This is a genomic window from Prevotella sp. khp7, assembly GCF_900109055.1.
In the GTDB taxonomy this organism is placed as follows: Bacteria; Bacteroidota; Bacteroidia; order Bacteroidales; family Bacteroidaceae; genus Prevotella.
This window is the reverse complement of the sequence record NZ_FOIV01000003.1, coordinates 173,014-230,684: the sequence shown is the minus strand read 5'-3', so window position 1 is coordinate 230,684 and position 57,671 is coordinate 173,014. Positions and strand designations below refer to the sequence as shown.

At 48.2% G+C, this 57,671-nt stretch carries 51 protein-coding genes, 1 pseudogene and 1 riboswitch (2 of these 53 only partly in view); of the genes and pseudogenes, 14 read left to right on the top strand and 38 right to left on the bottom strand.

Going from position 1 to position 57,671, the window contains the following annotated elements:
- On the top strand, nucleotides 1–77 hold the final stretch of the coding sequence (locus BMX82_RS07890; protein ID WP_036910321.1) for a Gfo/Idh/MocA family protein. It extends 913 nt beyond the left edge of the window; 77 of the gene's 990 nt are visible here — the last part of the coding sequence; its start codon lies beyond the left edge, outside the window; it ends in the stop codon at nucleotides 75–77.
- On the opposite strand, the gene BMX82_RS07885 is transcribed toward BMX82_RS07890, so the two are convergent.
- From BMX82_RS07885 to BMX82_RS07870, 4 genes are read right to left on the bottom strand one after another with little or no spacing between them, the layout of a single operon-like run.
- Entirely contained in the window at nucleotides 39–1,511 is a 1,473-nt protein-coding gene (locus tag BMX82_RS07885; protein WP_091767651.1) for a PDC sensor domain-containing protein, read from the bottom strand. The two genes, BMX82_RS07890 and BMX82_RS07885, sit on opposite strands and share 39 nt — an antisense overlap.
- A complete protein-coding gene (locus BMX82_RS07880) occupies nucleotides 1,508–2,524 on the bottom strand; it encodes a HAMP domain-containing protein (RefSeq protein ID WP_177172048.1) in 1,017 nt (338 codons plus the stop codon). The genes BMX82_RS07885 and BMX82_RS07880 overlap by 4 nt, the downstream gene beginning before the upstream one ends.
- Nucleotides 2,525–2,578: 54 nt before the next feature.
- Complete coding sequence (locus BMX82_RS13285; protein ID WP_081911020.1) at nucleotides 2,579–3,715, bottom strand: nitroreductase family protein; 1,137 nt, start codon at nucleotides 3,713–3,715, stop codon at nucleotides 2,579–2,581.
- Between the two features lie 44 nt (nucleotides 3,716–3,759).
- Nucleotides 3,760–4,866: a cation diffusion facilitator family transporter gene (locus tag BMX82_RS07870; RefSeq protein WP_091767646.1), complete on the bottom strand. Its 1,107-nt coding sequence runs from the start codon at nucleotides 4,864–4,866 to the stop codon at nucleotides 3,760–3,762.
- 311 nt (nucleotides 4,867–5,177) lie between these two features.
- Between BMX82_RS07870 and BMX82_RS07865 the strand changes: the two genes are divergently transcribed.
- The 7 genes from BMX82_RS07865 to BMX82_RS07835 all read left to right on the top strand — a co-directional run bounded on the left by BMX82_RS07865 (nucleotide 5,178) and on the right by BMX82_RS07835 (nucleotide 13,884).
- Entirely contained in the window at nucleotides 5,178–6,692 is a 1,515-nt protein-coding gene (locus BMX82_RS07865) for a Y-family DNA polymerase (RefSeq protein ID WP_091767644.1), read from the top strand.
- Nucleotides 6,689–6,916 (top strand): hypothetical protein, encoded by a 228-nt coding sequence (locus tag BMX82_RS07860; RefSeq protein WP_091767641.1) that lies wholly within the window; start codon nucleotides 6,689–6,691, stop codon nucleotides 6,914–6,916. The genes BMX82_RS07865 and BMX82_RS07860 overlap by 4 nt, the downstream gene beginning before the upstream one ends.
- Nucleotides 6,917–6,918: 2 nt before the next feature.
- Entirely contained in the window at nucleotides 6,919–7,587 is a 669-nt protein-coding gene (locus BMX82_RS07855; protein WP_036910313.1) for an AlkZ-related protein, read from the top strand.
- Nucleotides 7,588–7,682: 95 nt separating this feature from the next.
- Nucleotides 7,683–8,867, top strand: a complete 1,185-nt coding sequence (locus BMX82_RS07850) for an iron-containing alcohol dehydrogenase (RefSeq protein ID WP_091767638.1) — start codon at nucleotides 7,683–7,685, stop codon at nucleotides 8,865–8,867.
- Nucleotides 8,864–9,877 (top strand): SDR family oxidoreductase, encoded by a 1,014-nt coding sequence (locus tag BMX82_RS07845; RefSeq protein WP_091767635.1) that lies wholly within the window; start codon nucleotides 8,864–8,866, stop codon nucleotides 9,875–9,877. Before BMX82_RS07850 ends, BMX82_RS07845 begins: the two co-directional genes overlap by 4 nt.
- A gap of 83 nt (nucleotides 9,878–9,960) precedes the next feature.
- Nucleotides 9,961–11,838 (top strand): DNA topoisomerase 3, encoded by a 1,878-nt coding sequence (locus BMX82_RS07840; protein WP_036910457.1) that lies wholly within the window; start codon nucleotides 9,961–9,963, stop codon nucleotides 11,836–11,838.
- A 30-nt stretch (nucleotides 11,839–11,868) separates the two neighbouring features.
- Nucleotides 11,869–13,884: a PorE family type IX secretion system protein gene (locus BMX82_RS07835; RefSeq protein WP_036910307.1), complete on the top strand. Its 2,016-nt coding sequence runs from the start codon at nucleotides 11,869–11,871 to the stop codon at nucleotides 13,882–13,884.
- Here BMX82_RS07835 and BMX82_RS07830 read toward each other — a convergent pair.
- From BMX82_RS07830 to BMX82_RS07815, 4 genes are read right to left on the bottom strand one after another with little or no spacing between them, the layout of a single operon-like run.
- On the bottom strand, nucleotides 13,796–14,185 hold the full coding sequence (locus BMX82_RS07830; RefSeq protein WP_036910306.1) for a DUF5056 domain-containing protein: 390 nt from the start codon (nucleotides 14,183–14,185) through the stop codon (nucleotides 13,796–13,798). The two genes, BMX82_RS07835 and BMX82_RS07830, sit on opposite strands and share 89 nt — an antisense overlap.
- Entirely contained in the window at nucleotides 14,169–14,708 is a 540-nt protein-coding gene (locus BMX82_RS07825) for an RNA polymerase sigma factor (RefSeq protein WP_036910304.1), read from the bottom strand. Before BMX82_RS07825 ends, BMX82_RS07830 begins: the two co-directional genes overlap by 17 nt.
- 14 nt (nucleotides 14,709–14,722) lie before the next feature.
- Nucleotides 14,723–14,920, bottom strand: a complete 198-nt coding sequence (locus tag BMX82_RS07820; RefSeq protein ID WP_036910303.1) for a PspC domain-containing protein — start codon at nucleotides 14,918–14,920, stop codon at nucleotides 14,723–14,725.
- Nucleotides 14,921–14,925: 5 nt separating this feature from the next.
- The gene (locus tag BMX82_RS07815; protein WP_143058343.1) at nucleotides 14,926–15,606 is read right to left on the bottom strand and encodes a DUF6249 domain-containing protein; all 681 of its coding nucleotides are present in this window, start codon (nucleotides 15,604–15,606) and stop codon (nucleotides 14,926–14,928) included.
- Nucleotides 15,607–15,723: 117 nt separating this feature from the next.
- Between BMX82_RS07815 and BMX82_RS07810 the strand changes: the two genes are divergently transcribed.
- The 3 genes from BMX82_RS07810 to BMX82_RS07800 are packed head-to-tail and all read left to right on the top strand — an operon-like array spanning nucleotide 15,724 to nucleotide 18,208.
- Nucleotides 15,724–16,938, top strand: coding sequence for a methyltransferase RsmF C-terminal domain-like protein (locus tag BMX82_RS07810; RefSeq protein WP_091767629.1), 1,215 nt, complete (start codon nucleotides 15,724–15,726; stop codon nucleotides 16,936–16,938).
- On the top strand, nucleotides 16,935–17,729 hold the full coding sequence (locus tag BMX82_RS07805; protein ID WP_036910300.1) for a thymidylate synthase: 795 nt from the start codon (nucleotides 16,935–16,937) through the stop codon (nucleotides 17,727–17,729). The genes BMX82_RS07810 and BMX82_RS07805 overlap by 4 nt, the downstream gene beginning before the upstream one ends.
- Nucleotides 17,726–18,208 carry a dihydrofolate reductase gene (locus BMX82_RS07800; RefSeq protein WP_036910299.1) on the top strand — a complete coding sequence of 161 codons (483 nt, stop codon included), beginning with the start codon at nucleotides 17,726–17,728 and terminating at the stop codon, nucleotides 18,206–18,208. The genes BMX82_RS07805 and BMX82_RS07800 overlap by 4 nt, the downstream gene beginning before the upstream one ends.
- An 8-nt stretch (nucleotides 18,209–18,216) precedes the next feature.
- Here the strand turns inward: BMX82_RS07800 and BMX82_RS07795 are convergent, their stop codons facing one another.
- Together BMX82_RS07795 and BMX82_RS07790 are read right to left on the bottom strand one after the other, a co-directional pair.
- Nucleotides 18,217–18,705 carry a TonB family protein gene (locus BMX82_RS07795; protein WP_091767626.1) on the bottom strand — a complete coding sequence of 163 codons (489 nt, stop codon included), beginning with the start codon at nucleotides 18,703–18,705 and terminating at the stop codon, nucleotides 18,217–18,219.
- The gene (locus BMX82_RS07790; protein ID WP_036910297.1) at nucleotides 18,702–19,085 is read right to left on the bottom strand and encodes a LytTR family DNA-binding domain-containing protein; all 384 of its coding nucleotides are present in this window, start codon (nucleotides 19,083–19,085) and stop codon (nucleotides 18,702–18,704) included. Before BMX82_RS07790 ends, BMX82_RS07795 begins: the two co-directional genes overlap by 4 nt.
- Nucleotides 19,086–19,339: 254 nt before the next feature.
- Between BMX82_RS07790 and BMX82_RS07785 the strand changes: the two genes are divergently transcribed.
- Entirely contained in the window at nucleotides 19,340–21,430 is a 2,091-nt protein-coding gene (locus BMX82_RS07785; protein WP_177172047.1) for an outer membrane beta-barrel protein, read from the top strand.
- A gap of 162 nt (nucleotides 21,431–21,592) precedes the next feature.
- On the opposite strand, the gene ccsA is transcribed toward BMX82_RS07785, so the two are convergent.
- The 3 genes from ccsA to BMX82_RS07770 are packed head-to-tail and all read right to left on the bottom strand — an operon-like array spanning nucleotide 21,593 to nucleotide 24,091.
- Entirely contained in the window at nucleotides 21,593–22,378 is a 786-nt protein-coding gene (ccsA, locus tag BMX82_RS07780) for a cytochrome c biogenesis protein CcsA (protein WP_091767620.1), read from the bottom strand.
- Entirely contained in the window at nucleotides 22,375–23,235 is an 861-nt protein-coding gene (locus BMX82_RS07775; protein WP_317039589.1) for a cytochrome c biogenesis ResB family protein, read from the bottom strand. The genes ccsA and BMX82_RS07775 overlap by 4 nt, the downstream gene beginning before the upstream one ends.
- Nucleotides 23,236–23,287: 52 nt before the next feature.
- Nucleotides 23,288–24,091 carry an SGNH/GDSL hydrolase family protein gene (locus BMX82_RS07770; protein WP_091767615.1) on the bottom strand — a complete coding sequence of 268 codons (804 nt, stop codon included), beginning with the start codon at nucleotides 24,089–24,091 and terminating at the stop codon, nucleotides 23,288–23,290.
- Between the two features lie 99 nt (nucleotides 24,092–24,190).
- Here BMX82_RS07770 and BMX82_RS07765 point away from each other — a divergent pair, with 99 nt between their 5' ends.
- On the top strand, nucleotides 24,191–26,245 hold the full coding sequence (locus BMX82_RS07765) for a TonB-dependent receptor plug domain-containing protein (RefSeq protein WP_091767612.1): 2,055 nt from the start codon (nucleotides 24,191–24,193) through the stop codon (nucleotides 26,243–26,245).
- Nucleotides 26,246–26,284: 39 nt separating this feature from the next.
- On the opposite strand, the gene dnaA is transcribed toward BMX82_RS07765, so the two are convergent.
- The 5 genes and pseudogenes from dnaA to BMX82_RS07740 all read right to left on the bottom strand — a co-directional run.
- Complete coding sequence (dnaA, locus tag BMX82_RS07760) at nucleotides 26,285–27,691, bottom strand: chromosomal replication initiator protein DnaA (protein WP_091767609.1); 1,407 nt, start codon at nucleotides 27,689–27,691, stop codon at nucleotides 26,285–26,287.
- A gap of 322 nt (nucleotides 27,692–28,013) precedes the next feature.
- Nucleotides 28,014–28,910 carry an MlaD family protein gene (locus BMX82_RS07755; RefSeq protein WP_036910288.1) on the bottom strand — a complete coding sequence of 299 codons (897 nt, stop codon included), beginning with the start codon at nucleotides 28,908–28,910 and terminating at the stop codon, nucleotides 28,014–28,016.
- 12 nt (nucleotides 28,911–28,922) lie between these two features.
- Nucleotides 28,923–30,185: an N-acetylmuramoyl-L-alanine amidase family protein gene (locus tag BMX82_RS07750; RefSeq protein ID WP_255396579.1), complete on the bottom strand. Its 1,263-nt coding sequence runs from the start codon at nucleotides 30,183–30,185 to the stop codon at nucleotides 28,923–28,925.
- 4 nt (nucleotides 30,186–30,189) lie between these two features.
- The gene (gene folB, locus BMX82_RS07745) at nucleotides 30,190–30,558 is read right to left on the bottom strand and encodes a dihydroneopterin aldolase (protein WP_036910286.1); all 369 of its coding nucleotides are present in this window, start codon (nucleotides 30,556–30,558) and stop codon (nucleotides 30,190–30,192) included.
- A 41-nt stretch (nucleotides 30,559–30,599) separates the two neighbouring features.
- Nucleotides 30,600–31,040, bottom strand: a pseudogene (locus BMX82_RS07740) (ribonucleoside-triphosphate reductase); the annotation flags it as partial.
- 231 nt (nucleotides 31,041–31,271) lie between these two features.
- On the opposite strand from BMX82_RS07740, the gene BMX82_RS07735 reads away from it, so the two are divergent.
- On the top strand, nucleotides 31,272–32,057 hold the full coding sequence (locus BMX82_RS07735; RefSeq protein WP_091767605.1) for a nitroreductase family protein: 786 nt from the start codon (nucleotides 31,272–31,274) through the stop codon (nucleotides 32,055–32,057).
- A 121-nt stretch (nucleotides 32,058–32,178) separates the two neighbouring features.
- Here BMX82_RS07735 and BMX82_RS07730 read toward each other — a convergent pair whose 3' ends face one another.
- From BMX82_RS07730 to BMX82_RS07635, 20 genes are all read right to left on the bottom strand, one after another.
- Complete coding sequence (locus BMX82_RS07730) at nucleotides 32,179–33,633, bottom strand: MFS transporter (RefSeq protein ID WP_091767601.1); 1,455 nt, start codon at nucleotides 33,631–33,633, stop codon at nucleotides 32,179–32,181.
- 2 nt (nucleotides 33,634–33,635) lie between these two features.
- A complete protein-coding gene (kduI, locus tag BMX82_RS07725) occupies nucleotides 33,636–34,610 on the bottom strand; it encodes a 5-dehydro-4-deoxy-D-glucuronate isomerase (RefSeq protein WP_091767598.1) in 975 nt (324 codons plus the stop codon).
- A gap of 88 nt (nucleotides 34,611–34,698) precedes the next feature.
- Nucleotides 34,699–36,066, bottom strand: coding sequence for a PTS galactitol transporter subunit IIC (locus BMX82_RS07720; RefSeq protein ID WP_036910282.1), 1,368 nt, complete (start codon nucleotides 36,064–36,066; stop codon nucleotides 34,699–34,701).
- Between the two features lie 119 nt (nucleotides 36,067–36,185).
- Complete coding sequence (locus tag BMX82_RS07715) at nucleotides 36,186–37,847, bottom strand: DUF6377 domain-containing protein (RefSeq protein ID WP_091767595.1); 1,662 nt, start codon at nucleotides 37,845–37,847, stop codon at nucleotides 36,186–36,188.
- 83 nt (nucleotides 37,848–37,930) lie between these two features.
- Nucleotides 37,931–38,476, bottom strand: coding sequence for a peptidase associated/transthyretin-like domain-containing protein (locus tag BMX82_RS07710; RefSeq protein WP_143058342.1), 546 nt, complete (start codon nucleotides 38,474–38,476; stop codon nucleotides 37,931–37,933).
- 130 nt (nucleotides 38,477–38,606) lie between these two features.
- Entirely contained in the window at nucleotides 38,607–39,410 is an 804-nt protein-coding gene (gene thiD / locus BMX82_RS07705) for a bifunctional hydroxymethylpyrimidine kinase/phosphomethylpyrimidine kinase (protein ID WP_036910278.1), read from the bottom strand.
- A complete protein-coding gene (locus BMX82_RS07700) occupies nucleotides 39,401–39,943 on the bottom strand; it encodes a thiamine phosphate synthase (RefSeq protein ID WP_036910276.1) in 543 nt (180 codons plus the stop codon). The genes thiD and BMX82_RS07700 overlap by 10 nt, the downstream gene beginning before the upstream one ends.
- Complete coding sequence (gene thiH, locus BMX82_RS07695; RefSeq protein WP_013065566.1) at nucleotides 39,940–41,073, bottom strand: 2-iminoacetate synthase ThiH; 1,134 nt, start codon at nucleotides 41,071–41,073, stop codon at nucleotides 39,940–39,942. The genes BMX82_RS07700 and thiH overlap by 4 nt, the downstream gene beginning before the upstream one ends.
- Nucleotides 41,074–41,081: 8 nt before the next feature.
- On the bottom strand, nucleotides 41,082–41,882 hold the full coding sequence (locus tag BMX82_RS07690) for a HesA/MoeB/ThiF family protein (protein WP_091767591.1): 801 nt from the start codon (nucleotides 41,880–41,882) through the stop codon (nucleotides 41,082–41,084).
- 6 nt (nucleotides 41,883–41,888) lie between these two features.
- The gene (gene thiC / locus BMX82_RS07685; protein WP_091767588.1) at nucleotides 41,889–43,475 is read right to left on the bottom strand and encodes a phosphomethylpyrimidine synthase ThiC; all 1,587 of its coding nucleotides are present in this window, start codon (nucleotides 43,473–43,475) and stop codon (nucleotides 41,889–41,891) included.
- A 27-nt stretch (nucleotides 43,476–43,502) separates the two neighbouring features.
- Nucleotides 43,503–44,276 carry a thiazole synthase gene (locus BMX82_RS07680; RefSeq protein ID WP_091767586.1) on the bottom strand — a complete coding sequence of 258 codons (774 nt, stop codon included), beginning with the start codon at nucleotides 44,274–44,276 and terminating at the stop codon, nucleotides 43,503–43,505.
- Nucleotides 44,269–44,889: a thiamine phosphate synthase gene (locus BMX82_RS07675; protein WP_410524409.1), complete on the bottom strand. Its 621-nt coding sequence runs from the start codon at nucleotides 44,887–44,889 to the stop codon at nucleotides 44,269–44,271. The genes BMX82_RS07680 and BMX82_RS07675 overlap by 8 nt, the downstream gene beginning before the upstream one ends.
- 5 nt (nucleotides 44,890–44,894) lie before the next feature.
- Nucleotides 44,895–45,092 carry a sulfur carrier protein ThiS gene (thiS, locus tag BMX82_RS07670; protein WP_036910272.1) on the bottom strand — a complete coding sequence of 66 codons (198 nt, stop codon included), beginning with the start codon at nucleotides 45,090–45,092 and terminating at the stop codon, nucleotides 44,895–44,897.
- Nucleotides 45,079–45,181: riboswitch (TPP riboswitch) on the bottom strand. It overlaps the preceding gene by 14 nt.
- Nucleotides 45,182–45,363: 182 nt before the next feature.
- Nucleotides 45,364–47,637 carry a glycoside hydrolase family 3 C-terminal domain-containing protein gene (locus BMX82_RS07665; protein ID WP_410524412.1) on the bottom strand — a complete coding sequence of 758 codons (2,274 nt, stop codon included), beginning with the start codon at nucleotides 47,635–47,637 and terminating at the stop codon, nucleotides 45,364–45,366.
- Between the two features lie 28 nt (nucleotides 47,638–47,665).
- Nucleotides 47,666–48,913: a glycoside hydrolase family 5 protein gene (locus BMX82_RS07660; protein WP_091767581.1), complete on the bottom strand. Its 1,248-nt coding sequence runs from the start codon at nucleotides 48,911–48,913 to the stop codon at nucleotides 47,666–47,668.
- Nucleotides 48,914–48,919: 6 nt separating this feature from the next.
- Nucleotides 48,920–50,002, bottom strand: a complete 1,083-nt coding sequence (locus BMX82_RS07655) for a family 16 glycosylhydrolase (RefSeq protein WP_036910451.1) — start codon at nucleotides 50,000–50,002, stop codon at nucleotides 48,920–48,922.
- Between the two features lie 24 nt (nucleotides 50,003–50,026).
- Entirely contained in the window at nucleotides 50,027–51,943 is a 1,917-nt protein-coding gene (locus tag BMX82_RS07650; protein WP_091767578.1) for a hypothetical protein, read from the bottom strand.
- Between the two features lie 34 nt (nucleotides 51,944–51,977).
- Complete coding sequence (locus BMX82_RS07645; RefSeq protein ID WP_091767575.1) at nucleotides 51,978–53,510, bottom strand: RagB/SusD family nutrient uptake outer membrane protein; 1,533 nt, start codon at nucleotides 53,508–53,510, stop codon at nucleotides 51,978–51,980.
- A 38-nt stretch (nucleotides 53,511–53,548) separates the two neighbouring features.
- Entirely contained in the window at nucleotides 53,549–56,740 is a 3,192-nt protein-coding gene (locus BMX82_RS07640) for a SusC/RagA family TonB-linked outer membrane protein (RefSeq protein ID WP_091767572.1), read from the bottom strand.
- Between the two features lie 237 nt (nucleotides 56,741–56,977).
- Nucleotides 56,978–57,671, bottom strand: the 3' end of a protein-coding gene (locus BMX82_RS07635; protein ID WP_036910263.1) for a bifunctional UDP-N-acetylmuramoyl-tripeptide:D-alanyl-D-alanine ligase/alanine racemase. The gene runs 1,775 nt beyond the window's last position; 694 of the gene's 2,469 nt are visible here — the last part of the coding sequence; the start codon falls outside the window, past its right edge; the stop codon is at nucleotides 56,978–56,980.

Sequence of the window (57,671 nt, the reverse complement as noted above, 5' to 3'; positions counted from 1 at the left end):
TCGACGAGACGCTCTACATGATGCAGTTGATGGACGACTTACGACTGAAATGGGGTATTCGCTATCCCATGGACTAATTTCTTGATATCAGCGGCACTCTGCTTCATACGGGCGGTAAAGTCTGCCACATCGTCATCGGGCAGTTCGTGAAGGCCTGCACTGAGCACTTGGGTGAAGCCGCTGATAACGTTAAGAGGCGTCCGGATTTCGTGATACATATCTTGTACAAAGGCCGACCTGCGGCGATTGGTTTCGAGCTTGAGCTGATAAGCACGGGCAAGATCGTCGTTCTGCTGCTGCAAATCGTCGTTGCAACGACGGACGGCTGTGACACTCGCCGCGAGCGACTGTTGCATGCGGATGAAGCTGTTGGTGAGTCGCCCTATGCTATCGCAACGGGTGCTTGGCGCCAGCGGTTCGTCAAAAAGGCCATCAGCTATTCGCTTTGCCCTTTCATCGAGTTGGCGCAGGGGTTGGACAGCATGACACACAGTCTGATAACAGAAGAACATGAGTAACATGAGTCCGACTGCTACGATTATCCACGCCATGACAAGCAGACGGTTGTAGCGCGCAAAGACATCGCTTTCAGGACACACGATGGCCAAGCTCCACCCTGTGCGTTCAAGCGGGCGATAAAATATATATGCGTATTGGCCGTCGACAACGGTTCGCATCATACCGCTACGCCCGCCTAACATAGATCTGCCCAGAATATTGATGTCGCGCTGAGCCTTGGGGTCTGCATCACTGAAAATGTTTTGGCGGAAGAGTTTTGTCGTGTCAGGATGGACCAAATAGGTGCCGTCGCGCCCCAGCATAATGGCCGAAGAGTTGGGATAGGGCTTCAGGGAGGCGAAGGCCCCGGACAGCCATTTCAGCGTCAGACTGGCTGTGACGGAACCAACATAGCGACCATCGGCATCGCGCATTGGACAGCAATAGGAGGTCAGAATATCGGGCGACGAGAGCGTCCCTTCGTTATAGTCGTCGTAGGCATCAACCCAACACGGGGTACCAAGCGTATGAGGCGTCTTGTACCACAGAGCATCGAAATACTCAAAGGGTCCCTCGCGCACCGTAGTGATGCTGTCAAGGGTTGTATTGGAGGCTGGAAGCCCTCTGTGTCGCAAAGAATAGGCCGAGAAGTAGCGTCCCATCGACGGGAAGAAGTAGGGCTCCATGGAGATAGCAAAGCCCGTCAGGAAATAATTCTCAGCCACGGTACGACGCGTGAAAGCGAGCAACGAATCGGGATGAAGGTGGCGTGTTGTGGTAACAGCCATATAGTTTGTCACCAGTTCTGTTTCATTCATAATACCGTTGATTCGCTCTGCAGTGTTGTCAAGCAGTTGTGTGGCGTGGTCGATGGCCGCATGCTGGATGTAAAGTTTACAACGATAGAAGAGGAAGTTGAGAAGCATAATGAAGAACAACGTAACGACAACCACGATAAGCATGCCTAAGCGTATAGACAGGCGCTGCCGAATGTAAAGGATAATCTGTTTCATAGGGCAGTAGGGATTATAAGTTGGTCGAGCAATCGGGTAATAGTATCGGAGGCTTGCATGATGTCCATTTGGCGACGCGCCATCTCAGCCTTCGTCAGCCTCGAATAGTTGCGACAGATGCTATCGGTACTTTTGCACAGCACATTGACAGGTGCCGCCATCTGTTCAGTCATGTTGTACATAAATTGCGCCTTTCTTTCCTCAAGGGCTTGTGCCTCGCTATAGGCAGTCTGCAATTCGGCATGGTGCTCACTCAGCTCGGTCTGCTTCTGCTGCATCTCATCCATATAGGCTTTCAACGAGCGTTGCATTCTACTCAGGCTTGTCTGCAAACGCCCCGACTCATCCACAAAGCGCGTTTCGGGAATAGGAGTGTCCAAATCGCCGTCAGCTATATTCTGGGCGCAATCGGCAAGACGGTGCAAAGGAAGCAGATGAAGCCCCACAACAACATAGAGAATGGCGAGTAACAACAGTACACCAATAACGCCACTTAACAGCAAGAACCACTGCATGCGGGTGAACCTACCATAGAAATCTTCAGCAGGGCATTCAGCTACGAGCCCATATGTGCCGCCCTGCAGCGGGTAATAGAACACATAGCTTTCTTCGCCATTTATTTCTATCTCAGTGTATCCGCCTTTTTCCGTAGCAGCCACAACAGCCTGGAGAATAGCGGATGACTCTTTGGCATCGAGCTTTACATTGGGCAGCGTCTGGCGCAGCTTCATCAGAATGCCGTTTTCCTCTATGAGTCGCTCAATGGTCGCACGATCCACCTTCAGCGTCTGCTTATCCATTCGCGCCTTTATCTCCATCAGTCGTAGCGTATTGTCTATGCGTAGCGCCGTGTTCTCAAGCACTTGTAGCGTTGTTTCGACAGACTCGTCGAGGATGACTCCCTGCGAAAAGCGCGCTAAAAGGAAAAGAACCACCACAATGATGCCCACCACAAAAACCGACACCCACAACGTGAGCTGGTTGGTGAACGATTTTCGTATTCTCTGAAACATTAACATAGGCCCTTTGTTTTTTTGTAATACGAATAGGCCATCAGATGACCTTACCTATTTAATATATTTCACCTTAGAGGCATCGCGCGGCTTGGCATCAGGCTGTTCATCAGGATAGCCAATGGCGATAATATAGTTCAAACGATAGTCTGCAGGTATGTTGAGACGCTCAAGGAAGAACTTTGCTTTAGCATTTGAGTTGAGGAAACGCACGGGGCCACCGAGACAGCAGGTGCCGAGGCCCATTGACTGTGCGGCCAGCATCATATTCTCACCAAGCAGTCCTGCATCCAAATCACCGTCTCCATTGGCTGGCGTGCAGACGCAGATGAGGTTTGGCGCATTGCGGAACATGTTCTTGAAATCCTTGTCGCGCTTCACTTGCTCTGCATTTTCCTGTTTATATACCTCTGTCACGTCTGCAATCAGCTGCTGATTTTCCACCACACAGACAATCCATGGTTGGCGGTTCACCCCACTCGGTGCATTGATGCCCGCGCGGACAATCATTTCCAACTTATCGTGCTCCACACATTTGTCGAGATATTTGCGAACAGAACGACGCGCCATAATAGTACTGAGAGTAGGATTAAGCTCTATACGAACATCCGTTTCAATGTCTGCAATTCTATCTGTTGGCTCATAACGCTTGACAACTCTACCATCGCGCGAAATAAGGAACTTTGTAAAGTTCCACTTGATATCGGCATTCTTGTCGTAGTCTGCATTCTGTTTGCGAAACATATCATCAAGCATTTTTCCCGTCTTGTCGTTCAAGTTGAAACCGCCAAAGCCTTTCTTCGACTTTAGATAGGTATAGATCGGATGCTCATTTGCCCCATTCACCTCAATCTTGTCGAACTGAGGGAACTGAATATCAAAGTTGGCTGTGCAGAAACCGTGAATCTCCTGGATAGTACCAGGTGCCTGTTCACCGAATTGGTTACAGGGAAAATCAAGAATTTCAAGACCTTCCTTTCTGTATTTCTCGTACAGGGTCTCCAACTCCTTGTACTGAGGGGTGAACCCACAACGGGTAGCGGTGTTCACAATCAGCAGCACCTTTCCCTTGTATTCAGCCAGCGATACGTCCTTACCAGCATCATCCTTTACATTGAAATCATATACGCTTTGCGACTGGATGGTCAGTGCAAAAAATACAGCTATTAGGCTAAGAAATATTTTTTTCATAAAAATCTTGGTTTAGTTATGACAGAATTATCTTACTATGTTCATTACGACTCACAATAATTATGATCAATCACGATGACTATCCGCATGCCCGGCACCAGAGGGGATATCTCGCTGGTAAGCTGACTAACGAGAGTAGTATCGTCGTGGACGGAGATATCAGGAACGATATCAACAGAGAGTATCCCATCGGCCTCGGAGTAGTAGAAGCCATGCACTTGGACTATCTCCTTATGGACGGAGAGTGTCTGCATCACCTCTGACTGTAACTCTGCACGACGATTATCACCAGTGGCAACTGCATAAACGCCAATGGTCATGATGATGCCATGACGTTCGAACATCTGCGCTGATATCTTACGCGTCAGACCATGAATGTCGTAAGCAGACATCGTGTCGTTGACATTGATATGGAGTGAGCCCATCATCACATCAGTACCATAATTATGAAGAACCAGGTCGAACACGCCATGCACACCTTCGAAACTAGAAACCTCTTTCGTAATCTGGCTGGTGAGCTCTGCAGGAATGCTAGTGCCCAACAAAGCATTGACAGGCGAGGCAAGCATCTCAACACCCGCTTTGATGATGACGACGGAAATCACCGCTCCAAGGATGCCGTCGAGCGAAATGCCCCATAATAGCATGACGCCTGCAGAAACAAGCGTGGTCAGCGTGATGACAGCATCGAATAATGCGTCTGAACCTGAAGCTATCAGCGCATCGCTCTTCAATCGTTCACCCTTGCACTTGACATAACGACCCAAAACAAACTTTACTATGATTGCAGCAACAATAACAATAAGAGTTGTGGTCGTATAGGATGGTTCCGACGGATTAACGATTTTTTTGACAGATTCAACAAGGGAAGTAATACCTGCTGACAATACAATAACGGCAATGATGATGGCACTGAAGTACTCGATACGTCCGAAGCCAAAGGGATGCTTGCGATCAGCTGGGCGTTGTGAGAGTTTTGTTCCCACAATTGTTATGACGCTTGAAAGCGCATCACTGAGGTTGTTGACGGCATCCAACACAATAGCAACCGAACTGGCAAGAATACCCACTACGGCCTTGAATCCTGCCAACAGTACGTTGGCAGCAATACCAATCCAACTGGTGCGAATGATTTCCTGACTTCTATCCATACATTTAGTCTTTCCTCTTTTTCGATTTATCTCTGCGCAAATATACGAAAAAAATTAAAACTTAATAATTTTGTTGCAATATTTTATGATTTATTGGGAATCGACCACGTCATTTTAATTCCATTCGTTCCCTTTTCATCTCGTCACCCTGCTTGTCAAACTGGTGCATCATCATAGACGGCCAACATCTCTCTAGTTGTTTTTCTCATTTCAAAAACTTTATTAATATTTTCGGCTAAGATAACAATTTTGATTGGTTTCTGAGGATTTATGCGTATATTTGTGGACGTATTTGAGAATTTATATAGGATATGCCAGAACAACAGCGAACATATATCGCCATCGACCTGAAGTCATTTTATGCTTCAGTGGAATGCGTGGATAGAGGACTCGACCCGCTGACCACGAATCTTGTAGTGGCAGATGTGAGTCGCACGGAAAAAACCATCTGTCTGGCGGTATCACCTTCACTGAAAGCCTATGGCATAGGAGGACGGGCACGACTATTCGAGGTTGTGCAACGAATACGTGAGGTAAATTATGAGCGTCAGACGAAGATTCCTACTCATCGACTGACGGGCAAATCGACATCAGACACGGAGCTGAAAGCACATCCAGACTGGGCTGTTGACTATATCGCAGCCAAGCCACAGATGGCACACTACATCGAAATCAGCTCGAGAATCTACAGAATTTACTTGAAATACATCGCTCCAGAGGATATTCACGTCTACTCCATTGATGAGGTGATTATGGACGTGACGCCCTATCTTGGGACTTACAAGATGACAGCCCATGAACTAACCATGAAGATGATTCGCGACGTGCTGAGTCAGACGGGCATCACGGCTACTGCAGGTATTGGCACCAACATGTATCTCTGCAAAGTTGCGATGGATATAATGGCCAAGAAAATGCCTGCTGATAAGGATGGCGTACGTATAGCAGAACTCGACGAGATGTCGTATCGTCGGGAACTTTGGGACTATCGCCCGCTGACGAAGTTTTGGAGAGTGGGACGCGGAACCGCCCAGAAACTGGCGATGTATGGCATCGACACCATGGGGAAACTAGCTCGAATGTCTGTAAAAAACGAAGAACTGCTATATCGGCTTTTCGGTGTGAATGCAGAACTACTGATAGACCATGCCTGGGGCTGGGAACCTTGTACGATGGAGGCAGTAAAGGCATATAGACCCGAGACGAATTCCTTCAGTAGCGGGCAGGTACTACAAGAGCCTTACAGTTTCAAGAAAGCGCGTGTAGTAATACAGGAGATGGCGGAAGGAATGGCTCTCAATCTAGTGTCGAAGCAATTGGTGACAGACCAACTTGTGCTGACTGTAGGCTATGACACGGAAAGTCTGACCCGTCCCGAGATTAGTGAAAGATATCATGGTGAGAGAACCACTAACTATTACGGGAAAACTGTTCCAAAGCATGTTCACAGCACGTTCAACTTCGAGAGCCCCACATCGTCGTCGCGACTGATTATGGATGGTGCTACAGAATTGTATGATCGCTATGTGAATCCTGATCTGCTCATCCGCAGGCTCAACCTAACTACGAATCACGTAGTGTCAGAAGCTTCAGTCGCCACTCGACAGAATGCACCTCAGCAACTCGACCTTTTTACCGACTACGAAACATTGAAGAAGCTGAAACAGGAAAGAAAAGCACAACTCGACAAGGAACGTCGGATGCAGGAAGCACAACTGAAAATCAAAAAACGCTTTGGGAAAAACGCCATTCTAAGAGGTCTGAACTTCGAGGAAGGCGCTACTGCCAAAGAACGTAACAAACAAATAGGAGGACACAAAGCATGATTAACGATTATGACGACATCATCAACCTTCCTCATCACGTATCCAAACGTCATCAGCAGATGTCGATGTGGAACCGCGCGGCCCAGTTTGCGCCATTCTCCGCACTGACAGGCTACGATGATGCCATCCACTCGGCTTTACCGCTTGCTGACGAAGGAACACAAGAAAACTTTCCACAGAAGAATGAAATCTGTTATGAAGAAGAATCAGAACTCATCATATAGTTATGTACAGAAAAGAAATACACAATTGTCCAGAGTTGATAGCATATATTCAAGAAATAGGGTTTCTGCCTCTATTGGATAGCGGGATAGAAGGATATGCGGCAGAAGACGTGGTGGACGAGGATTGTCGTTACATAGTGTATCCCGATGGTGGCTGGGAGTGGCCTCTCTGGAAATGGAAAGGTCCTATAGTGCAAGAGGGCAACTGCGTATATGGCAAGTTCTTCGCAGGTAAGGCAGGATTCATCAGTCGCGAGTGGTGGCCCGACTTCTGCAACTACAGACGAAGCAGGCACCCAGAACCAACAGAGGGGAGCATTGAGGAAGCCATTCTTTTCACATTACAAGGACAAGGCAGTCTGATAACCCGTGAACTACGAGCCGCATGCGATTTTACAGGTCCGAAGATGCGAAGTAGGTTTGACAGCTACATCACCCGCCTTCAGATGTCTTGCCGCATTATAACGGAAGATTTCATCTACCCACAGGACAAGCATGGCAAAGAGTACGGATGGGGATGGTCGTTGTTGACGACTCCAGAACAACTGTTTGGTCGTGAGGCCTCTCTATGTACACACTCTCCCGAAGAGTCCTTCCAAAGGTTATTAGCACACTTCCACAAAATATTGCCCAACGCAACAGACAAGCAAATAGAGAAACTGATAGGATAGTTAAAAATCATTATCATCTTCGAAAAATAAGCAAAACCAAAAGAAATAACGAACAAAAATCGTATATTTGCATCGACAATACTAAACGATATAATATGAGAGATTTTAATTATTACGCACCAACAGAAGTTGCTTTTGGTGAACATTCAGAAGAGCAGGTAGCTCGTCTGGTTAAGAAATATGGTGGAACCAAGGTTCTAGTACACTATGGAGGAAAAAGTGCTGTACGCTCAGGTTTGTTAGATAAGATATGCAATCTGCTCCGTGAAGGTGGCATCGATTATGTCACATTGGGCGGCGTGGTTCCCAATCCTCGCCTGTCACTGGCGAAAGAGGGCATTGCCCTTTGTCTTAAAGAAAAGGTTGACTTCATTCTTGCCATTGGTGGTGGTAGCGTCATCGATTCAGCCAAGTGTATTGCATATGGCGTATGTTACGATGGCGACGTATGGGACTTCTATCTGGGCAAGGCTGAGCCTAAACAAATGCTACCCGTTGCTTCTGTACTGACCATTCCTGCAGCCGGCAGCGAGATGAGCGAGGCCAGTGTGATTACCAATGAAGACGGCGACGTAAAGTTGGGTTATTCTAATGATATGTCTCGCCCCAAATTTGCCATCATGAATCCCCGTCGCACCATGACGCTGCCTCCTTACCAGACTGCTGCTGGCGTAACTGACATGATGATGCACACCATGGAACGTTACTTCACAAAAGACGATGACATGGATCTGACCACCGACCTAGCTGAAGCCACATTACGTAACATCAAAAATGCCGTGTTTGCCGTGCTTAAGAATCCTGAGGACTATCGCTATCGTGCGCAGATTATGTGGGGCGGCAGTATTATGCACAACGGATTGACGGGTTGTGGCATCAGCGACGATTGGGCAACACATCAGTTGGAACATGAGCTAAGTGGAATGTTCGATGTCACCCATGGTGCTGGTCTGGCTGCTATCTGGCCTAGCTGGGCACGCTACGTAATGCATGAGAACATGAGCCGTTTTGTACGTTTTGCTGTCAATGTGATGGACGTACCCAACGACTTTACCGATCCAAAGGGTACTGCACTAAAAGGCATCGAAGCAATGGAACGCTTCTATCATGCCATCGGCATGCCCATAAATATCAAAGAACTCATTGGAAAGGATATCTCTGACGAGGAGATTCAGGAGATGACACGCAAATGCAGTCGTGACTACACAGCCACCTGCGGCTGTCTGAAAGTGCTAAAGGCCGAGGACATGGAAGCAATCTACAAAATGGCAAGAGGATGAAGATATTATTAATCGGCGGTACAGGTACTATCAGCAGTGCCATCACGCGACAATTGGCAACAAGCGGGCACGACTTATGGTTACTGAATCGTGGAAACCGCAAGGACGATGTGCCAGCAGGTGTCAGGCAAGTGATTTGCGATATCAACAACGAGGCAGAAGTACTTCGTCAGATTGGCGGAACCATGTTTGACGCAGTTTGTGAATTTATTGGTTTCCTACCTTCTCAAGTTGAGCGAGATATCCGCCTTTTCAAAGGCCGCACCCGCCAATATGTCTACATCAGTTCGGCCTCTGCCTACAACAAGCCTGCCCGAAATCATATTATTACAGAAGGTACATCACTTGCAAATCCCTACTGGCAGTACTCTCGCGACAAGATTGCTTGCGAAGAACTGCTAATGAAGGAGTATCGCGAAAACGGTTTTCCTGTTACGATAGTACGTCCTAGCCATACTTATTGCGAACGCGCCATACCAGTCAGTGTACATGGGCCAAAAGGCAGTTGGCAGGTGCTGAAACGTATGATTGAGGGTAAAGCCGTATTAGTGCAAGGCGATGGCAGCTCACTATGGACACTGACATGGAACGAAGACTTTGCCAAAGGCTTTATAGGTCTACTAGGCAACCCCAAGGCTATTGGCGAGCCCTTTCAGATTATGAGTGACGAATCGCTGACATGGAACCAGATTTATCAGTGTGTGGCTGACGCCTTAAAAGTGGAGTTCAAACCCTACTATGTAGCCTCACAGTTCCTTGCTGCTGTAGCTCCCAAGGAATACGACTTTACCGGGAATCTGCTAGGCGACAAATCCACCACTGTGGTTTTCGACTGTTCAAAGTTGAAACATGCTGTCCCTGGTTATCAGGCCACAACCCGTTTCGACGAAGGTGTACGTCGTTGTGTTGCATATATCCTCGCTCACCCCGAACTGCAAATCGAGGATCCAGAGTTTGACGCATGGTGTGACAGGGTGATTGAAGCCCAAGAGAAAGCGAAAGCCATTTAAATACGAAAAATCCCCGAATCGTTGCAGGTTTCGGGGATTTTATTTTGTATTGTCCCCACTTATTCGTACCTTTGTCCCCTGATATGATAGTATGTATAGCAGAGAAGCCCAGCGTAGCAAGAGATATCGCTAGAATCATTGGTGCCACATCCTCACACGATGGGTATATGGAAGGCAATGGTTATCAGGTGACATGGACTTTCGGCCATCTTTGTACACTGAAAGAACCTGGTGACTACACTCAGGCTTGGAAACCATGGGCACTTACACAACTGCCTATGGTACCTCAACGTTTTGGTATCAAACTCATCGATGATAATGGTATAAAAAAGCAGTTCTCCATCATTGAACGCCTAATGCAGGCAGCTGACGGCATCGTCAACTGCGGTGACGCAGGACAGGAGGGAGAACTCATTCAGCGATGGGTAATGCAGAAAGCACAGGCCACCTGCCCTGTAAAACGTTTGTGGATTTCATCGATGACAGATGAAGCCATCCGTGAGGGCTTTGCCAATCTGAAAGACCAGGCAGACTATCAACCCCTCTATCTAGCAGGCCTCTCGCGTGCCATTGGAGACTGGCTATTAGGTATGAACGCCACGCGTCTCTATACCCTTAAATATGGCCAAAACCGCCAAGTGCTTTCCATAGGACGTGTTCAGACCCCCACCCTTGCCTTGATCGTGAATCGTCAGAAAGAGATAGAGAACTTCAAGCCCGAACCTTATTGGGTGCTAGCTACTGTATATCGAGACACAACCTTTACAGCAACTAAAGGTAAGTTTACCTCGAAAGAAGAAGGCGAGAAAGCCTTTGAGACTATTGAGGGTAAGCCTTTTGAGGTGACTAAGGTTGAGAAGAAAGAAGGCAAGGAACAGCCACCTCAGCTCTACGACCTCACCTCGCTACAAGTAGACTGTAACCGCAAGTTCGCCTATTCTGCTGAGATGACGCTCAACCTCATCCAAAGTCTCTACGAGAAGAAATATACAACCTATCCTCGCGTAGATACCCAGTATCTCTCGGACGATATATACCCAAAGTGTCCGCAAACACTCAATGGTCTCTACCAAACAAAATTTGCTGGTGTAGCTCCCTATGCTGAGTTTATCAAGCCCATTGGCGGAAAAGCATTGAAAAAATCAAAACGTGTCTTCGATACCTCCAAAGTTACCGACCACCATGCCATCATCCCCACTGGTGTTATCCCCCAAAATCTAAGCGATGCAGAGCGCAATGTCTTCGATTTGGTGGCTCGACGATTCATTGCTGTATTCCTGCCCGACTGTAAGTTCTCTACAACAACAGTCTTAGGTGTAGTACATGGAGACGACGATATTGAGTTCAAGGTAACGGGTAAGGAGATTCTTGATCCGGGATGGCGTGTTGTAAGAGAAGTGAAAAGTGATAAAAATGATGATGACGAGGTGAAAAAGGAAGACGACGAGGAGCGCACACTACCAACTTTCACAAAAGGAGAGAATGGGGAACACAAGCCCACACTCACTGAGAAATGGACGACACCACCACCCTATTACAACGAGGCTTCTTTACTTCGGGCCATGGAGACTGCAGGCAAGTTCGTAGAGGATGAAAGCCTACGTGCTGCTATGAAGGAAAATGGCATTGGGCGTCCTTCATCACGTGCTAGTATCATCGAAACTCTTTTCAAACGCCATTACATCAAGCGCGAGCGTAAGCGTCTCATCGCCACTCCAACAGGCATCGAACTTATCGATCTCATCCGTGAAGAATTGTTGAAGAGTTGTGAGTTGACAGGTATTTGGGAGAAAAAACTTCGCGATATTGAACATCAGAAATACGATGCCCAGCAATTTATCAACGAACTAAAAAAACAGGTGGCAGACATTGTACATGACGTGATGACAGACCCATCCAATCGTCGCGTTACCGTGACAACTGACGAGGATTTGAGGAAGAAGAAAGGCAAGAAACAATAAAAATGCCAGATTCTTCGTTATTAATATGGTATGCGGAAGAATCTCACCATATTATATCTTCTTATCATCACGCTATTTCCCAGTTGTGGCCCTGAACAAGCCATGAAGAAAGGCGATAAGTTCTATGCCGTCGGAGAATACTTCGATGCCGCTGAACAATACAGAAAAGCATACTCACAGACTCCGACAAAGGAAAGAGCCACAAGGGGGCAACGTGCCAAATTACTCGCAGAGTGCTATCGTCGCATCAATGCCACCAACAAGGCTATCACAGCCTATAACAACGTGGTTCGCTACAAGCAAGCCGACACACTTACCCATCTCTATTTGGGACAGCTCTATCTTAAAAACGGCAATTACAAAGAAGCCGCCAAGCAGTTTAATATTGCATCCGACTCCTTACCAGAAAATCAACTTGTCAAGAACGGGATAAAGTCAGCTTTGATGGCTCCAGAATGGAAAAAACAGGGTTCGCCATATATCGTGAAGCGAATGGATATTTTCAATTCGCGACACGACGACTATTCGCCTATGTTAGGAGGCGATGACAATAACCTGCTTTATTTCACCTCTACCCGCAATCAGGCTCAGGGCGACGAATTGAGCGGCATCACAGGAGCCAAGGCTGCTGATATTTTCCTCTCACAAAAAGACGAACAGGGGCGTTGGACAAAACCCCAGAACATCGACTCCGAACTGAACTCTAATTTCGACGAAGGCGCATGCTGCTTCTCACCTGATGGAAAGACGATGTACCTTACACAATGCAAGACCGCTCTCAACTCTCCACGTTATGCGGGCATTGTTGTCTCTCATCGCTCCGACGCAACATGGAGTAAACCTACAGAACTTATCATCTCTAAAGATACTACCTCGAGTTTTGCACATCCTGCTGTTTCGCCTGATGGCGAATGGCTCTATTTTGTCAGCGACATGTCAGGAGGCATGGGAGGACTCGACATCTGGCGATGCCGTTTGCGAAGAGGCGAAGAGGCGGGAGCAGTTGAGAACCTAGGGCCTACCATCAACACTCCTGGCGATGAGATGTTTCCCACCTTTCGGCCTAATGGCGACTTATATTTCTCAAGCAACGGACATCCAGGCATGGGAGGACTAGATATCTTCATCGCCCATAACGGGAAGATTGAGCATCCGGGATTCCCTTTGAACTCCCAAGGCGATGATTTCGGAATGACTTTCGAAGGGGGAAAAAATCAAGGTTTTTTCTGTTCCAATCGTGGTGACCAACGAGGTAATGACCATATCTACAGTTTCTATAATCCAGAGATTATCCAAACAATAAAGGGGTGGGTATATGAGCAAGATGGCTACGAGCTTCCTACTGCCCAAGTGTATATGGTGGGGAATGATGGAACTAACCTGCGACTCAGTGTACGAGGTGACGGTTCCTTCACTCAGGAAGTCAAGCCTGGTGTAGACTACGTATTTCTAGCAACCTGTAAAGGCTATCTGAATCATCAGGAGCAATTGCGGGTAGAACCCGTTTCGACTTCAGAAGAGCGTACGCTTCAATTCCCGTTGGCAAATATCTCAGCCCCAGTACTGATAGAAAATATCTTCTATGACTTCGACAAAGCCAGCCTACGCCCAGAATCAACCACAGCCCTCAACGAACTGGTTCGTTTACTCAACGAGAATCCTAACATCACCATCGAGTTGTCTGCCCATACTGACTGTCGAGGCTCCGCTGCATATAACGAGCGTCTCTCACAACGACGCGCCGAGAGTGTAGTGAACTATCTCATAAACCACGGCATCGCATCTGCCCGCCTTACCCCAAAAGGTTATGGCGAGGCGAATCCCAAACGTATTAAGCGCAAAGTAGCCGAAAAATATAAGTTCCTCAAAGAGGGTGACATCTTATCCGAAGCTTTTATTGCCACACTCCCTGAGGAACAGCAAGAACAGTGCCATCAGCTGAACCGTCGCACTGAGTTTATTGTATTACGTACAACTTACGGGCTATTTGATAAGGCAGGAAGACTATTACAAAGCCCAGTGTCAGCAGAAGCGCCCAAGGATTAACAGGAATCTCCGTGGTTGTAGCCGTTACCAGCAACACCTCAAAAGCCGATACCAACATGTGAAATCCCCCCTGCAACAAATCTTTCAACACAGGCCAGCCCCCCAATAGGAAGAAGAGCACACTGCCTACCACAAGGCAGAACAACGTCCACAACCGCGATAGTCTGCGAGCCTCCTCAACCTCTCTGTCTGGCAGGTTCATCATTACCCGCTCCGTAAATCCATTGTCCTCAATCTGCTGCTTAGCAGCCTGCTTGAAGAACTCTTCTATCATAATCTTGTCTTTATCGTCCATAGCCATTTTCTTTTAAATAGATTGCTAATTTATCTTTTCCTCGCTTCAGGTGCGATTTCACCGTATTCTCGTTCATTCCCGTTATTTTACTTATTTGATCTATAGGATAGCCGTCAATAAGTTGCAGGGTAATACAGGTTCGTTCATCAGGCTTTAACTGCGCCAATGCCGTCTGTATGTCCATATTCATGCTAGTGTCGCTTCCTGACGTCTTGGTATTCTTAATCGCAGTGGTGTCTATATCTTCTGTTTGTTTTCTTGATCTTATCTCGTCGTAGAACACGTTATAAGCTATTCGCATCAGCCATGTTGAGAAACTCGCCACACCTCTGAACTTCGTTATATTGGTATAAGCCTTGATAAAAGTCTCTTGTGCCAGATCATCGCTCAACTGCCCGTCCCCCCCTGTCTGATTCAGGAAGAACCGTCTCACAGGCGACTGGTATTTCCTGACAAGCTGGTCGAAGGCCTTCTTGTTTCGGAACACAGCCACCTGCGTCACGAGTGCGATATCACTGAGCTCTGCCACTACTTTATTCCTTCTTATCTTTCTAATAAATTCTTTTCAGGCATTACCAGCCATAGTATGAAGTAGAAAAGTACTCCGCTAAAGCATGTAAAGAGCGTCAGAAACATGTAAGCTACCCTTACCATTACAGGATCAAAATCCAGATATTCTGCTATACCGCCACAAACTCCAGCTATGACTCTGTCGTTAGAGCGCCTCAATTTTTTTTCCATATGTCCTACACGTTTGAATTATTATTCCAATCCTCCATGTCCTGTCTCTTCTGAGAACCATTTTCTGTAAAATTGGACTTTCTTGAAATATACCACTTACCTAGTCCGATGAAGAATACCAGAGCACCGATACCAATACCTAACTTGCCTAAGATGATGCCAAGGAAGATGGCCAAGCCCACACCTGTGAACATCTGTCTTACACCTGTCTGGTAGTCTGAGCGATCCCAATCGTCCTGTTTTTCCTTCAACACGTCGTCAGGAATAGGCTGTCCGTTCTGGATGGCCATCTGTGCCAGCTTATATTTCTCACGACGATTCTTGTTCACGAAGTAGAAGATGGCGATGATGATACCTATCGGAGCAAATAAGAAGATAGTCAGAATTATCAACAATACGAAGCCCATCCCTAAGATTTCGTCATTGCCAAGACCACTGAACACGCTGTGTACTATTCTGTCAGCATCATCGTGTGAGCGATGGCGTGAGGTGATGTAACTGTCATCCTCAGCATCCTGAGCGTCAGCCACGGCCGTAGTGTCTGAGAATGCCTCGATTGCGTTCTGCTTGTTCTTTGTAGAGTCAACCTGCTCCGTACGCGGAGTGTGGCGGTGTTTCTGTGCAGCTGCTTCAACATTCATGCCGAGCGCGAGCACCATTGCGATTGCGAATAAATACTTTTTCATATCCTTTCAGTTTTTTAAATTCTACACCTGTTTGACGTAACAAATCATAAATTAGTTGCAAAGATAGTATTTTTTCCCATATTTTTTTTAATTTTGCGCAGAAAATCTGCATCAGACATGCAATTACCAGAGGATTTCATCCACGAAACAAGGCTGTTGATGGGTGACGAGCGCTTCAACCGCTTCTTGGAGGCATTCAATCACGATGCCCCCACAAGTATCCGTCTGAACCCGTTGAAACTTTTGACTCTGACAGGTTCAGATACCAAGCACCCGGAATTTGTCAAAGGACAGTCTGTTCCCTGGTGCAAAGAAGGCTATTACCTCGAAGGACGCCCTCAGTTCACGTTCGACCCCCTATTCCACGCAGGTTGTTACTACGTACAAGAAGCCTCATCGATGTTTATCACTCACGCTTTACGCTATCTAAACCCTAGCTCCACACCGATGAAAGTCCTCGACCTCTGCGCAGCCCCTGGTGGCAAGTCTACGGCTCTGCGCAGTATGCTGCCCCAAAACAGTATGCTCGTGAGCAATGAACCGATGGCTAATCGCGCCCAGATTCTGCTCGAGAACATCACTAAGTGGGGTTGGCCCAACTGCATTGTCACCAACAATTACCCTCGCGACTTCCGCAAATCCAAGCTCAAGTTCGACCTCATACTCTGCGATGTGCCATGCTCTGGCGAAGGCATGTTCCGTAAAGACCCTGCCACTATCAGTGAATGGAGCGCCCAGAATGTTGAGAAGTGCTGGAAACTTCAGCGCGACATCGTCGAGGACGCATGGCAGTGTCTCCAACCAGGTGGAACGCTCATATATAGTACCTGCACATTCAATACAAAAGAAAACGAGGAGAACATCCGTTGGATGATAGATACACTCGAAGCCGAGCCCATAGCCATTCCCGTAGAACCAGAATGGAACATCACGGGGTCGCTGCTCAAAGGCTTCGATGCCCCTGTCTATCGCTTCATCCCAGGCATCACGCGTGGCGAAGGTCTGTTCCTTTGCGTCCTCCGCAAACAAGGGGATTTCACCCCTGCTCCAAACAAGTCATTGTCTATGAAGATGCTAAAGGCAGACTTGCCTGATGGCGAATTCCCCCAAGCAGACGTCTCCTATCCAGAGGCTCTGAAATATCTGCGTGGCGAGGCCATCGTGTTACCAGCCAACACACCACGTGGCATTGTAAACGTGAGTTATCAGGGCTTTGTGCTTGGCCCTGCCAAAAACATTGGCTCACGTGCAAACAACCTCTATCCCAAGGCGTGGCGCATCAAGACCACCCACCTGCCATCAGAAGAAATAAAAATCATCAACATACAATGAAACAATATTTAGACATTCTCAACCGCATCCTTACCGAAGGCACTGAAAAAGGTGACCGTACAGGAACAGGAACCATCAGCATCTTCGGCACTCAGAGTCGTTACAATCTCGACGACGGATTTCCTTTGCTCACTACCAAGAAACTGCATCTCAAGTCCATCATCTATGAACTGCTGTGGTTTCTCAAGGGCGATACCAATGTAAAGTATCTGCAAGACCATGGTGTGCGCATCTGGAACGAGTGGGCTGATGAGAATGGCGAATTGGGGCCCGTTTATGGTCATCAATGGCGTTCATGGCCCGACTACAACGGAGGCACCATCGACCAGATTCAATACGTACTCAATCAGCTGAAGACCAATCCCAACTCTCGACGCATGATCGTTTCTGCATGGAACGTGGCCGAGGTCAATAAAATGGCTCTGCCTCCATGTCATACAATATTCCAATTCTATGTGGCCGATGGGCGGCTCTCACTCCAGCTTTACCAACGAAGCGCAGACACTTTCTTGGGTGTGCCATTCAACATCGCCTCCTACGCCTTACTGCTCCAGATGATGGCACAGGTAACAGGTCTCAAGGCTGGCGACTTTATCCACACCACAGGCGATACCCATCTCTATTTGAACCATATCGAGCAGGCTAAGCTTCAACTCACACGTGAGCCCCGCCCCTTACCTCGCATGATTATCAATCCCGACGTGAAGTCGCTCTTTGACTTCCAATTCGAGGACTTCCAGCTTGAAGGCTACGATCCTCATCCTCATATTAAAGCAGAAGTTAGCGTATGATATCAATAATTGCAAACGTGGCCAAGAACAGGGCCATTGGAAATAATAACAAACTCATCTACTGGTTACCCAATGATATGAAGCGCTTCAAAGCGCTCACCACGGGTCACACCATTATCATGGGACGTAACACGTTTCTCTCACTACCCAAAGGCGCTTTGCCCAATCGTCGTAACATCGTACTAAGCCGCAGTGCCAAAGCATTTGAAGGGTGCGATGTCTACCCCTCGCTCGATGAGGCTCTGAAGCATTGCACCAGCGATGAAGACATCTATATCATTGGAGGCGCCAGCGTCTACAAACAAGCCCTTGCCATGGCCGATCGCCTCTGCCTGACGGAGGTCGACAACACACCTGCAGAAGCCGACACCTTTTTCCCGCCCTATCAGGACGAATGGAAAGAAGAAAGCCGTGAAGATTATCCTGCTGACGATCGTCACGACTTCGCATATTCGTTTGTCGATTATATCCGTAAGTAGGACTGTGCTTATTGGGGCGTCTTGAACTTCACGGGCAGTGTATAGCGCATGTTTGTAGCTGTTCCGTCTGCCAGTCTTGCTGGCGCCCATTTTGGGCATGTTTTCAGCAGACTCACCACCTGCTGTCCAAACGCCTTCTGCTCAGGCTGCGACACGATTTCAATATCAGCCATGTCGCCCTCTTGCGTGATGACAAATGCCACAACCACCTTAGCCTCGATGCTCTCCAAGCCTTTAGGATACTTAATGTTGGCACTCACCCACTTCAGGAACTCGCTGAAGTCATACTGCCCATCAAACTTAGGCGACATAGCGTTTTCAGGCAACACCTCTATAGCATTCAGTTCCTGTGTGGGCTGAGTGCTTCTTTTGGGGCGGCCTTGCGCCAGCCAGAGCGCTATACCCGCTGCTATACAGAGGGCAATGATGACATACCTGAGCCAATGGGCACGTTTTTTGCCACCTATCACATATACATCGTTTTCCATATTCTTCATAATAACCTCCTGCTTTTTACGTTTTCTTCAATCATCGACTTGAGTGACTTCAAGGCTTCACGCGACGCGCTGAGCGTAAAGCCCTCGCCCATCCTGCTACCCGACAAAACAAGTTCCTGCGACGGGATGTTGATACAGTAAATGTAGTTGCTGTTAATAATCAGACTTTTACCTAAGCGGATAAACACCTGTGACTCCAATCCCAACTGACTCTCCAGAAGTTTTTCAAACGCCGACAGATTGAAAGAAAATACGTGTTTGCGCCCATCAGTCAATACCATCGTCGAGTAGCTGCCGTCTGAAGAGATGTACGCGATATCGGGCACAGCCACCCTCACTAGTACATTACTGTTCGATAATATCAAATACTTTATATCCATGCTTTGATTCGATATTTTGCTGCAAATATACATATTTTCATCTGATTAACAGACGACTATTGCACCTTTATTTCACGAAATATGCCGTTCAGTTCATGAAATCCGTATTTTCAAGCTCAGACAGCCCCTATAACGTACATTTTTCGAGCTTCTCATGTCATTTGATGAACTCAAAGCAGGTGTTCATGAAACGAGGTCTTTCCGATTTGTTTTTCCTCATTTTTCTACTTACCTTTGCCACCATGAAACGAATAATGAATATTTTTTTTCTAACAGTCGGCGTTGCTGTGGCATCGTTTGGCCAGACTCCTTCGGAGAAGTCGGGTAACAGCCTTGTCGACACAACCTTCCAACTGAAGGGCATCACCGTGCAGGGGCGTCTGCCCATGCGAGTCAATGAAAATGGCGCTCTGCACTACAGCGGCCAGCAACTCATGGCGGATCGTCCTATCCGTCATGCACTCGATATGCTCGACGAGATACCCACACTACAGAAGTCTGGGACGGCATATACCATTGTCGGAGCCACCTCATTCTCCATTCTCGTCAATGGAAAGAAAAGCGGTATGAACCAAGAACAACTCCTATCCTACCTCTCTTCGCTGTCACCCAACCGCGTGGCCAGCATTGACGTCTACTACAATACCCCTCGCCGTTTTGGTGTGCGAGGCGCTTCAGTCAACATCACACTTACCAAAGAGCACTCTAATTCATTGAAGCTCAATGGCGACGTGAATGCCAGCCTCAGCCAAGCCACCTACACAGGAGCTAACGGAGGTCTGAATCTAGCTCTTTCATCTCCAAAGTGGTCGGCCAACATGGGTTATGCTGGTACCTATGATAAGTCGGCCACTCATATGAATCTCAATGCCCTTCACCCCTTGGCAGGCCACACCTATGACGTCGCTCAGACCGACCACCACACCTTCAAGTCACTCGACAACAGCCTCTATGCTGATGCCGACATCACGTTGGGCGAGCACACTTCAATCTCACTATCTTATGTGCTGCAACACGACCATCCCAAGAGCAACGCCACAGCCGCTACTACGATAAATGCTGCACCCATTCTGAGCGACACCCACACCAAGAGTCCCTCATGGCTCCACAACCTCGAAGCCTCACTCAGTCATCACGATTTCGAGATAGGTGCCAGCGCCACCTTCTACAACGAGAAAGAGCACCAGGATCTCACCGACTCCCAACAAAGCAGTCTCGACTGCAGCTACAAGCAACAAGTGTCTAAACTCAGTCTCTTCGTCGACCACAAAATCAGCCTGATGGGCGGCCACATCAACTACGGTATCCGGGGCAACATCGCCACCACAACCAACCACAAGGAGTTCCTGTCGTCCCAAGGTTTCACTGGGGAATCATTCAAGTTCGAGCAGAAGGAGCAGACGGGCTCCGCTTACGTGGGTTATCGCCATTCTCTGGGCAAGAAAGGCTTCATCAACCTATCGCTCGAGAGCGAGTATTTCCACTCGTCGTACAGTAAGGATGGCGTCCCCGCCACCACACTTTGGCAGGAGTGGCAACTCTATCCCTCGCTCACCCTCGTCTATCGCCCACGCACCGCCCGCGTCATCCAGCTCACATTCAACAGCGAAAAGCGCTATCCCACTTACTGGACCACTGCGGCCAACCGCACCTATATCAATACTTACTGCGTGAACGACGGTAACACCTCGCTAAAGCCCTACGTCAAGTACAGCCTCAACCTCAATTATATCATCCAATCAAAATACGTGTTTGGCGTGTTTGCCGAGTCAAGCCCCCACCGCTTTACTCAGTCCATGACACTCAGCGACAAAGAACTCTGTGCTATCTACAAATATTTCAACATGCGTCATGACTATCGTTATGGTCTCATGGCTGTCTTACCCATCGACTGGACCCAACAGTTCCAGTCGCGCCTCACCACTATGGTCTTCGACATGCACCAGAGCGGGCAACTCGACGCCACATCATTCTCAAAGCGTAAGGTCGCATCGATGCTCAGACTCAACAACAATCTCTCTCTTTTTCAAAAGAAGCTCCTTCTCGAGCTTTCCTGCTGGTACCAGTTCCCTGCCATTCAGGGCTGCTACGACATTCAGGAGATGTATTCCGTCTCAGCTGGTATCACCTGGATTCCCCCAGTCGAGGGTCTCTCGCTCACCTTCCATGGCGAGGATATCTTCGACACCTACCGTACGAAAACCAAGTGCCACATTGGTCAGACGAGCTACGCCTTCACCAACCATGTCGACATGCAAGCCTTCTCACTCACCGTACGCTACACTTTCAACGGCTACAAAACCCACAAGCAGAAATCAGTCGACACCTCGCGATTCGGGAAATAGCACAAGAACTAATGGATAAGTTCGAATCTTAGTCGGATTAAAAGGGGACTTTACTCCGGGTAAAGTTGGGGTTTAGTCGGAGTAAAGTCCAAGTTTGATCCATATCTTGTTGAAGAAACTCTAATCGGGACAAAAAATGCAAAAAACTTTCCTTCTCTGGCCTCAATTACTATAGGTATGGACGCTGGCGCCTTGGGCGCTGGGCAGGTAGTTGATGCCCCACCAGCACATCTGCAAGAGCACGAAAGCGACTAACAGGGTTATGAGCGCCAGATAGCGGTTGTGGCGTGGCTGCTGGCGATAGTGGATGTAGCCCAGATAGGCAAACCACGTGATGGCTGCCCACGTCTCTTTAGGATCCCACGACCAATAGTGGCCCCACGCTTCCTTGGCCCAGAGGGCACCGAAAAGCATGCCAAATGTCATGAAAGCCAGACCCGCATACACGAGATTGTCAGTGATGAGGAATTCTTCTTTGCTGACGGCCGACTTCTTGAAAAAGAGCAGATAGAGGGCCATGACAGTTGCGGCTCCCAGTAGGGCATAGGCAAACATGTAGACAATGACATGGGGCGCAAACCAGGGGCTCTGAAGGGCTGGCATAAGCGTCTTGGAGTGGATTTCGGGCTTGAACAGATTGACACAGATGAACACAAGAGCCAGAATGGTGGAGAAGATGAGAATCCACTTGTACTTCCAGCGCGAATAGACAATGATACCCGCCAAGGGCAAGAAAAACGAGTACCAGAGGCGTGTCTCGCCCATAGTACGCAAGGGCGGACGCTCAAGCGACACCCACATTGACAGGATAAACGCGAAGAATACAAACAGGCCAGCAATGGTAGAGACTGTGGCGAGACGCGACTTAGAACGCCATGCGGACCATGCGCCAAAAGCCCACAACAGCACTGCAGGGAGTGCAAAATAAATGAAATGATGCCAAGTCATACGCGTTTCCTCCTTTCTCCTAAAACAAACATAAACACGGCCCCACTCAGCATCATGTAGATGCCCAGATATACGAGTGGCAACCAGGGGTCGTTCACCAGTTCAAGGATGGATATCTGACTCATGGCACCCATCTGGGTGTCGTAGCCATACTGATAGATCTTCCACCCATCAACCTTTACGGGCTTGTTAACATCGACGGTAGTCTGAATGCGCTTGCCAGACTTGGTAAGTATCTGTACATCAGAAGCAAAGCGACGAGGCGATCCATCATCATAGGTCTCCATGATAAAACGCTTGAGTTCAATGACAATAGGCATCTCGACAATAGCCCCACCAGAGGCAAGGGCACGCCACTCGGGTTCATCAACGGTGGTAACCATCTTGAGGCGCTGCATGTCGGCATTGCCCAAAGTGGCAGTGGTCATAGCAAGAAACAGCCCAAGATGGTTGAGCATGAAGGGTATGTCGCGACGCCAACGGAAACGGAGCGAACGACGGATGATGACAAGTCCCAAAATAAGGGCAATATAGACATAGACGAGCACAAAGGGCCAGAATGAGAGCATGTCACTGAACCACGAGCCTGAGCCATCCTGACGCACCAGTCCCATGACAATAGTGAGCACCACGGCATAGACAAGGGCGGGAATAGCAGCTCGATTGGAGCCAATGAACTGACAGACGTAGAAACGGCGTCCCAACAGGGATACGATGGCTATGAGGGCGAAAAAGCCTACAAGCACAAAGCCGTTGACGGGCCACGCAAAGGTGTTCCACACAACGCGCCCCACGCTGAGCTGAAGTACTAAGCCCGCCGCGACAACACCAGCCCCTATCAAGAAGCCCTCTTTCATTGTAAACGGTTTATTCCACATAAGATATATCAAAAAACAGTTAAAAACATTCTCAGAACACAGGCAGTGCAAGCAGTTGATACATCAAAGTAAGCGCCATGCGTCGATGCCCCTCATCGTTGGGATGCAGGCGATCGTTCTCTGCACTTTTGAAATACTGGGTATGCTCATCCATCAGAGGATAAAGGCCACTAAGAGCATTGAGGTCGATGACTGGGACAGCCCAGAGATTGCCAGCCTGTTTGACAGACTCGACATAGGCATCAAGGTATTCTCCACACTTGTTGGTATAATCTTCACGTGGCTGCCAATTACTCTCGTTGGCATAGAATTCTGCGCGATGGATGGGGGTGAGCAATACTATCTGTTTAGTAGGATAGAGACGCTTCACATAGTCAAGTGCCTTGTTGATGCGGCCACGATAGGTTGAATCGCACATCACGGGGTAGCGATGGAGACGGTCTACGGGATGTTTCTGTTCATGGATGCCTGCCACCACTTTTTCCTGACGCTCTGTAAACCACTCGCCAATGGGCACACCAGCATTATAATCGTTGGTACCTATGAATATAAGGATTGCGTCTACATCGTCATCATGCTCAGCCTTCAGCTTATCTGCCTGGGCAGGAATGTCGTTCCATTGCCGTCCGCTGATACCATAGACGTAAGGGACAATGTCGAGCCACTCTTGCAGATAATGCCAATACTTCAGTTTAGACCCACTGTTTCGGGGGTCGGTGATAGAGTCGCCAAAATAGGCCACACGCTTACCTTGCCAAGGATGGCGAATGAGTTGCTGGGAAAGAACTGGGAGCACCAGTAAAGCACTCAAAAGAACGGTCAATAGTCGTTTCATGATGCGATTTATTCTGTATTTTGTGCAAAGGTACGAATATTTTTTGTACTTTTGCACTCGTTTTGCAAGAAGCAGAGCACTTTAAGAACATTTTAACACATGTACAAACCAACATTCAACATGAAGCGCCAACGCCTGGTGTTCCGTCATTTCGGAAACAAAGGCTACTCGCTCTTTGCTTGTCTCGGTAGAGAGGTGGTGTGCAGTGTGCTCTCTGTAGCCACGCTGACCTATGCCTCTGCGGAGAGTGTTGCGACAAAACCCGTCGTAACCGACTCTGCCACGATGACAACAGCCCGCGAGATGATGCTCGAGGAGGTCAGTGTAACTGGCTCGAGGGCGCCCCTGACGAAAAGTCAGGCTGCGAGAATGGTAACTGTACTAGAGCGCCAGGATATTGCGCAGGCTCCAGTACAAAGTATTAACGATTTGCTGAAATACGCCGTAGGCGTGGATGTGCGTCAGCGTGGACCTATTGGTGCGCAGACCGACATCTCGATTCGGGGAGGTACGTCAGACCAGATCATCCTGCTACTCAACGGAATCAACATCTGTGATCCGCAAACGGGACACAACGCAATGGATCTGCCCATCGACCTGAGCGAGATTGTGAGGATAGAGGTGGTAGAAGGTCCTGCGGGACGCATCTATGGCACCTCATCTCTAGTCGGGGCGATTAACATCGTAACGAAGCCAGCCCTGCAGACAAGCACTGACCTGACTCTAGAAGGGGGATCGTATGGCTATGCGAAGGCAAGCGGAAGAACGAACCTGAAACTTGGACTCTGGAACAATCAGGTGAGTGCCAGCTACAGTCGCAGTGATGGTTATAGTCGCTCGAAGGCTGGAACGCTGAATACAGACTTCAGTGGTTCAAAGGCTTTCTATCAGGGGCAATACGAAGATGAGACCATCAGGCTGAACTGGCATCTTGGGATGGCTGACAAAGGCTATGGATCGAGCACGTTCTGGGCCTCACCCAAGTGGCAGGCCGACAATCAGTATGAACACACCACGAAACTCTATTCGGCCATTCAGGGTGAAACGAAGCTAGGCAGACTGCACTTCGCACCCAGCATCTACTGGAACCAGAACCGCGACCGTTATGAAGGGTATCGCGACATGCCAGAGAAGATGAAATTCAACTATAACCGCACAGATGTATATGGAGTCGGTTTGAGCAGCTATTTCGACTGGAAGGCAGGACGAACGGCCTTTGGCGCAGAACTGAGAAATGAGGATCTGGTAAGTGGGAACTTAGGCGAGCCACTCACACAAGCTCACCATATTAAAGGTACTGACAGAGAGTATACACTTGGCGTGAACCGTACCAACATCAGTGGTTTTCTGGAGCACAACCTGCTACTGAAGCATTTCACACTATCAGCAGGACTGGTGGCGGTAAAGAACTCATGGAGCAATATGAACATGACTGTTTACCCTGGAATTGACATCAGCTATCGCCCTAATAACAAATGGACTCTGCATACCTCATACAACACATCGTTACGTATGCCTTCGTTCACAGAGATGTACTACAAGCTACAGGGCTATAGTGCGAACCCGCACCTGAAACCTGAAGAGATGAGGGCTCTAGAAGCTGGTATTACCTATCACACATGGCTCGTCACCTTCAGTACCACTATCTGGCATCACCATGGACGCAACATGATTGATTGGATCATGGACACCTCGAAAGGCGATGAGGCTGTATGGCAGAGTGTGAACCACACCAAGGTGAACAGCATTGGCGCTGAGCTATCAGCGACAGTCCGCTTACAGCAAGCTGTTGTAAAACTGAGCTACAGCTACATCAACCAAGAAAAGAATCTGGAAGCGGGCGTCGTGTCGCAATATGCGCTGGAGTATCTGCGCCACAAGCTGGTGGCTCATGCCCAACTACCATTGTGGAGACAACTCACATTGTACGTCAACCTGCGTTGGCAAGACCGCGTGGGCCAATACACCGACTTCGATGGCATCGCACACAATTATCAGCCCTATACGCTGATTGACTCCCGATTGTCATGGCAACAAAAAACATGGAAACTATATGTAGAGGCCAACAACCTATTCGACAAGGATTATGTAGACTTTGGACACGTTCAGGAACCTGGTCGCTGGATAATAACAGGATTCAGTATCAGACTATAAATATTAATCCCCCATCAGTTTGATGGGGGATTAATTATGTTATTGTTTCAGTTTAAACGAATTTTCAATACTACTAATCTCAGCCACAAAAGCCTTGTCAATCTTCAAACGTTTCTCAATGGTATTGCAACTGTGAATTACCGTTGAGTGATCACGATTGCCAATAAGTTGACCAATACGGGCTGCAGAAAGTTTGGTATGCTTCTGAGCCAGATACATAGACACCTGACGCACTTGAACATAATTACGCTTGCGACTTTTACTGAATGCACTCGACTGACTGACACCATAATGATGGCACACCTTCTCGAGAATATCATCAACAGTAAGCGGATGATTATCAATCTTCACAGAACGTTTGATGACACGCTCAGCCAAACGCATATCGATATTTGAGTTGTAAACGATTGAATAGGCCATCAGCGAATTAACCACACCCTCCAAATCACGCACACTGCCATTAGCTGTCTCAGCGATATACTGAATCACATCCGATGGAATGCTCAAACCATCACGACGACATTTTGAGGTGAGAATGTCGACACATAACTGCACATTGGGCTTTTCCAACTCAGCAATCAGTCCACAGGCGAAACGTGTGAGCAAGCGATCCTTCATGCCTTGAAGATCTACAGGAGGACGGTCGCTAGCCAGAATGATCTGTTTACCATTGCGGAACAGGTGATTGAAGATGTGGAAGAACGTGTCAAGTGTCTTAGGAGAGTTAACCCACTCCTGAATGTCATCAACGATCAGCACATCAATAGACTGATAGAAATTGATGAAGTCGTTGGTGGTGTTCTGACGCACAGAATCAGTAAACTGCACCTGAAACAGACGAGCACTAACATAGAGTACACGCTTATTCGGATAAGTTTCCTTACAACGCACGCCAATGGCATTAATCAGGTGGGTTTTACCACAGCCTGAAGGACCATAGATGAAGAAGGGGTTGAATGTGGTTTTACCTGGATGCTCCGCAATTGAGAGTCCTACAGTGCGAGACAACTTATTGCTGTCACCTTCTATATAGTTTTGGAATGTCTTCTTGGGGTCGAGTTGAGGATTCAGCTGCTGGGGAGTGGCCGCATCAAGCGTTGAAGGCGACTTATTACCCTGAGGAGCAGGGTGAGACATATCCATACTGGGGCCATCGCTTTCAATCTCTACAGTACCATTACCAGTCTGAACTGCCACGATTCTGTAACGTAGTATCACATTAGTACCAAACACACGCGCGAGCACCTTACTTAATAGTCCAACGTAGTACTGCTCCAAGTACTCGTACACGTACGGACTCGGAACCTGCACCAATAACGTATAATCCTGCTCCGAGTAAGACTCGAAGGTGATTGGTGCGAACCACGTTTTAAACTGCTGCTCAGTAACGTTAGCCCTAATCAGATTAAGGCAGTTGTCCCAGAGCGCCTGATGACTATTTTTCATTGGCGTTGTTTTATGTTTGCGACAATATTTATTAGTTACAAGACCGTAGGCTTGTGATTTATAATTGTGGTGCAAAGTTCGCATTTTTTTTTCAATTATGCAAATGCACATTTTTTAGCCACGTGTGTACAATCAAATATAACTACCTCATAATCGGCAAGTTAACCCGTTTCACGCAAGAATATACAGATTTATACACTTGCAAAAAGACAACACACTAATAATCAGCAGTATACAACGTTTTCAACACCCCCACAAAATGACTTATCAGCTTAGAAAAGAGATAGAGAGTAAAATCTCATTTATTTAGACAAAATCTAAATTAATCATTTTTTCTTCCGAAAACCGAGAAGTGTACATAGCGTTTTGGATGAGTTTTTAAATCTATCATCAGGGAGTCTGCGTGCATCATCGTAGCATTCAAATTACTATAAAGACTCGGGTCTCTCATCAGTAATCCCAAAGTGCCCTCTGTGCTGTTCAGTTTGGCCGTCATCTGCTCCACATTCTTCAGAGTGGTATTAACGCTTACCATGGTTGTGGCAATATCGAGGTTATTCAGACTCTCAGTCAACTGATTGGTATTAGCCAGCACACCATCTGCATTCTTAAGTATCTGAGGCATCTGCTGATTCAAACTGGCCGTTAGCCGATTCAAGTCCTGACTAGTCTTAGTCAGATTTGCAGTTATCTGGTCAACATGATGCAGAGAGTTAGCTATAGCCGGGTCAGCCAACAGGGTGTTCACACTTGCCAAAATAGAATCGAGTTTAGGTAACATCTGTTGTATTTGTGGTATCATGCCTGCAGCCTGTCCCAAGGCCCCCAACTGTTGACCACCACAGATAGTGTCACCTGAGGCAATGGCACTCGCAGAACCTAATTTGAGCTCCACCTTTACATTTCCCATCATGTCGGTACATATCTCAGCCCTACTGTCTGCAGGAACAGCCAATTTATTGTCGATACTTATCTGAGCCACGATATCACCCGTCTTCTGGTAGTTATAAACAATTTCTTCTACAACACCTACACGATAGCCATTGGCATAGATAGGACTAGCCACCGACAATCCGCTCACATCCTGGAATTTCACATAGTAACTATTATCAGTAGAGAACAGCGTCATGCCTTTCAGGAACTGAAGTCCGACGTACAGTACGACAATGCCAACGATTGCAACCAAAGCAATCTGAACCTCTTTAGATAATTTCTTCATAACTCGTTTCTTTTATTTCTTTCTATTCTTGAAATCCCTGATAGCTGCATTGACATCAGTCCGAGCGCCATCCTTGAAAGCAATGACGAATGCACCTGGGAATTTCTCTGATACTTCTTTGCGTTTCTGATTTATCTCGTTATAATTTTCTGACGAGCCTACCGTATATTTGTACATGCCTCCCTCCTGATAGTAGTCTACACCTGTAAGACCCTTCAGTCGGGCATCGCCTGCCTTTATTTTCGAAGAACTGACTAAAATCTGAACCTTGAACACAGGAGCTATTGACGTAGTTCTAGCAACAGGGGCTGGTTCTGCAATAGGAACTGCCATGGGCGCAGGTTCGGAAACCATCGTCCGCAGGACCGTATCCTGAATATCTACTGGGCCGGACTGTAACTCCGTTGTGGGTTCTTCCTGCCTGGACTGCAGAATCTCCTTTTGTTGTGGTTTGGGATTTTCTACAGGCATATAAGGAATGGTAATGCTACCGCCATGACGCTTACGATAATTAAGGAACGCATTGAATACCCCACGAGCATACTGACTCTCAGCAGCAGCGGAGTTCATATAAACCTCCTCGTCACGTGTAGAGATAAAGCCCAACTCTATCAGGCAACCCGGCATCGACGACAAGCGCAGTACAGCCAAATTATCCTGTTGAGCTCCCATATCCTGTCGGCCTGTTGCCTGACACACATATTTCTGCATATACTTGGCCAGCTCCACACTATTCTCCATGTTCTTATCCTGAATAAATTCAAACATGATATTGCTTTCTGGCGAATTGGGGTCATAGCCCTGATAAGTCTGCTTATAGTCTTTTTCAAGGAAGATTACCGAGTTCTCGCGCTTGGCCACTTCCAGATTTTCTATCACCCCCGTCATTTTTCCCGTACGTTTGCTGGTACCCAACGTATAGGTTTGGAAGCCTCGTGCCACACGCCCTTTAGGCAAAGCGTTGATATGGAATGAGATAAAGAGGTCGGCCTTTGCCTTATTGGCTATCTCTGCACGACGATAGAGCTCCACGAACTTATCTGTCTTTCGGGTATAAACCACATTGACATCGGGGCAGTTATTTTCCACCAATCGCCCAAAGGCCAATGCGAACTTCAGCGTCAGGTTCTTCTCCTTCGAGATAGCTCCCACCGCACCCGTATCATGCCCGCCATGACCAGCATCGATTACCAAGGTAAACTGCTTATTGGCTGCATGAGCTGAAAAAGCTGCACACAGAAAAAAAAGTCCTAATATGTTTCTAACTACCTTCACCTTTTTACCTTATCCAATGTATTTCCACACCTGCACCATCACAATCTGCTCCCATGGGAGGATTCCGCTTGGTGAGCGTCAGATCAACGGATGTCACTTGCGGAAACGTATGTTCTATAGCTTTTATGATCCGACCTGCCACGTGCTCAAGCAACTTGGAGGGCTGGCACATCTCTTGCGCCACAAGGTCGTACAAAGCAGCATAGTTCAAGGTGTCATCCACCTCATCACTCTCCACTGCATTCTCCAACGGATAGCCCACACGGAGATTAACGATGAATTCTCCTCCAACCCTGCTTTCCTGCGATAACACCCCATGGAACGCATGGAAGCGGACATCCCGCAAAAACACATATCCATCAATCAGCGTCATTCCTCACAATTATCCTGTTCAAAATCATCATGGTTTCCAGGAATATATTTCTTCAAGGCCCGCTCAACACCCGTCTTCCAAGTATTGATGCTCTCATCCTTCAACGAGAGTGAAGCCACAAGTTTGATAACATGCTCCAACGGCATGCGATAGCGAAGCACACCAGAGATAAGTTTCGCATAATTCCAATACTCTGGGTTGAACTTCTCTGAGAGGCCCTCTACCGTTGTTTTATAACCGCGTTTATTCTCAAACTGGAAATCGTAGCGCTTACTACCATCAGTGTTTATCTGCTTAAGAATCTTGCCATGGGTCACGTTTTTGGGCAATATAATACCCTCTTCATCGTCCTGAAGACCTGTAAATATCTCATACGGATAACCATCAAGCAGACCAACGAGCGCCACCCACTTTTCTTTATTGTTCTGAAAGCGCACCACGTCACACTCAAGGACCTGAGGCCTAACCTCAGTAATCTCAGGAATCACCGTCATCAGCCTCTCCTCCAGCACTATTGCAATTTGTTCCTCAGTGAGGGGAGCGTTCTGCTTTAGACCAGCTATGGCCAACTCATGAGCCACACGCTTTAATGTTTCCTTACGAATATCTTCTTCCATAATCTGATATATTTTGGCGACAAAGTTACGAATAAATTGAGAATAATAGATTAATAATTAAGAAATATTTGTATCTTTGCGACCAAAAACAACAAAATGAAATCAATTCTCACTAGAAGAACGATACGTAAGTATGCTAATCGCGATATTAGTGACGAGCTACTTGAGCGTTTGCTGACACAGGCTGCTCGCACGCAGACCATGGGGAATCTACAACTTTACAGCGTTGTTGTTACCCGCAGTGAAGAAATGAAACAGAAGCTGGCGCCAGCCCACTTCAACCAGCCCATGGTTAGCGAAGCCCCCATCATACTGACCATCTGTGCCGACTTTAACCGCACTAGTTTCTGGGCCAAGTGTCGTAAAGCCGAACCTGGCTACAACAACTTTCTATCGTATATCAACGCAGCTACCGATGCGCTGCTCTACACACAGACTCTATGCAATCTGATGGACGAGGAAGGACTGGGCTATTGCTACTTAGGAACAACTATTTATCAACCCCAGCAGATTATCGACATTCTAAAACTGCCTAAGCTCGTAATGCCAGTGGCCACACTCACCATAGGATGGCCAGCAGAAGAACCTCCGCTCTCCGATCGACTACCCTTAGAGAGTTTCGTGCATCAGGAGACATACAAGGACTATCTGGCTACAGACATCGACACCTATTATAATTATAAGGAGAACTTGGAGGAGAACCGCAACTTTGTGAATATCAATCACAAAGAAACCCTCGCCCAGGTTTTTACCGATATCCGCTACACTCGCAAAGACAACGAGGCGATGTCGAAGGGACTACTCGGAGCCCTCGTCTACCAAGATTTCCTCCCCCACACCATTTTGCAAGGTTTTTATGTAGGCACGGATTACACGGAGTAAGTCCTCGCGCATGATAGTTTTGACACGGATTAACACCGCTTTTTATAAAAACACGGCCTTAGTTATTATGCTAAAGCCGTGTCTTAAATTTATTTAAGCCGCGTTAATCCGTGCCTAAAAACTATTCCACAACGATGGGCTTGTATTTTGGAACAAGTGCCTTCATGATGCACCATCCAATGAGATAAGCTACAGCACAGATACAGAACACAACCATATAAGCAGCAGGTTTACCCTCAAAGCCAAAGAACTGGAAGGCATTGCCCTGCTCTGCTGCCCAAGTGAAAAACTCACCCGATCCCATATTAATAGCCATCGAGCCGAAACCACCCGTCATCGTACCCAGTCCGACAATTGTACCAATGGTGCTCTTGGGGAACATATCACCAATTGTTGAAAAGAGATTGGCACTCCATGCCTGATGGCCAGCACCCAGCAGACCAATCAAGATAGCAGGCCACCATGCACTATATGCACCTAAAGGTTGGGCCAGCAATCCCAACACGGGGAAGCAAGCAAAGATTAGCATCGCACGCATACGTCCCAAATAGGGATTCATGCCTTTCTTATCCACGAAGTAGGTTGGCAGATAACCACCACCGATAGAAAGTATAGTTACAATCAGATAGAGAGTGAAGATCAACAAGATACCCATCGTTGAATCCGAGGTATAACCATACTGGTCACTGAAATAGGCTGGTGCCCAGAACAGGAAGAACCACCACACGCCATCTGTCATCAACTTACCAACAAGAAACGCCCATGTCTGACGGAAGGTAAAACACTTCAAGAATGGAATAGCCTTTTCCTCCTTCACCTTATTGCGATCCTGCACCTCAGCAATATCACTATCCTGCTCGATATAGTTCAATTCTGCTTGATTCACGTACTTACTCTTACGCGGTTTCTCGTAAAGCCACATCCAGAGCCCCATCCATACATAACCTAGGACACCGATAATAACAAAAGCCATCTCCCAGCCCCAGGCACGAGCCAGCAGGGGGATAGTGGCAGGAGCAGCCAAGGCACCAACAGAGGCTCCGCTGTTGAAGATTGAGGTTGAGAAAGCACGGTCTTTCTTTGGGAAATACTCCGCCGTTGCCTTGATGGCAGCAGGGAAGTTACCAGCCTCACCAACAGCCAGTATCATACGACAACTCAAGAAGAGCCATACAGAAATGGTGGCAATAGCTACAGCAGCATCGCTACCTGCCTGAACGGCACGCAGAGCCTCGAGAGAGTTGTAGTCTTCGATATTCATGGCCACCCATCCACAACCAGCATGCATCACAGCACCTGTAGACCATACGAAGATTGCGATAAGATACCCCTTCTTCGTTCCCATCCAGTCGATAAATTTACCTGAAAACAAGTTGGCAATAGCATAGAACAACGAGAACATACCCGTAATCTTACCATAGTCGGCATCAGTCCAATGGAAATCGATGGCAATAAAGTCCTTCCATGTTAATGACAAGACCTGACGGTCCATATAGTTTACAGTTGTTGCCAGAAAAAGCAACGCACAGATGACCCAGCGGAAGTTGGACATCTTTGTTGTTTGTACAGGTGCCATAGTTATCTGATATCAATTACGGGAATGTTGTCCTTATCGTTATAATAAAGGTTCTCGCCAGCCATACCCCAGATGAAGGTATAGTAGTAAGTACCTGCTGCTGCGTGAATACTCCACTCTGGCGACATAATAGCCTGTTCGTTGTGCAACCAGACCACACGACTCTCTTCCGGCTGTCCCATGATATGAGCGATGGTCTGTTCCTGAGGCAGGTTGAAGTAGTAGTAAGCCTCAATCCTTCGTCCATGAGTATGAGGAGGCATCGTATTCCAAGCTGCGCCAGGATTCAGCTGTGTCAAACCGAGCTGTAACTGACAGGGGCCCTCCTCCAGCACATCGTTCACGATGAGCTTGTATACAGTACGGTTATTGCATTCTTCCAGCGAACCTACAGGTCCCCATACGGCAGCTTTCAGAGACCCCTTACGTCCATCGAGTGTAATCCACTGTGTCTTATAGTGCTGGTGGGCTGTAGCAGAATTCAGATAGAACTTAGCAGGCTTATTGGCGTCCTTCGAGCGAAACAGCACTTCCTTGTTGACATCCTTGTCCTTGGCAATATGGCCACGTCCGATGTAGAGAGCTTCCTTCGGAGAGAGGGCATACTCCTTACCATCTACTATCACCACGCCGTCACCCTCACCACAGTTCACTATACCCAACTCGCGATTATAGAGAAAATACTTATCCTTGATGCCTGGATCAACATCAAGTCCCAAATCACGGAAATTCTCCAGTTTCAGGGTTTTAGTTACAGGCATGGCGCCACCAAAGATGAATCGGTCGTAATGCGAGTAGGTCAGGTTTATCTCATCAGCAACCATCACCTTCTCCATCACAAAGCGCTCACGCAGCGTCTTCGTATCGTAATGCTTTACATCTTCAGGATGGCAAGCGGTCTGAAAGTTCACATTCTGCTGCGCCATTCCACTCTGTATGACCATCATCAGGGTCATCGTAAGAAACGTTTTCTTCATTTTATAAATAGTTTAAGTTATTCAATAATTTATTTTGCACGGATTTACATTGTTTTCTGTGTTAATCAGTGTCATCCATTCCCATTAATTATTTCGCTGCTTTTTCATCAGCAATGATTCTTTTGCGGTTCCAAAACACCATTGCAATGGTGATGACAGTCAGGATAACAGCACCCACGTATGCCAGACTATTCACACACTTATAGATTACCCAACCGAAAAGCGAACTTGCGAAATCAAGCGCCCCTGCTTGAAATCCCTCAGGTATCTTTGCTGCAGGATCCTGAGTCTGGACATATACAGCCTGAGCAGCCTGTGTGAAGGCAGGAGCCATGTCGGTAACAAACCATAAGCCAATGGCCACAGCAACAAAACCCACAATCAACGTTTTCACCACGTTTCCCTTTGTATAAGGTAGCACCATCACAAACACATAAAACATGCCTGCCAGCGAAGCCAAAGGCAGAAACTCGTTACCCGGCAGTATCACAGCCAGCAACAGAGCTAGGGGTATCAAAATCAGCGAGGCCACCAACGTAGTTGGATGACCTATCACCAGTGCAGGTGACATGCCGATAAACACTTTTCTGCCGTTAAATTTCTTCTTCACCACTTCCTGAGTCATCTCTGCTATAGGCTTCAGTCCGTCGATAAAAAGTTTCGTGATTCTTGGTATCAACTCCATCACTGCACCCATAGTCACGCCCAGAAAAAGCACTTTTTTAATATCAAGCTGTGCCACAGCGCCAATCAGCGCACCTACGATAACACCCAGCACAATGGGTTCACCAAGCACGCCGAATTTCTTCTTCAGGCCATCTGCATCGATGTCAAGTTTTGAGAATCCTGGGATCTTGTCAAGCAACCAGTTCACCCCAATGGCAAAAGCCGTAAAACTCTGGCAGAATGGCTGTGGAATAGAGATACCGTCCATATCCTCATAGTAGCTTTGGAACTTCGAAGCGGTCAGGTCGGCCATCACCAACGTATTGATATAGCATACGATGGCAGCGAAGTATCCCCATGCCAGACTCTGATCCATCACGAAATAAGCCACGGCACCAATAAAAGCGAAATGCCAGTAATTCCACAAGTCGATGTTCACCGTGCGGGTGGTCTTGGTAATCAGCATCAGGAAATTCACCCCCAGACAGATGGGGATAATCAGCGCCCCCACAGCCGTATTATAGGCAACAGCTGCGGCGGCAGGCCAGCCCATATCAAACACGCCGAGTTGAAGGTTATATAGTCTTGAGATTTCGCTCAGCGGATCACCAAAGTTATTAGTCAGCAGCGCTGTCACAATACCTAATCCCACGAAACCAACACCTACATAGAGTCCTGATTTCAAAGACTTTCCAAACTTCAGACCGATGCATAGGCCGATGATGGTAAACAGGATCGGCATCATCACCGATGCACCCAGACTGATAATGTAACTGAATACTTGTTCCATTTCTTTGTTTTATTATTAGTTTTATTTGTTTTGCGTGCAAAATTAATAAAAAAAAGCGAAACGCCTTGCATTTCGCCTTCTTTTTTTACGTTATCGTTAACGCTGCTCTTATCATCCGTCTATTGGGGCATACCAAGCAGTTTCACCCTCCGTTCGAAACTCTCTCGATTGTCAAGCGCGCCATTCTTGATTCTGGCACGATAGTTATAGATAGTATTCACCGAATAGTGCAGGAACTCGGCAATCTTCGACGAGTCCTCAATGCCCAAACGTATCAGTGCGAATATACGTATCTCTGTAACCAGTCTGTTCTCTTCCTTTGGTGTGATTCTCATTTCTGGCTGCAACAAAGCATTGAAGTCGTCTACGAAGTGGGGGAATAAGTGTAGGAACACCGAGTCGAAATTGTGAAGCAGTTCTTCCAACTCCTTCTCCTTCAACTCTGTCGACTTAGATATCCTATACAACTCGTCTAGTTCCTTGTTCTTCATCTTCTTGTTCACCATTTTCCGATAGTCATCCAACTTGTCGATATACTGCGAGCACAGGCTCATAAACCGCCCTATATACTCCTCTTTCACGCTGTTACTTTCAGAGAGCTGCGAATTGAGTGTTGAGAGTTGTGCATTCAAAGTCGACAGCTCATCAGTTTGAGTAGCTAGTCGTCTGTTTGCAGCTGCCAATTCTTTATTTGAAGTCTTCAAGTCGTTACGAGCTGTAGCAAGCTGACGATTACGACGGTGCAGGAACAATAGCACACCCAGCAGTAGCAAAGCCAGTATGCTCACCACCACTACCGACACCCAAAGCACCCTTGTGTTGTGCGCCACTGCCTTTTGATAGTTCTTCTCTATCACATTCAGTATCGGTGTTATCTGCCAAGAGCGCATACGGGTGTTAAATCGGTTATTACAGTCCCACGTAAACCTGATATACTGATACGAGCGGTCCAAATCACCATCGGTATTCAGAAGGTCGGCTAAAGCCAATAGCGACGCCTGGTCCATTACAGCATGACGCACGTCGCTCAATGCCGACTGTGCCAGCCAATATTTACGATCATCGTCGTTGTTGCTACTCAGCGAACGATAATAACAGGCTATAGCGTAGTCGCGACTGTCAGGACTTACGCGTTTTACCCACTGGTCGCTCAACTGTCGGGCTTCATCCATGCGCTTCTGCTCCTGCAACTGATAGACGCGGTACATCATATAGGTAGGATCCTGATGGTCGATGAGCGAGAAGAGCGAGTCGCGATACAGGTTCTGCTGACGAAAATACTCCTCTTTCAGCGAAGGTACGTTCGAATAGTAGCCCAACTCGCCATATACATGCATCTGCGACTGATAGTAGTTCTGCAGTCCTGTGCTGTCCAGTTGTTTCTTGTTGATTCTGTGCAAGAAGGCCAACGCTTCGTTGTAATAGCCCACGGTGGAACACTGGAATGCCATTAGCGCCCTACAATTACCCACAAGTACATCGTTCCCCTGTTCCTCTGCCCATCGCTCTGCCTCACTGAGATAGTGCAGGGCAGAGTCGTTCATAAAGGCCTTGTACTGCTCATAGAGTTGGAAGGCCAGTCCATACTTTTCTTCAGGCGTCCGAGCATTCTGGTATTGCCGATACACGCCCTCCGTCTGCTGCTCATATTGCGCCACGGTCTCGGGCGATAGTTCTATGGCCTCGTCGAGCTGACGGAGAATCGAGCCGTAGTCGTTCTCCTGAGCATACACGACACTCACCACTGCCATGAACAGCCAAGTAATCAGTAGTTTATTCATGATTGCAGTCTTTGTTTATGCGCCACAAAGATAGACATTTATTTCCATCCGTGCAAGCAAAGTGGAAAAAAAAGATATTCCATCTAATAGTTTTCAAGTATTTCCTTCAGGCGTTTCTTACGTAGTTCTTTTTTGTAGCCAGGCCGCCACCTCTTTGGAAGAACGGCAGCGACAGCCTTCCACAAATCCAACCTCAGGGCTACGCCAGGGTCGATGGACGCAAGTTCTGCCTCGGTCTTTTCCATCTTCAGGCGTTTCTTCAACTCTTCATAGTTTCGCGACTTACCATGTCCAAACACCACTACTTCCTTCAGATTCAGCAGTTTCGATATCATATAGATTGTGTCACCCACTTCTTTGAGGTTGATAATACGCGGTTCGTAGTTCACATGTGAAAAAGAAACGGTCCTGCAACTGTCTGACACATTTACCTTGCCCAACGAGTCGGTAGTGGCAACGCCGTCTTTGCTTACCACGTTAGCCCCCACTACTGGTATAAGTGTCTCAATGTCAACCACCCGCAGTTGTCGTTGTGCCTGTCCTACAATGGGAACCACCAGCAACGACATAAGCATAAACCACGTCGCAGTGGTCCATAAACTTATCCGACGTCTACGTATTGTTATCATCTTATCAGTCTAACTGGTGTGCAAATATAGACATAATAATCTTTTTCCTTTAAACCTCTCAAAACATTTTCAGATTAATTAGAAATAGCTCCATCTTTTTTTAGAATATTCATCATCCCAACGCCATGCGTTAAAATTTGTCACCAATAGGTGGTAATAGCGGACCGTGGCCATGACCGATGTGAATGGTAACAGAACGACGGATGGCATCGGTGAGATATTGCTTGGCTTGCTTGACAGCATCGGGCAAACTGGCACCCTTTGCCAAACAGGAAGCGATGGCTGACGAGAGGGTGCAGCCTGTGCCGTGAAGATTACTACTATGAATCTTCCTTGTAGAGAACTGACTGACAGTACCGTCAGCCCCAAAAAGCCAGTCAGTCATTTGAGATGAGTCGGCATGACCGCCCTTGAGTAGGAAGGCGGTGGCATAATGATGCGACAGGACAATTCCCGCCTGCTGCACATCGTCAGACGGGACATGCTCATCAATGATGCCCTCCAACAGAGATTGGGCTTCTGGCAGATTAGGAGTAATAAGGGTACAGAGCGGAAAGAGTTGACGGGTGATATAGGTGATGGCGTCGGGATGCATAAGTGGATAACCACTGGTGGAAATCATCACAGGGTCGTAGACCACAGGAACGCGACAAGTTCTTAAAGCCTCTACAATAACCTCAGCCACAGTTTGATTAGGAATCATACCTATCTTAACAGCATGAGGCTCAAGGTCGCTCAGTACAGAGCACAACTGTGAGAACACCACATCGGGCGGAACAGGCATAGAAGCCTGTACACCCAGCGTATTCTGCGAAGTGACAGAGGTGATGACTGTGGCACCATAGCAACCCAGTGCCGTGATGGTCTTGAGATCCTGCTGGATGCCGGCTCCTCCTGAAGGGTCGCTACCAGCAATAGTTAATACTATTTCCATGCGTCGCCGAGAATCATGGCTCCTCCAAAGCCTATTTTTAGAATTAAGTTTATCTTATCGAAAGTAACTCCGCCCAAAGCCATGACACGATGATCGATAAGTCCCTTCTGTCGCGCTTCAGTCAGTTGATAAAGCTTGAACGCCGAACGATAACCCCGTTTAGAGATGCTGTCAAAAACAGGACTAAGACTCATATAGGCATAAGGTTTTCTGCGGCACTCAGCCAACTCTGCGAGTGAATGGCATGAAATGCTGACGTCCCCACTCCACTGCCCCCCTGATGGCGGATGGGGATTCCGGCGATTGAGATGAACGCCACGAAGAGCATATTTCACCGCCAAGTCGAAATGGTCGTGCAACACTAAACGATTGTAAAAGTCAGAAGACAACTCGCATAGCAACTGTTCTATCTCATCGCGACTAGCTTCAGGTTTACGGATATGGATGAGGTCGGCCCTGCCGCTTGTGAGCATATCAGTGATACGCTCTACCTCGCCTTCAAAGAAATCAGGGCGCGTAAGGACTATAATCATACACACTTCTTACACATATCGAACGAGGCATCCCAATCCTTCCAAACGGGTTCGCGACCCAGTTCCTTCAGACGGGTGTTTATCACCTTAGCCGTGCGCTCATCGCTTACCGTAAATTGCTCCAAGGCCTGTGGATAGGTGTGGTAGCCACCAGGATTCACATGGCTCTCGGCCGACATGGTGGTTACGCCTAAGGTACACATGTTGTCGCGGATGTAAGCGGGTTCGCGGGTACTGTACGAGATGTCGACATCGTGGTCGAAGATACGCATGGCAAACGTGGCTTGTGCCAGTTCGCGATCGGTCATAAAGCAGTTGGGCTGGAATCCCTCGTTCTGGGCCGGGCGCATACGGGGGAAATTGATGCTGTACTTGGTGCGCCAATAGTGCTTCTGCAGATAGCGCAGGTGGTGCGCCATCATCGTAACATCGGTACGCCACTCTTTCTCCAGACCGATCAGCACACCCATACCGATAGAGTGTACGCCAGCCTGCCCCATACGGTCGAACCCGTCGCAGCGCCATTCAAAACGGCTCTTCATGCCACGTGGGTGATACAGCTGGTAGTGCTCGCGGTTGTAGGTTTCCTGAAAGCAGATCACACCATTCAGACCGTGATGAGTCAGCTCGCGATACTCCTCCATCTTCAGCGGCATCACCTCGATCTTGATGTTCGAGAAGTAGCGCTTGGCAATATCGATGGCTTTTGCCAGATAAGGCACTCCCGCCTTGGCTGGGTTCTCGCCAGTTACCAGCAGGATGTTCTCGAAAGGTGCCAACTGCTTGATGGCACGGTACTCGTCCTCAATCTGTTCGGGTGTGAGGATGGTGCGTGCCATAGGGTTTTCGCGATGAAAACCGCAATATACACACGAGTTAGAGCACGAGTTGGTGATATACAGCGGGATAAACATCGACATGGTGCGCCCGAAACGCTCCTCGGTGTATTTACGCGAGAGTCGGGCCATCTGCTCTAAGTAAGGTTCGGCTGCAGGCGACAGCAGGGCCATGAAGTCGTTCACATCGCAGCGACTCTTGCCTAAGGCGCGGCGCACATCGGCATCGGTCATGCTGGCTATGCGCTCGGTGGTTTCCTGCCAACTAATGTTTTTAAGTTCGTCACTAAACATTTTTTCGTTTATTTTGATTTACAGGGTTTGAAAGCATACTCCTTCAACTGGTGTATCGAAGGATGAGTGCCACAGAGTTCGCAGCTTTCACGCTTGCCAAAGTCGAAGCGCTGCCACTGCATGCTGAGGGCATCGAAGGTAAGCATACTGTTGGTGAGCAACTGGCCCACCCCAGCTAAGTATTTCAAGCACTCGGTGGCCTGCACAGTACCTAACATGCCGGCTATCGAACCTAACACGCCCACCATGGCGCAGGTCTCCACATCCTGCTTGGCAGGGGGCTCGGGGAACAAGCAACGGTAGCAGGCCGAACCGGGCACGTGGGTCATCAGCTGTCCGCTATATTTGCTGATACCACCCATGGTAAAGGCCTTGCCCAGCATCACACAGGCATCGTTTACCAGATACTTGGGGGCAAAGTTGTCGGTACCGTCGATCACAAAATCGTAGGGCTCTATCAGCTCCATGGCATTGGCCTCGCTCAGATAGTATTCGTAGGTCTCCACATGCACATCGGGGTTGATAGCCTGCATGCGTTCCTTGGCCACATCCACCTTGGGGCGCCCCACATCGGGAGTGCTGTGCAGCACCTGGCGCTGCAGGTTGGTGATACTCACGGTATCGCCATCCACCACACCAATAGTGCCCACACCAGCTGCTGCCAGATACAGGGCCACAGGCGAGCCTAAGCCGCCTGCACCCACCAGCAGCACCTTGGCCTGCAGCAACTTGCTTTGTGCCTCGGCACCAAAACCTTCCAGTATCAAGTGGCGATTATAACGCCTACATTGTTCACGACTGAGTTCCATCAAAGTTTAATGTTTAATCTTCCTCAAATCGTGAGTTAACTTCGCTGCGCAGAAGTTTGGTCCACACATGGTACAGTATTCGCCATCAGTATGACCTGCCTCTGTAAAGTACTGCAGCGCCAGTTCGGGGTCTAACGACAGGTGGAACTGGTCGCGCCAGCGGAACTCAAAGCGAGCCTTCGACAGCGCGTTGTCGCGAATGCAAGCACCGGGGTGCCCCTTAGCCAAGTCGGCAGCATGGGCAGCTATCTTATAGGCAATGATACCAGCACGCACATCATCCTTATTGGGCAGTGCCAAGTGCTCCTTAGGAGTTACGTAGCAGAGCATGGCAGTTCCCAGCCAGGCTATCTGTGCACCGCCGATGGCACTGGTGATATGATCGTAACCAGGGGCGATATCGGTGACAATGGGGCCGAGGGTATAGAAAGGTGCCTCGTGACACTTCTCCAACTGGCGCTCCATATTCTCCTTGATTTTTTGCATGGGCACATGGCCGGGGCCCTCGATAAAGGCCTGCACATTCTTTTCCCAGGCACGAACCACCAGCTCGCCCATGGTGTCGAGTTCGGCAAACTGGGCGGCATCGTTGGCATCGGCAGTACAGCCAGGGCGCAAACCATCACCCAGCGACAGGGCTACATCGTACTTAGCCACAATATCGCAGATATCATCAAAGTGCTCATACAGGAAACTCTCCTTATCATGCAGCAGGCACCATTTGCTCATGATGCTACCGCCACGACTCACGATGCCGCACAAACGACTATCGGCCAGATGCACGTTGTGGCGACGGATACCGGCATGGATGGTAAAATAATCCACACCCTGCTCGCACTGCTCTATCAGCGTGTCGCGATACACCTCCCAAGTCAGGTCTTCAACCTTGCCTTCTACCTTTTCCAAAGCCTGATAGATGGGCACGGTACCTACGGGTACAGGGCAGTTGCGCAGAATCCACTCGCGGGTTTCGTGAATGTTATTTCCCGTCGAAAGGTCCATCAGCGTATCGCCACCCCACTTGCACGACCATACGGCCTTGTCCACCTCCTCATCGATGCTCGATGTCGTGGCCGAATTACCTATATTGGTATTGATTTTCACCGCAAAGTTGCGTCCGATAATCATCGGTTCACTCTCAGGGTGATGGATGTTAGCAGGAATCACCGCACGTCCACGTGCCACCTCCTGACGTACGTATTCGGGGGTGATATGACTCTCGATACCTAATGCCTCGCAGTTCATGTTTTCGCGAATGGCCACATACTCCATCTCTGGCGTGATGATGCCTACCTTGGCACACGCCATCTGGGTGATGCCCTGCCCCTTCTGAGCACGGTCGGCTATCCACTGCTGGCGCATGGGTGGCAGTCCCTTCTTCAGGTCAACCGTATAGTTGGGGTCGGTATAAGGACCGCTGGTATCGTAGATATACACTGGTTCGTTCTTCTCTACGTAGGTTTTGCCGTCGGCATCCTTCGTCACCGTTGGTGTCAGGTTCACCTTGGTCATACCCACCTTTACATCAGGGTAAATCGTTCCCTGCATATATGCTTTCTCACGCTGTGCGTAAGCTTTGTGATCATTGATCATACTCTTCAATTCTTCAATTCTTAAACTCTAAACATTCAGGAACGCCGTGAGTGGACTCGAAGCTTCGGCGCAATCGGCAATGGCTCCAAGACCAGCCTCGTAAGCCTGGCGCCCTGCAATCACTGCCTGTCGGAAAGCATCTGCCATCGCTACAGGATCGCCTGCCACGGCAATAGCGGTATTCACCAGCACACAGTCGGCACCCATCTCCATCGCCTCGGCAGCATGACTGGGGGCACCGATACCTGCATCAACCACCACAGGCACCGTGGCCTGCTCGATGATAATCTGCAGGAAATCCTTCATTCTCAAACCCTTATTGGTACCGATAGGAGCTGCCAGCGGCATCACCGTAGCTGCACCAGCCTCTTCCAGGTGCTTGCACAGTGTGGGGTCGGCCTGACAGTAAGGCAGCACCACAAAACCCAGCTTTACCAACTGCTCGGTGGCTTTCAGCGTCTCTACCGAGTCGGGCAACAAGTAGCGCGGGTCGGGGTGTATCTCCAGCTTCAGCCAGTTGGTGCCGAAAGCCTCGCGGGCCATCTGGGCTGCAAACACTGCCTCTTCGGCATTACGTACACCCGATGTGTTGGGCAGCAACTGGATTTTGGGATTCTGGGTGATGTGTGTCAACAGATCGTCGTTCTTATCGTCGAGTTCCACACGTTTCATGGCTACGGTAACCATCTCCGATCCCGAAGCCTCGATAGCCTGGGCCATCAGCGCATTGTTATTAAACTTGCCTGTGCCCAAAAACAAACGAGAGCCAAACTCTCGTCCTGCAATAACTAATTTACTCATGATTGACAATGCTTATTAAGTGTTTCATTTCATCTATGGGATTTGCGGCGCGCAGCACAGTGCCACTCAGCGCTATGCCTGTGATACCAGTGGCCAGTATGGCTGGAATATCAGCCTGGGTAATGCCACCGATAGCCACAATGGGTATATCGATATGTGCCGCACGCATCTCGATAATAATCCTGCGGTAGCCATCCAGCCCTAATACAGGCGACAGCTTCTGCTTGGTGGTGGTAAATCGGTAGGGCCCACAACCGATATAATCGGCCCCCGACTCATAGTGGCTCTTCACATCCTCGAACGTGTTAGCCGTTCCACCTATGATATAATCGGTACCTAACAACCGGCGTGCCTCGCTGATGGGCATATCGTTCTTACCCAGGTGCACACCATCGGCATGCAGCTCCTTTACCAGTGCCACGCGATCGTCGATAACAAATGTAGCGCCAAACTTCTGGCATAGCTGCTGGGCTTCTATCGCAATGGGGCGCACCTCGTCGTCGGTAGCATCCTTCATGCGTAGCTGTATCCATCGGCACCCACCCTGCAAGGCAAGGGTGATGCTGTCCAAGTAGCTATACTTTTCGGTGTAGTGAGAAATAAACTGTAACATCATCCTTACCCCCCGCATGCAGCTTTGATAATAGTGATACTGGCGCCCTCTTGTAGGATGGTGGCATCCCAAGATGTGCGTGGTTTCAACTCATTATCGATGGCTATTGCCACACCTTTGGCGGGCAACTGCAATTGGGCGGCAAGCTCGGATACAGTTTTGGCTTGCGTCTCGTGTTCTTTGTTGTTAATCGTTACTTTCATATTGCATTCCTCCGACGGCATTACCCGTATCAGGTTCTATGGGTATTTTCTCAGCTTTGGCACATGCCTCAGCACCCCGAATATTTATTTTTGCGCTGCAAAAGTAAGCATATTTTTCCTTTCAAACAAATAATCAGCCTACTTTTTGTTTACGAACACAAAAAAAAGGCACATGCATCTCGCACACGCCTTTCTCATTAGGTTACTTAAAAACTTTTCTTCTTACTACTTATTATCAACTATATAACCAATTTATCATACTAACTTATCATTACATTTTCAACTCAAAAGTACAACGGGCAGGAAGACAGTCGGACGACGTACCGACAAGAGCTTCGAACAGACCTGGTTCGGCCGTCCACCTAGAGTTGCTCTCATCGTAGAAACTCAGCGCACGCTTGTCGATGGTAAGACTTACCTGCTGTGTCTCGCCTGGCTGAAGGAACACCTTCTGGAAGGCCTTGAGTTCCTTAATAGGGCGATCGACACTGGCTTGTCTATCGTTGATATATAACTGCAGAGTCTCTGCACCAGCCCGACGGCCCGTATTGGTGACAGGAATGGTGAAGGTAATCTCGTCGTCAGCAGCTATCTGCAGCTTGTTAGCAGTGAGTTTTCCCAACTTAAATGTAGTGTAACTCAAACCATGTCCAAAAGGAAAGAGAGGTTTCACTTTCTGCTTGTCAGTCCAGCGATAACCGACATAGATATCTTCCTTATATGTCTCATCTATAATCTGATGACCCTCGCGCCACGTGCCAGGAAACGCATTGAGCGCATGAGCGCCACACTGCTCCAGACTGTCATACCAAGTAAAGGGTAACTTACCAGAGGGATTCACATCACCTGCAAGCACACTAGCGATGGCCTCACCAGCCTCGGAGCCGATAAACCAGCCCTGAACGACAGCGGGCACCTTAGACAGCCAAGGCATGGCGACACCATTACCACTGATATTAACATAAACAAGACGCTTATTGGCGGCAGCCAGAGCCTCAATAAGACGATCCTGAGCATAAGGCAGACCATATTGTTGACGGTCGTGCCCTTCACAGTCCTGATAATTGCTCTTATTAAGACCACCGAAGATAATCACGACATCAGCCTGACGGGCTTTGTCAACCGCTTCAGCAATAAGCTCATCGGCAGGACGCGTCTCGTAGAGTGAACGACCGACGGTCACACCATTATAACTCTGAATGGTATCACCTACATAGCCACGGGCAAAGTCTATCTGACTACTTTTGAAACGCTCACGGATACCATCAAGTGGCAAAATCTCACGCTGTACCTTCAGCGAAGAGGAGCCTCCACCTACAGTCATCATCTTGATGGCGTTTTCGCCCACCACAAGAATACGCTCAGGTCTCTGGAGTGGTAACAGAGGTTGTCTGGTCTTACCATTTTTAACAGGATCGTTTTTCAACAGTACTACACCCTCCTGGGCTATCTTCAGAGCAGCATTATAATGGCTCTCAGAACAGAGGAAGCCATATGGCTTGTGGCGGTTCATCGTGGTGCGATAGAACAGACGAAGGACACGACGTACTTTCTCGTCGAGTTCTTTCATATTGTATTTACCTTCCTGTATAAGTTTCTTATAGGGCAGAGCAAGGTAATAACTATCATAGGCATTGGTAGCCCCCATGGTCAGACCATCGGTCCACGAACCGAACTCGAGGTCGAGTCCATTAGTGACAGCCTCGTCGGTGTCATGACATCCACCCCAATCACTGACTACCACACCATCGTAACACCAATCCTGTTTCAGAATCTTATTCAGCAGAATGCTATTATGACAGTTGTGTTGGTTTTTATAAAGGTTGTAGGCGCCCATAATACCCCATGTGCCAGCCTCGGTAACGGCTGCTTTGAAGGCAGGCAGATAAATCTCGTGGAGAGCACGCTCACTGACGATAACATTAACCTGATGACGGTACTCTTCGTCGTTGTTTAGTGCATAATGCTTGACGCATGCAGCCACCCCTTTCGATTGGAGACCCTGAATATAAGGTACCACCATACGAGAGGCCAGCCATGGATCTTCACCCATATACTCGAAGTTACGACCACCCAGCGGGGTGCGGTAGATGTTCACGCCAGGACCCAGGATCATGGCTTTGCCACGATAGAGAGCCTCTTCACCCAAGCTCTCTCCATAGAGACGAGCCATCAACGGATTCCAAGTGGCAGCCAGACATGTAAGCGCAGGAAAGGCTACGCACGAGTCATTGGTCTGGCCTGCCTGTTCCCACTCATCCCAAAGCACATCGGGACGAACACCATGAGGACCGTCATCGGTCCAAAGGTCAGGAAATCCAAGACGTTTCACGCCAGGGCTGGAGAACTTTGACTGCGCATGGATTACAGCAATTTTCTCGTCAAGCGTCATACGAGTTAGAGCATCGTCAATACGTTGCTCAACAGGTTTCGTATCGTCAAGATACACGGGTATACTCTGCGAATTTGCGAAAGGTAAAAAGGTAAAAAGGTAAAAAGGCAAGACCTTTACCCATCCTATTTCCTTAAACACGGATTTCGACATGAAATTTATCCTCATTTCTTTTGCTTTTTTACTTATTTTCTTTTTCCTTCATGCCCATGCTCTGGATGTATTCCGTTTGCGACTTGCAGTTCTCCAAACGGCAATTCTCGGCAAACTGCTTCAGCAACTGACGGAACTGGGCTTGGTTGGGACGCGCCTCGCGCCACTCCTGATAGGTATTACGCGATGTCTCAGCGTATTTCACAACGATACTATCCCAACCCTCAGGGCGCTGGATACCCATCATACACGAGTTGTCTACCTTTTTATAAGGCCAGAATGTGTAGCCGATATTCGCCTCTTTCAGCACTTTGACGAAGTCGCTCTGCCACTCCATGGTGTTATGGCCAAACTCACCCATATACATCGGGCGATTGACTGAGTCGCGGAAATTGATGTAGTGGTTGATAGCCTCTTTGGTTGCCGGACCGCCATAGCGATGACAGGTATACATCAGTTTGTCGTCATAGCTGGTATCGTTGAGCATCCAGAAGAAGCTGTTCCAATGGGCACCACCCAATAGGATGATATGATTCTCGTCGACCGTACGGATGGCCTCAACACAGCGTTTATAAAGGGGGTGGAGAAGGTGATAGAGCGTATCTTTGTTCTCGAAATAGTGAGCAATAGGTTCGTTCATCAATTCATAACCAAGGATGGTGGTCTCGTTCTTATAACGGCAGGCTATCTTCTGCCATATCTGACAGAAAAGTTGCTGTGACGGTTCACTTTCATATATCCAAGGATAGCCATAACCATCGTCAATATTATCGCCTGTCTGTCCACCTGGACAGTCGTGCATATCAAGAATGAGATACAGACCGTTAGCCTTGCACCAGCTCACGACAGAATCGATGCGTTCATAGCCGTCTTTCTGACCAGTTTGTCCCATATAGTCTTCGTCGGTGAAAAGCTTGTAGTTGAACGGCAGTCGGATGGTATTGGCACCCTGACTGGCAATAAAGTCGATGTCGGCACGAGTAACGTAGTTATCCTTGAACTGCTGCCAGAATTCGGCTGTGAAGTCAGGACCAACGGCCTCCTTAAACAGAAGGTCGATCATCCATGCCGAATTGGTTCGTCCAAATCCGAACATATAACCCTCTGGGTTCAACCAATTGCCCAGATTTGTACCCTGAATGAACAATTTTTCGCCATTGGGTTTAATCAGGTCATGGCCTTGAATGGTTACAAAACCAGCAGTTCCCTTATGCCCGCCGCCTGCGGTGCAGGCAGCTAATAAAAGCACGACAAGGTATAGGAAATATTTCTTCATATATGATTATTTCTTCTGGAACACGCGGATGTAGTCTACCTCCATGGTGGCAGGCAGTGCACTCTCGTCGACGCCTTGGGCACCACCCCAGTCACCACCCCACGCGAGGTTGAAAATGACATAGAATGGATCATCGTAGGGCCAATCGTCACGGCCAAATCCACGGTTGTCGTAGTTCAGCTGCACATTTCCATCCACATAAGTGGTGATATTCTTAGCTGTCCAGAGTATGGCATAGGTGTGAAACTCGCCCTCAGCACCTGGGCACTTCATCTCGTGGGTCACCTGGGTGTTGTTCGAGTGAACGTGAGCGTTTGCGTGGAGACTCGACGATACGTAGTCTGGATGATAACCGACCTCTTCCATGATATCAATCTCGCCATCTGCTGGCCATGACTTGAAGTTGACGGGCATCATCCAAAAGGCAGGCCATGTTCCCTTACCCTTTGGCAGTTTGATGCTGGCTTCAATATAGCCGTAGGTCCAACCCTGCTTTACCTTGGCATACACACGACCAGAATATATCTTTCCATTTTCTTTCAAAGCCGTGATACGCAGGGTACCGTTTTTCACCTGAGTAACAAGTGCGCCATCAGGTGTCTTATGATTCACGTAGTTCTGTAACTCGTGATTCACCCAGCCAGAGTTCTTCACCTCGTGGGTCCAGTCTGCTGCATTCAGCTCCGAACCCGACTCAAACTCATCCTGCCACACCAGAGTATAGCCGTCTGGAGCATTATAGGCTGGTTTCTCGGCAGCAGCCTGGGTGATACTGACTGTCTTGCGGGCTGTGCCCGACATGATGATAACACGACCTGTGCGTTCTGTGGTATTAGGATTACTATCGATGGTAACGACCACCGAATTAGACGAATACCGGACGTTAGCCTTCACAAAATCCCCTTCGGCATACGCCCCCCACTCCTGACCAGTCGTAGTGACGGTAATATCGTAGACACCTCCAACGGCTGGAGCATTGACGGTCTCCACTGAGGTGGTGATAACAGGCACTACGGGGTCGGGGGTATCGTCTCCCCCGCTGCAGCCCATCAGGACTGCAGCAAGAGAGATCATTAAATAACTCAGCATGAATTTTCTCACTTTATCACTTCTTTACTTTGCTTCTTTAAAGATGATTTTACTGATCTTGACATTGGTTCCTGCAGGTGAGCCTCCAAAGTCGAAGAACAGACGGATGGCTGACGCATCGGCACCTTCTTTCAGCGTTGCATTCTTCAGGGTGAAGGTGAAAGGCTCGTCGGCCTTGATGTCGTGACGTCCCTCACAGAAGAAGTTCGTATCACCTGCGTCGGTGAGCTTGATGGTTACACCTGGGCAATCGTTGTCGGCCTCAACAACCATCTTGAAGTTGTACTGTTTCGCAGCACTTGCCGTAAGTTCTGTATCGATATGGAACTGACCCTGCCACTGACTACTGCCAATACCCTCGGGAAGTTTAATCTCGTAGGTATCACCGATATGCTTACACTCATCGTTGGGGATCTGTGTCCAACTGTCATCGGCAAACCAATAGCCGAACTTGCTTTTAACCGAACCCTCGTCGACACTCTTCCACAGGTTGTCGGCATCATCGTAGTTCATGCTGACAGCCTCCTCAAAGTAGATATTACTAATCTTAATATGTGCACCTGCAGGAGAACCTCCGAAGTCAAAGAACAAACGGATGGCGGAAGCATCAGCACCTTCCTTCAGAGTGAGGCCCTCACGCTTCAGGATGAACGGTGTGCCACCCTCCACGTCGTTACGCTCCTCGATAAAGAAGTTGCTGTCGCCAGCATCGGTAAGTTTGAAAGTAACACCAGGCAGATCCTGATCAGACTCCATCACGAGATAGAAGTTATAGGTCTTTGAAGCCGAAGCCGTGAGTTTAGTATCGATGTGATACTGCCCTTGCCACTGGCTGCCGCCCAAACCTTCAGGGAGTGTTAGCTCATAAGCATCGCCTTTGTGAGTTGCCTCTGCATAAGAAATCGGACTCCAGCTGTCGTCGGCGAAATAGTACCCCATCTCACTAGCAACAGTGCCTTCATCAACAGCCTTCCAAAGGTTGGCTGAAGAGGCGTAGTCCCAATCCATCACATCTTTAGGCTTATCGTTCTCTGATTCGTTTTCACCATTAATCAGAATGAAACGCCAGGCAATAGATCGGTCGGGAGCATCGTAGACCAACACCATTTTCTTAGCGGTCAGACTCTCGATACGGAACTTTGGATTCTCATACTGAGCATCGCTGGAGATATAGGGGAATGCGGTGTTGTCAGCAAGCTGAATGTAGGTTTGCTTGGTGATATTGCCATCAGCATCCTCCCAGTCGTAAACTTCAAAGCTCCAAGTAGATGTCTGATCGCCAATGGTTGCATCGAAGTCAGCAGCCTCTGAGCCCCATTTGGTGGTACCTGTATTCACATAGGTTTTACCATCCTCACCTGCGCTATAGGTGTACGTACCCCCCTTTCGGGTGTCGGCAGTAAAAGTGATGCGGTCATCGTAGACACCGAAGTCCTTTTTATCGTCTGGCTGTGCCGACCACCAGCCAGCACCATCAGTACCAGCAGGACCACAACCCATGTGAGCCACTTCCTTATTGGCGATGCGCCACTCCTTACCAGTAATCTTACGGAAATCGGCACTATAGTCGACCTTTGTATCATTGAATGTGAAGGTCTTGCTGACAACGCCCTGGCTGAAACCATTACGGTTACCCAGCTTCAGATCGATGGTATAAGTGCCTGCTTCAGGATTCTGATAACCAACCTCCTGCAGTGTAGAATAGCTATTACCATTAAGGATCCACACAGGATAAGTACCAGCCTGCGGGGTATAAGTAGCAATCATCTGGTTGGTCTCCTGATCGACGGTGATATTAAAGTCGACACCGTTTACTGACGGAATACCATTGGGGTCTGCGCCATCGAAACTCTCGGGCGAACAGGCGGTGAATAAAGGTAAAAGGTAAAAAGGTGAAGCCTTTACAAGTCCTTTAACCTTATTATATATATTCGTTTTCATATCTTTTGCTTTTTAGTATTTTACCTTTTTACTTTTAATAGTTATTCTGCACAAGTGTGGGGTCAGCATCAAGCTCGCTCTGTGAGAGAGGAATATGCTTCTTATTGGGTGTCCACGAGTTAGTGCGATAACCATAACTGTCGGGTACGAGTTTTACGGTAGCCTTCTCGGTAGCACCGCTGATACCCTCGGCACGTACCAAGTCGAAGTAGCGCTTACCTTCGCCACAGAACTCCAAGTGGCGCTCATTCAACACGTCGTCGATAGATACGCTAGCCAGATTGGCCAGTCCGGCACGTGCGCGGACCTCGTTTACATAACCTGCAGCCTCAGCAGCACTGCCACCAGTCTGCAGCAACAGTTCTGCAGCGTTCAGCAGGGTCTCCGCATAACGATAGATGCGTTTATTGTTGTTGTAATTCAGATTCTTTGAGGTAGGACAATCCTGATTGTTAGCGCTCTGTGGACGATACTTACCATGCCAGATGTGCGTATCCTGATAACGCTCAGTGTAGGTATAGCCACGAACATCCCAGCAGGTTACATCGCGACGCTTGTCGTTATCAGCATACATGTTGTAAGCCTCAAGTCGCATGGGCAGGAATCCCCAGCCGTCGTTGCCGCTGTCCCATCCATCGCCACCTGCCCAACCGTTAGGTGAGCAGAGTGTTGGGAATACGGTACCACCAGCGTGCATAGATGTACCCCAATCGCGCTGTGCGTTGTCGTCATCGTAGGTAATCTCGAAGATGCTCTCTGAGCACATCTCACCACTTTCGTCGAACAAATCCTTAAAATCAGGATTCAGTGCGTATTGAGAGTCACCGATAATCTGCTTCATATAACCCAAAGCTGTGGGATAGCGGGCAGAATCGTTCTGATACATCACCATCTCGGCATAAAGCATGTAGGCCATCGCCTGAGATACGCGACCTTCGTTGGCAGCATCCCAACGCATAGGCAGAACGTTCGATTTGATGATCTCCTCAAGTTCTGGCAGCAACTGTGCGTAGATTTCGTCGGCAGTCATCTGCGGAGCAGTATAAGGCTCGCTCAGGTTCTCCAGATAGAAGGGTACATTACCATAGTAATGCCACAAGATATTATAATAGTACACGCGGAGCAGTCGGGCCTGCATCTCATATGAAGTGCGGTTCTTCTCGTTACCACCGCCCCATGAGCAGTATTTGATGACATCGTTACAGCGTTTGATGCCGCTATAGAAGTCGCCCCAGAGTGTACCCAATGTGTTATTGCCGTCACCCTCAAAGTTGAAGAGCTTATGCCAGTGCTGGTTGTCGCTGATACTTGAACCACCTACCCAAAAGTCATCGCCCATAATCTCGGCATCGCAAGTCAGGTCGTTATAGGCTGTTCCGTCCCAGTCGGGCCAGTGCAGTGGAGCATAGGCCGAGGTACATGCCTCGTTCAAATGCTCATCAGTCATATAATATTCCTCCAGAGGTTCTCCAGTAGGATTCTGTACTTCCAGGAAATCGTCGCTACAAGCAGAAAGCGATACTGCAACCACTCCAGCGCACAATATTCTATATATCTTTGTATTCATAATTTTATCTGTCTTTTAATTATTCATTATTCCCAAACTTACAGTGAGAGGTTGAAACCTACAGTAAAGATGCGAGCCTGAGGATATACTCCGTAGTCTACACCCATAGAAGTGCTGCTGGTACCAATCTCAGGATCGAATCCCCAGTATTTAGTCCATGTGAACAGGTTCTCAGCACGTACGTAAACGCGGAAGCGCTCGATATTAACCCTGTTTGTGAGGTTGCGAGGCAGCGTGTAACCCAGTGAGATGTTTTTCAGACGCAGATAGCTGCCGTCTTGTACATAGATGTCACTAACAACCCAGTTCTTCGAGTCGCCCAACTTCAGCATAGGGATCTTGTTTGATGTACCCTCGCCTGTCCAGCGCTGCAACACCCAAGTTGGATAGTTACCTGATGCGATATCCTGACGCCATGTAGCATCGAAGATGTCGGCACCACTTACCCCCTGGAAGAACAGGTTGAAGTCGAAGCCCTTCCAGTCTGCATTAAAATTAAGACCGAAGGTCCAGTCGGGAGTTGGCTTACCGATCTTGGTACGGTCGTCACTGGTGATGTGGCCGTCGCCGTTAACGTCGACGAAGATCAAGTCACCAGGGTTAGATGTTGCATGGTTCTTTGCATTGTATGCATCGGCCTCGGCCTGATTCTGCAGGACACCAGCAGTTTTATATCCATAGAAGTATGGGAAAGGCTGACCGTTCTCAGCACGAGTACCACCATCGCTGAACTGTGAGATACCATAGTTCAGGAAACCAGTATCGTTACCCAGGTTCTTCAACTTGTTTTTCAGATATGATGCATTACCCTTTACAGAGAAGTGTGCATCACCGATGTTCCACTTGTAGCCAAGTTCGAACTCGATACCACTGTTCTCCATATCACCTACGTTACCAATAGGCTTTGTCTCGCCGACATAAGAAGGGATAGGCATGGTCATCAGCATTCCGTTGGTCTTCTTGATGTAGTAGTCGATAGTGAATGTCAGCTTGTTATTCCAGAATCCGAAGTCGAGGCCCAGATCAGTCTGTTCACTCTCCTCCCACTTCAGGTTCTCATTAGCCAATCCGTTAGCCTTCGAACCATAGTTCATTACCCCCTGACGTCCGAAGAAGTAGTTACTTGTACCACCGGTAGTGGTCAGCACGGTATAACGGAAATCACCGATGTTCTCATTACCGTTCTTACCCCAGCTGGCACGGAACTTCAGGTTAGTCAGCCAGTCGCTGGTGTTCTTCATGAAGTCCTCGTTCATAATATTCCAACCGATAGAGAATGAGGGGAACACACCATATTTATTATTAGAACCGAAGCGGCTTGATCCGTCACGACGGATAGTGCCCTGGAACATGTACTTCTCGTCATAGTTGTAGCTCAGACGGGCAAAGAGCGAAGCCAGATGGTGCTCAACATACGGACCAGCCCAACCGTTTACCAGACTCTTCACGCCAGTGATGTTACCATCGGCATCGGTAGTCGTCTCGATACTGCCGCCTGTTGTGTAGTCAACATAAGGTTTGTTTACGTTAATCAGGTTCCAGTGCGAAGCACCTACATAGCTACCCTTGTACTTCAAAGCGCTCTGACCCAGCACTACACCAATAGAGTGTTTGCCAAACTCCTTGTCGTAGGTCAGTGTATTTTCAACCTGCCATTGGGTGCTGTTGGCTTTCTCTGATGAAGCCGAGGTGTGGTCGGCATTGTTGTTACCTGAGAGGTAGTACTTTGATATCGTAGCACCATCGCTGCCCCAGAAGCTCTGCTCAGCGCTCCAGGTGAAATGGTACTTCAAGTTGTCCCACAGCTGCAGGTCGATTGAGAACTTAGGCATGAACTTGTGACTCCAGCCCTTGCTGGGGTTGCCCTGCATCATGGCGATGGGGTTGTTCTGCTCCTGATATGAACCTACAAAGTTAGGAATAGTGTAAGGATTGCCTTGGGCATCACGATACAAGTCATAGGCCGAATAACGGTCTATCATCTCCTGAGCCACGTCGCCCTTCAGTGTAACAGGCAGTGTGGGAGCCAGGTAAAGTGCAGAACCCAGAGGCGAGCCCCATGTAGAGTTGGTGTCGATACCCGTACTATGCGTGCGCATATATGACAGGTTGGCACTGATATCGAGTTTATTCAGGAACGAACGTTCCTTTGAATCGTCGAAGATATTGAACTGGTTGTTTGAACGCAGAGTCAGACGATCGTAGTTTGAACGGCCATAATTACCGCCTACAATACCATCCTGAGTGTAATATCCCATTGACAAATAATAGTTTACCTTCTCGGTAGCACCACTTACCGATACGTCGTGCTGAACTACAGGAGCATTGTCGTTAAACAGCAGTTCCTGCCAGTCGGTACCAAAACCAGTAATCTTCTGACCATTAGCATCAGTCAGGTTATATGGATCAGCATACAGGGGAGCTTGTCCACCATTCACGTATTTCTCGTTCTGCAGGATGGCATAGTCAGTAGCACTTGTTACATCGCGATGCTTCCAGGCACTCTGCCAACCATAGCTGAAGTTATAGTTAATCTGAGTCTTTCCAATCTTACCCTTCTTGGTGGTTACCAGAATAACACCATTGGCAGCACGCGCACCGTAGATGGCACCCGATGCAGCATCCTTCAACACCTCGATACTCTCGATATCGTTGGGGTTAACGCTCTCCAGACCATACTGATCGGCAGGCATACCATCGATAATGTACAGCGGATTGGTATCATTAATAGTACCTGTACCGCGCACACGGATCATCGACTGTGAACCTGGCTGACCTGATGACGATGTAACGTTTACACCAGCAGCCAGTCCTTTCAGGGCATCGTCGGCACGCAGACGTGTCTTTCCCTCCAGATCCTCAGCGCTTACCTTGGCGATAGAGGCTGTTACCACACTCTTCTTCTGCACACCATAACCGATCACTACAACATCCTGCAGCGTCTGGGCGTCTTCCTTCAGTGTGATGCGCATGTTATTCTTGGCGTTCACCTCAAGAGTGGTAAAGCCAATATATGAAATAATAATAGGTGTACCCTCGTTCACCTTCAAAGTGAAATGACCATCCATATCAGTGATGGAGCCATTCTGAGGATTACCTTTCTCGACAACGGAAGCTCCAATAACGGGCTCTCCGAGGTCATCAGTCACAGTTCCCAAGATACCTTGGGCATGCATAGCCACCGACACCATCAGTGCCAATAGCATCATCATAAACCTGCTTTTTTTCATACTGTTTTTTAAATTATCGTTAATATTGAGTTAGAATTTACCCTATTTAGGATTTGGATGCAAAATTATGAAAAAAAGCAATCGGAATCCGGAGGATTGACTTCAAAAGTGGACGACTTTATGGGGTTAAAAATTGTAAGCCACTGATAATCAACAAAATATTCCGCCCACAATTTCTTAAAAAAGTGGACGGAATATAGATGTGTATAAAATACAATTTATGGAATTATCCAGATTTTAATCTTGGAAATAGACGCGTTTCACGCGGTTGCTGACACCTGTAAGCACCTCGTAGGGGATGGTGTCAAGTGTGTCGCTGAGCACAGTTACAGGCAGATGTTCACCAAAGATTTCCACCTGGTCGCCTTCCATACAAGGAATGTCCGTGACATCAATCATGGCCACATCCATACAGATGTTTCCCACATATTCAGCCTTTTGTCCCTTGACCAGACAATAGCAATTACGATTGCCCAGATGACGGTTCAGGCCATCGGCATAACCAATGGGAATTGCGGCTATGACAGAGTCGCGTTCTATTTTTCCTTTACGACTATAACCCACAGTCTCGCCAGCAGGCACATGACGCAACTGAAGAATGGTAGTCTTAAGGGTTGAAACAGTATTCAGGATACGATTATCACGCGGGTCAACGCCGTAAAGACCGAGACCAAGACGACACATATCCATCTGACGTTCGGGGAAATGTTCGATACCTGCCGAATTGTCCATATGACGAAGAATACGATGACCGAAGGCTGCTTGCAGTCTTTGGCTTCCCTCTTCAAACAGAGCGAACTGCTGAGCAGAGAACTCATCGAAGCCATCGCTGTCAGAGCCTACAAAGTGACTGAACACACTACGTGGAATGATGGCATTCTGGTGTTTCAAGCGGTCGATGAGCTTAAAGATATCATCCTTAGGATCGAAG

Bases quoted from the DNA above. Each gene is read 5' to 3' on its own strand.
- BMX82_RS07885 (WP_091767651.1), bottom strand. From the start codon at position 1,511: ATGAAACAGATTATCCTTTACATTCGGCAGCGCCTGTCTATACGCTTA.
- BMX82_RS07880 (WP_177172048.1), bottom strand. From the start codon at position 2,524: ATGTTTCAGAGAATACGAAAATCGTTCACCAACCAGCTCACGTTGTGG.
- BMX82_RS13285 (WP_081911020.1), bottom strand. From the start codon at position 3,715: ATGAAAAAAATATTTCTTAGCCTAATAGCTGTATTTTTTGCACTGACC.
- BMX82_RS07870 (WP_091767646.1), bottom strand. From the start codon at position 4,866: ATGGATAGAAGTCAGGAAATCATTCGCACCAGTTGGATTGGTATTGCT.
- BMX82_RS07865 (WP_091767644.1), top strand. From the start codon at position 5,178: ATGCCAGAACAACAGCGAACATATATCGCCATCGACCTGAAGTCATTT.
- BMX82_RS07860 (WP_091767641.1), top strand. From the start codon at position 6,689: ATGATTAACGATTATGACGACATCATCAACCTTCCTCATCACGTATCC.
- BMX82_RS07855 (WP_036910313.1), top strand. From the start codon at position 6,919: ATGTACAGAAAAGAAATACACAATTGTCCAGAGTTGATAGCATATATT.
- BMX82_RS07850 (WP_091767638.1), top strand. From the start codon at position 7,683: ATGAGAGATTTTAATTATTACGCACCAACAGAAGTTGCTTTTGGTGAA.
- BMX82_RS07845 (WP_091767635.1), top strand. From the start codon at position 8,864: ATGAAGATATTATTAATCGGCGGTACAGGTACTATCAGCAGTGCCATC.
- BMX82_RS07840 (WP_036910457.1), top strand. From the start codon at position 9,961: ATGATAGTATGTATAGCAGAGAAGCCCAGCGTAGCAAGAGATATCGCT.
- BMX82_RS07835 (WP_036910307.1), top strand. From the start codon at position 11,869: ATGCGGAAGAATCTCACCATATTATATCTTCTTATCATCACGCTATTT.
- BMX82_RS07830 (WP_036910306.1), bottom strand. From the start codon at position 14,185: ATGGCTATGGACGATAAAGACAAGATTATGATAGAAGAGTTCTTCAAG.
- BMX82_RS07820 (WP_036910303.1), bottom strand. From the start codon at position 14,920: ATGGAAAAAAAATTGAGGCGCTCTAACGACAGAGTCATAGCTGGAGTT.
- BMX82_RS07815 (WP_143058343.1), bottom strand. From the start codon at position 15,606: ATGAAAAAGTATTTATTCGCAATCGCAATGGTGCTCGCGCTCGGCATG.
- BMX82_RS07810 (WP_091767629.1), top strand. From the start codon at position 15,724: ATGCAATTACCAGAGGATTTCATCCACGAAACAAGGCTGTTGATGGGT.
- BMX82_RS07805 (WP_036910300.1), top strand. From the start codon at position 16,935: ATGAAACAATATTTAGACATTCTCAACCGCATCCTTACCGAAGGCACT.
- BMX82_RS07800 (WP_036910299.1), top strand. From the start codon at position 17,726: ATGATATCAATAATTGCAAACGTGGCCAAGAACAGGGCCATTGGAAAT.
- BMX82_RS07795 (WP_091767626.1), bottom strand. From the start codon at position 18,705: ATGAAGAATATGGAAAACGATGTATATGTGATAGGTGGCAAAAAACGT.
- BMX82_RS07790 (WP_036910297.1), bottom strand. From the start codon at position 19,085: ATGGATATAAAGTATTTGATATTATCGAACAGTAATGTACTAGTGAGG.
- BMX82_RS07785 (WP_177172047.1), top strand. From the start codon at position 19,340: ATGAATATTTTTTTTCTAACAGTCGGCGTTGCTGTGGCATCGTTTGGC.
- ccsA (WP_091767620.1), bottom strand. From the start codon at position 22,378: ATGACTTGGCATCATTTCATTTATTTTGCACTCCCTGCAGTGCTGTTG.
- BMX82_RS07775 (WP_317039589.1), bottom strand. From the start codon at position 23,235: ATGAAAGAGGGCTTCTTGATAGGGGCTGGTGTTGTCGCGGCGGGCTTA.
- BMX82_RS07770 (WP_091767615.1), bottom strand. From the start codon at position 24,091: ATGAAACGACTATTGACCGTTCTTTTGAGTGCTTTACTGGTGCTCCCA.
- BMX82_RS07765 (WP_091767612.1), top strand. From the start codon at position 24,191: ATGTACAAACCAACATTCAACATGAAGCGCCAACGCCTGGTGTTCCGT.
- dnaA (WP_091767609.1), bottom strand. From the start codon at position 27,691: ATGAAAAATAGTCATCAGGCGCTCTGGGACAACTGCCTTAATCTGATT.
- BMX82_RS07755 (WP_036910288.1), bottom strand. From the start codon at position 28,910: ATGAAGAAATTATCTAAAGAGGTTCAGATTGCTTTGGTTGCAATCGTT.
- folB (WP_036910286.1), bottom strand. From the start codon at position 30,558: ATGACGCTGATTGATGGATATGTGTTTTTGCGGGATGTCCGCTTCCAT.
- BMX82_RS07735 (WP_091767605.1), top strand. From the start codon at position 31,272: ATGAAATCAATTCTCACTAGAAGAACGATACGTAAGTATGCTAATCGC.
- BMX82_RS07730 (WP_091767601.1), bottom strand. From the start codon at position 33,633: ATGGCACCTGTACAAACAACAAAGATGTCCAACTTCCGCTGGGTCATC.
- kduI (WP_091767598.1), bottom strand. From the start codon at position 34,610: ATGAAGAAAACGTTTCTTACGATGACCCTGATGATGGTCATACAGAGT.
- BMX82_RS07720 (WP_036910282.1), bottom strand. From the start codon at position 36,066: ATGGAACAAGTATTCAGTTACATTATCAGTCTGGGTGCATCGGTGATG.
- BMX82_RS07715 (WP_091767595.1), bottom strand. From the start codon at position 37,847: ATGAATAAACTACTGATTACTTGGCTGTTCATGGCAGTGGTGAGTGTC.
- BMX82_RS07710 (WP_143058342.1), bottom strand. From the start codon at position 38,476: ATGATAACAATACGTAGACGTCGGATAAGTTTATGGACCACTGCGACG.
- thiD (WP_036910278.1), bottom strand. From the start codon at position 39,410: ATGGAAATAGTATTAACTATTGCTGGTAGCGACCCTTCAGGAGGAGCC.
- BMX82_RS07700 (WP_036910276.1), bottom strand. From the start codon at position 39,943: ATGATTATAGTCCTTACGCGCCCTGATTTCTTTGAAGGCGAGGTAGAG.
- thiH (WP_013065566.1), bottom strand. From the start codon at position 41,073: ATGTTTAGTGACGAACTTAAAAACATTAGTTGGCAGGAAACCACCGAG.
- BMX82_RS07690 (WP_091767591.1), bottom strand. From the start codon at position 41,882: ATGGAACTCAGTCGTGAACAATGTAGGCGTTATAATCGCCACTTGATA.
- thiC (WP_091767588.1), bottom strand. From the start codon at position 43,475: ATGATCAATGATCACAAAGCTTACGCACAGCGTGAGAAAGCATATATG.
- BMX82_RS07680 (WP_091767586.1), bottom strand. From the start codon at position 44,276: ATGAGTAAATTAGTTATTGCAGGACGAGAGTTTGGCTCTCGTTTGTTT.
- BMX82_RS07675 (WP_410524409.1), bottom strand. From the start codon at position 44,889: ATGTTACAGTTTATTTCTCACTACACCGAAAAGTATAGCTACTTGGAC.
- thiS (WP_036910272.1), bottom strand. From the start codon at position 45,092: ATGAAAGTAACGATTAACAACAAAGAACACGAGACGCAAGCCAAAACT.
- BMX82_RS07665 (WP_410524412.1), bottom strand. From the start codon at position 47,637: ATGTCGAAATCCGTGTTTAAGGAAATAGGATGGGTAAAGGTCTTGCCT.
- BMX82_RS07660 (WP_091767581.1), bottom strand. From the start codon at position 48,913: ATGAAGAAATATTTCCTATACCTTGTCGTGCTTTTATTAGCTGCCTGC.
- BMX82_RS07655 (WP_036910451.1), bottom strand. From the start codon at position 50,002: ATGCTGAGTTATTTAATGATCTCTCTTGCTGCAGTCCTGATGGGCTGC.
- BMX82_RS07650 (WP_091767578.1), bottom strand. From the start codon at position 51,943: ATGAAAACGAATATATATAATAAGGTTAAAGGACTTGTAAAGGCTTCA.
- BMX82_RS07645 (WP_091767575.1), bottom strand. From the start codon at position 53,510: ATGAATACAAAGATATATAGAATATTGTGCGCTGGAGTGGTTGCAGTA.
- BMX82_RS07640 (WP_091767572.1), bottom strand. From the start codon at position 56,740: ATGAAAAAAAGCAGGTTTATGATGATGCTATTGGCACTGATGGTGTCG.